43 protein-coding genes and 1 tRNA gene (2 of these 44 running past the window's edge) are annotated in these 57,671 nt (G+C 46.4%); 24 read left to right on the top strand and 20 right to left on the bottom strand.

All coding sequences use genetic code 11. The features are described from left to right. Together AC1DYT_RS16020 and AC1DYT_RS16015 are read left to right on the top strand one after the other, a co-directional pair. A protein-coding gene (locus tag AC1DYT_RS16020; RefSeq protein ID WP_477470584.1) for a 3'-5' exonuclease crosses the window boundary here: on the top strand, positions 1 to 631 show its 3' portion. The gene continues 77 nt to the left of window position 1, outside the view; the window shows 631 of its 708 coding nt (coding positions 78-708); its start codon lies beyond the left edge, outside the window; its stop codon occupies positions 629 to 631. Beyond that, complete coding sequence (locus tag AC1DYT_RS16015) at positions 628 to 1,725, top strand: XAC2610-related protein (protein WP_477470583.1); 1,098 nt, start codon at positions 628 to 630, stop codon at positions 1,723 to 1,725. The genes AC1DYT_RS16020 and AC1DYT_RS16015 overlap by 4 nt, the downstream gene beginning before the upstream one ends. Positions 1,726 to 1,779: 54 nt before the next feature. Here the strand turns inward: AC1DYT_RS16015 and AC1DYT_RS16010 are convergent, their stop codons facing one another. The 4 genes from AC1DYT_RS16010 to AC1DYT_RS15995 form a co-directional block, all read right to left on the bottom strand. Further along, positions 1,780 to 2,241, bottom strand: coding sequence for a type II toxin-antitoxin system VapC family toxin (locus tag AC1DYT_RS16010; RefSeq protein WP_477470582.1), 462 nt, complete (start codon positions 2,239 to 2,241; stop codon positions 1,780 to 1,782). Further along, positions 2,238 to 2,459, bottom strand: a complete 222-nt coding sequence (locus AC1DYT_RS16005; RefSeq protein WP_477470581.1) for a hypothetical protein — start codon at positions 2,457 to 2,459, stop codon at positions 2,238 to 2,240. Before AC1DYT_RS16005 ends, AC1DYT_RS16010 begins: the two co-directional genes overlap by 4 nt. Before the next feature lie 89 nt (positions 2,460 to 2,548). Then, entirely contained in the window at positions 2,549 to 3,451 is a 903-nt protein-coding gene (locus AC1DYT_RS16000; protein ID WP_477470580.1) for an SMP-30/gluconolactonase/LRE family protein, read from the bottom strand. Positions 3,452 to 3,456: 5 nt separating this feature from the next. Next, on the bottom strand, positions 3,457 to 4,956 hold the full coding sequence (locus AC1DYT_RS15995) for an alpha-L-fucosidase (protein WP_477470579.1): 1,500 nt from the start codon (positions 4,954 to 4,956) through the stop codon (positions 3,457 to 3,459). Positions 4,957 to 5,049: 93 nt separating this feature from the next. On the opposite strand from AC1DYT_RS15995, the gene AC1DYT_RS15990 reads away from it, so the two are divergent. After that, a complete protein-coding gene (locus AC1DYT_RS15990) occupies positions 5,050 to 5,505 on the top strand; it encodes a DUF4268 domain-containing protein (RefSeq protein ID WP_477470578.1) in 456 nt (151 codons plus the stop codon). Between the two features lie 7 nt (positions 5,506 to 5,512). Here the strand turns inward: AC1DYT_RS15990 and AC1DYT_RS15985 are convergent, their stop codons facing one another. Further along, a complete protein-coding gene (locus tag AC1DYT_RS15985) occupies positions 5,513 to 6,043 on the bottom strand; it encodes a DUF4142 domain-containing protein (protein WP_477470577.1) in 531 nt (176 codons plus the stop codon). 524 nt (positions 6,044 to 6,567) lie between these two features. Continuing rightward, the gene (locus tag AC1DYT_RS15980) at positions 6,568 to 9,141 is read right to left on the bottom strand and encodes a phosphoenolpyruvate carboxylase (protein WP_477470576.1); all 2,574 of its coding nucleotides are present in this window, start codon (positions 9,139 to 9,141) and stop codon (positions 6,568 to 6,570) included. A 202-nt stretch (positions 9,142 to 9,343) separates the two neighbouring features. Here AC1DYT_RS15980 and AC1DYT_RS15975 point away from each other — a divergent pair, with 202 nt between their 5' ends. The 9 genes from AC1DYT_RS15975 to AC1DYT_RS15935 all read left to right on the top strand — a co-directional run bounded on the left by AC1DYT_RS15975 (position 9,344) and on the right by AC1DYT_RS15935 (position 18,889). Further along, complete coding sequence (locus tag AC1DYT_RS15975) at positions 9,344 to 11,494, top strand: FUSC family protein (protein WP_477470575.1); 2,151 nt, start codon at positions 9,344 to 9,346, stop codon at positions 11,492 to 11,494. A gap of 384 nt (positions 11,495 to 11,878) precedes the next feature. Next, complete coding sequence (gene ccsA, locus AC1DYT_RS15970; RefSeq protein WP_477470574.1) at positions 11,879 to 12,553, top strand: cytochrome c biogenesis protein CcsA; 675 nt, start codon at positions 11,879 to 11,881, stop codon at positions 12,551 to 12,553. 1 nt (position 12,554) lies between these two features. Next, positions 12,555 to 12,764 (top strand): CcmD family protein, encoded by a 210-nt coding sequence (locus AC1DYT_RS15965; RefSeq protein ID WP_477458243.1) that lies wholly within the window; start codon positions 12,555 to 12,557, stop codon positions 12,762 to 12,764. 151 nt (positions 12,765 to 12,915) lie between these two features. Then, positions 12,916 to 14,352, top strand: a complete 1,437-nt coding sequence (locus AC1DYT_RS15960; protein WP_477470573.1) for a Glu/Leu/Phe/Val family dehydrogenase — start codon at positions 12,916 to 12,918, stop codon at positions 14,350 to 14,352. 45 nt (positions 14,353 to 14,397) lie between these two features. Further along, positions 14,398 to 15,006, top strand: a complete 609-nt coding sequence (locus AC1DYT_RS15955; protein ID WP_477470572.1) for a hypothetical protein — start codon at positions 14,398 to 14,400, stop codon at positions 15,004 to 15,006. 122 nt (positions 15,007 to 15,128) lie between these two features. Beyond that, on the top strand, positions 15,129 to 15,722 hold the full coding sequence (locus tag AC1DYT_RS15950; RefSeq protein ID WP_477470571.1) for a hypothetical protein: 594 nt from the start codon (positions 15,129 to 15,131) through the stop codon (positions 15,720 to 15,722). Between the two features lie 158 nt (positions 15,723 to 15,880). Beyond that, positions 15,881 to 16,441 (top strand): hypothetical protein, encoded by a 561-nt coding sequence (locus AC1DYT_RS15945; RefSeq protein WP_477470570.1) that lies wholly within the window; start codon positions 15,881 to 15,883, stop codon positions 16,439 to 16,441. A gap of 98 nt (positions 16,442 to 16,539) precedes the next feature. Continuing rightward, positions 16,540 to 18,198, top strand: coding sequence for a sensor histidine kinase (locus AC1DYT_RS15940; RefSeq protein WP_477470569.1), 1,659 nt, complete (start codon positions 16,540 to 16,542; stop codon positions 18,196 to 18,198). Next, a complete protein-coding gene (locus AC1DYT_RS15935; RefSeq protein ID WP_477470568.1) occupies positions 18,191 to 18,889 on the top strand; it encodes a response regulator transcription factor in 699 nt (232 codons plus the stop codon). Before AC1DYT_RS15940 ends, AC1DYT_RS15935 begins: the two co-directional genes overlap by 8 nt. 107 nt (positions 18,890 to 18,996) lie before the next feature. On the opposite strand, the gene AC1DYT_RS15930 is transcribed toward AC1DYT_RS15935, so the two are convergent. Together AC1DYT_RS15930 and AC1DYT_RS15925 are read right to left on the bottom strand one after the other, a co-directional pair. Beyond that, a complete protein-coding gene (locus AC1DYT_RS15930; protein ID WP_477470567.1) occupies positions 18,997 to 19,635 on the bottom strand; it encodes an NAD(P)-dependent oxidoreductase in 639 nt (212 codons plus the stop codon). A 236-nt stretch (positions 19,636 to 19,871) separates the two neighbouring features. Then, the gene (locus AC1DYT_RS15925) at positions 19,872 to 20,555 is read right to left on the bottom strand and encodes a heme exporter protein CcmB (protein ID WP_477470566.1); all 684 of its coding nucleotides are present in this window, start codon (positions 20,553 to 20,555) and stop codon (positions 19,872 to 19,874) included. Between the two features lie 183 nt (positions 20,556 to 20,738). On the opposite strand from AC1DYT_RS15925, the gene AC1DYT_RS15920 reads away from it, so the two are divergent. After that, a tRNA-Lys gene (locus AC1DYT_RS15920) sits at positions 20,739 to 20,811 on the top strand. Between the two features lie 316 nt (positions 20,812 to 21,127). After that, the gene (locus tag AC1DYT_RS15915) at positions 21,128 to 22,237 is read left to right on the top strand and encodes an AAA family ATPase (protein WP_477470565.1); all 1,110 of its coding nucleotides are present in this window, start codon (positions 21,128 to 21,130) and stop codon (positions 22,235 to 22,237) included. Positions 22,238 to 22,430: 193 nt separating this feature from the next. Here the strand turns inward: AC1DYT_RS15915 and AC1DYT_RS15910 are convergent, their stop codons facing one another. The 10 genes from AC1DYT_RS15910 to AC1DYT_RS15865 all read right to left on the bottom strand — a co-directional run bounded on the left by AC1DYT_RS15910 (position 22,431) and on the right by AC1DYT_RS15865 (position 44,696). After that, a complete protein-coding gene (locus AC1DYT_RS15910) occupies positions 22,431 to 24,836 on the bottom strand; it encodes an ABC transporter permease (protein ID WP_477470564.1) in 2,406 nt (801 codons plus the stop codon). 153 nt (positions 24,837 to 24,989) lie between these two features. Then, on the bottom strand, positions 24,990 to 27,410 hold the full coding sequence (locus AC1DYT_RS15905; protein WP_477470563.1) for an ABC transporter permease: 2,421 nt from the start codon (positions 27,408 to 27,410) through the stop codon (positions 24,990 to 24,992). A gap of 116 nt (positions 27,411 to 27,526) precedes the next feature. After that, positions 27,527 to 29,920 (bottom strand): ABC transporter permease, encoded by a 2,394-nt coding sequence (locus AC1DYT_RS15900; protein WP_477470562.1) that lies wholly within the window; start codon positions 29,918 to 29,920, stop codon positions 27,527 to 27,529. Positions 29,921 to 30,019: 99 nt separating this feature from the next. Continuing rightward, positions 30,020 to 32,392, bottom strand: coding sequence for an ABC transporter permease (locus AC1DYT_RS15895; protein WP_477470561.1), 2,373 nt, complete (start codon positions 32,390 to 32,392; stop codon positions 30,020 to 30,022). Positions 32,393 to 32,541: 149 nt separating this feature from the next. Further along, complete coding sequence (locus AC1DYT_RS15890; RefSeq protein WP_477470560.1) at positions 32,542 to 34,896, bottom strand: ABC transporter permease; 2,355 nt, start codon at positions 34,894 to 34,896, stop codon at positions 32,542 to 32,544. 119 nt (positions 34,897 to 35,015) lie between these two features. Beyond that, positions 35,016 to 37,412, bottom strand: coding sequence for an ABC transporter permease (locus tag AC1DYT_RS15885; protein WP_477470559.1), 2,397 nt, complete (start codon positions 37,410 to 37,412; stop codon positions 35,016 to 35,018). A 123-nt stretch (positions 37,413 to 37,535) separates the two neighbouring features. Beyond that, positions 37,536 to 39,965 (bottom strand): ABC transporter permease, encoded by a 2,430-nt coding sequence (locus AC1DYT_RS15880; RefSeq protein WP_477470558.1) that lies wholly within the window; start codon positions 39,963 to 39,965, stop codon positions 37,536 to 37,538. An 82-nt stretch (positions 39,966 to 40,047) separates the two neighbouring features. Further along, positions 40,048 to 42,405, bottom strand: a complete 2,358-nt coding sequence (locus AC1DYT_RS15875; RefSeq protein WP_477470557.1) for an ABC transporter permease — start codon at positions 42,403 to 42,405, stop codon at positions 40,048 to 40,050. Between the two features lie 185 nt (positions 42,406 to 42,590). Continuing rightward, positions 42,591 to 43,268: an ABC transporter ATP-binding protein gene (locus AC1DYT_RS15870; RefSeq protein WP_133227202.1), complete on the bottom strand. Its 678-nt coding sequence runs from the start codon at positions 43,266 to 43,268 to the stop codon at positions 42,591 to 42,593. Between the two features lie 168 nt (positions 43,269 to 43,436). Continuing rightward, positions 43,437 to 44,696, bottom strand: a complete 1,260-nt coding sequence (locus AC1DYT_RS15865; RefSeq protein WP_477470556.1) for an efflux RND transporter periplasmic adaptor subunit — start codon at positions 44,694 to 44,696, stop codon at positions 43,437 to 43,439. A 313-nt stretch (positions 44,697 to 45,009) separates the two neighbouring features. On the opposite strand from AC1DYT_RS15865, the gene AC1DYT_RS15860 reads away from it, so the two are divergent. The 7 genes from AC1DYT_RS15860 (at position 45,010) to AC1DYT_RS15830 (ending at position 53,211) form a co-directional block, all read left to right on the top strand. Continuing rightward, the gene (locus AC1DYT_RS15860; protein WP_477470555.1) at positions 45,010 to 46,368 is read left to right on the top strand and encodes a sigma-54-dependent transcriptional regulator; all 1,359 of its coding nucleotides are present in this window, start codon (positions 45,010 to 45,012) and stop codon (positions 46,366 to 46,368) included. Continuing rightward, on the top strand, positions 46,358 to 47,734 hold the full coding sequence (locus AC1DYT_RS15855; RefSeq protein WP_477470554.1) for a sensor histidine kinase: 1,377 nt from the start codon (positions 46,358 to 46,360) through the stop codon (positions 47,732 to 47,734). Before AC1DYT_RS15860 ends, AC1DYT_RS15855 begins: the two co-directional genes overlap by 11 nt. Positions 47,735 to 47,890: 156 nt before the next feature. Next, entirely contained in the window at positions 47,891 to 48,418 is a 528-nt protein-coding gene (locus tag AC1DYT_RS15850) for an NADPH-dependent FMN reductase (RefSeq protein WP_477470553.1), read from the top strand. Positions 48,419 to 49,212: 794 nt separating this feature from the next. Further along, positions 49,213 to 50,280 (top strand): AAA family ATPase, encoded by a 1,068-nt coding sequence (locus AC1DYT_RS15845; protein WP_477470552.1) that lies wholly within the window; start codon positions 49,213 to 49,215, stop codon positions 50,278 to 50,280. 64 nt (positions 50,281 to 50,344) lie between these two features. Continuing rightward, positions 50,345 to 51,274, top strand: coding sequence for a DUF6371 domain-containing protein (locus AC1DYT_RS15840; RefSeq protein ID WP_477470551.1), 930 nt, complete (start codon positions 50,345 to 50,347; stop codon positions 51,272 to 51,274). A gap of 624 nt (positions 51,275 to 51,898) precedes the next feature. Then, a complete protein-coding gene (gene aqpZ / locus AC1DYT_RS15835) occupies positions 51,899 to 52,603 on the top strand; it encodes an aquaporin Z (protein WP_477470550.1) in 705 nt (234 codons plus the stop codon). A 242-nt stretch (positions 52,604 to 52,845) separates the two neighbouring features. Beyond that, positions 52,846 to 53,211, top strand: a complete 366-nt coding sequence (locus AC1DYT_RS15830; protein WP_477470549.1) for a hypothetical protein — start codon at positions 52,846 to 52,848, stop codon at positions 53,209 to 53,211. Between the two features lie 168 nt (positions 53,212 to 53,379). Here the strand turns inward: AC1DYT_RS15830 and AC1DYT_RS15825 are convergent, their stop codons facing one another. Together AC1DYT_RS15825 and AC1DYT_RS15820 are read right to left on the bottom strand one after the other, a co-directional pair. Next, complete coding sequence (locus AC1DYT_RS15825) at positions 53,380 to 53,868, bottom strand: hypothetical protein (protein ID WP_477470548.1); 489 nt, start codon at positions 53,866 to 53,868, stop codon at positions 53,380 to 53,382. A gap of 104 nt (positions 53,869 to 53,972) precedes the next feature. Continuing rightward, a complete protein-coding gene (locus AC1DYT_RS15820; protein ID WP_477470547.1) occupies positions 53,973 to 54,698 on the bottom strand; it encodes a hypothetical protein in 726 nt (241 codons plus the stop codon). Between the two features lie 401 nt (positions 54,699 to 55,099). Here AC1DYT_RS15820 and htpG point away from each other — a divergent pair, with 401 nt between their 5' ends. The 3 genes from htpG to AC1DYT_RS15805 all read left to right on the top strand — a co-directional run. Beyond that, entirely contained in the window at positions 55,100 to 56,983 is a 1,884-nt protein-coding gene (gene htpG / locus AC1DYT_RS15815; RefSeq protein ID WP_477470546.1) for a molecular chaperone HtpG, read from the top strand. 146 nt (positions 56,984 to 57,129) lie between these two features. Further along, the gene (locus tag AC1DYT_RS15810) at positions 57,130 to 57,282 is read left to right on the top strand and encodes a hypothetical protein (protein WP_477470545.1); all 153 of its coding nucleotides are present in this window, start codon (positions 57,130 to 57,132) and stop codon (positions 57,280 to 57,282) included. Positions 57,283 to 57,292: 10 nt separating this feature from the next. Further along, positions 57,293 to 57,671, top strand: partial view of a DUF4251 domain-containing protein gene (locus tag AC1DYT_RS15805; RefSeq protein WP_477470544.1) — the 5' portion only. Its footprint extends 125 nt past the window's final position; the window shows 379 of its 504 coding nt (coding positions 1-379); its start codon is at positions 57,293 to 57,295; its stop codon lies off the right edge, out of view.

Here is a 57,671-nt window from a genome sequence, read left to right as displayed (position 1 = left end):
AGTACCCGAACATTTCCAGGAACTATGGGATGCGAAAACGCAGTACCAGCGTAAAGAGGCTACGCCCGAGGAGTTTTACGACCGTGCCGGTATCTGGGCCGAATTCGGCAAGATTATTTGTATATCGGTTGGGATTTTCCTGAACGGGAAGAAAGCCGGACTGCGCGTAAAATCCTTCGCCGGGCACGAAGAAAAAGAGCTGCTGATGGATTTTAGCAAGATGCTGAGCAGCCAGCCGCCGAGCATCATCCTGTGTGCGCACAACGGCAAGGAATTCGATTTCCCGTACATCTGCCGCCGTATGCTCATCCATGGCGTTCCCTTCCCGCCACATTTGCAGATAGCTGGGAAAAAGCCCTGGGAAATAAACCACCTGGACACCATGGAGCTTTGGAAATTCGGCGATTATAAAAATTATACCTCGTTAAGCCTGCTTACGGCCATCTTTGATATCCCCACTCCAAAAGACGATATCGACGGCAGCCAGGTTGGCCATGTTTACTGGGTAGAAGACGACCTCCCCCGTATCTGCACCTATTGCCAAAAAGATGTTGTCGCCACCGCGCAGCTCATTAGGCGCTACCGCGGAGAGGCGTTGATAGCGGAAGATTGTATAACAATCGTAGGATGAACCGCATCTCCATCAATACCATAAATTGTATTGTATGGCTCCCTATACTGGCCATGCTATTTTCGGCTTGCAACACGGGCGCGAAACGTGGCCAGGATATGTCTGAAAAAGACATCCAATACATCCGCACACTTGGCCTGCTGGATAAGGACGAGAATATCATCTTGTTTGATGCGCAAGGCGCTACCATATGGTACGGAATTAAAGAAGGCGGCAGTTTCTTTAGCGATAAGCGTATTGCCGGTTATTGGATTGCACAATACAAGCAGCAAAAAACAACGATAGATTACGCTTTTTATAAGGACATAGACAGCATCACCCTCAAAGACCGCTCAACCGCCCTCACCGATGCATCTTACCTAACGGTTTACAAGCACGACGGTACGAAGTTCCGGGCTTATATAGATGGCAATCGTCAAAAAGTCAAAGACTTTTATAAGAGCGCGCTGGAGGAGTGGAAGAAACAGAAGGCTTTACGGCTCGTCGTATCCACTAATCTGGTTAGTAGGGCCAAGCGTCGGGAAATTAGTACCGGGCATATGATGATGGGCGGAAAAGTGGATACTACTATTTACGGCAATCAGCTCATCTATCCTTTTAAAGACACCTCTTACAAATTGTTATATACCGTCTTAAAAGATGAATCCGATGACGAGAATGAAAAAAATGCCGTTTTAAGCTACGTGCATACCAATGGCAAAAAAAGCAGTCTCATCTTCAGGGATTCATTATACAGTAGGGGTAATTTTATCGGGTTTAAAGACATGAACAACGATAGTGTGCGGGATATTATGGTATTCTACAACACCGGCGGCAGAGCAAACCCTACCTATCATCTTTACCTGAGGGACACCATCCATCATAAGATAACTTACGTGAAAGGTTTCGAGGATTTGCCAAACCCCAACCTCGATACAACAAATAACCTAATTGCAAGCTACGCCTTATCTGGACAAAGCATCGGATACGGGTTTTATAGGATAAATAACCATAACAAACTCTTAAACCTGTGGCACTTAGTGGACGCACCGATGGATGATTCTGTTAAATATGAGCAGGCAGTGAAAGCAATCTTAAAAAAGTGGGGGAAATAAAATCGACGATGGGTACATGTATCGCCCGGCTAGTTAGACGAAAGGTAAAACGCTTTATTTAAATCTTTTAAATTCTGATGGATTAATTTTTCTTACTGAAAAAAACACATTATCTAAGTGTTCAAAATCAGAGTCCGTCGTCACTAATACTAATCCTAACAACGCGGCTAATGACGCAATCCACAAATCGTTTTTGCCCATGTTTCTGGGCGTAGCGAAAGGGTAGTCTACAAAATCCGGGTTTAAACGTTGTGCGTAAGCGTCAATCTGGGCGTAGGCATTGACGTAAAGTTGGGTGATTTCGACAATATTTATCTTATCCCAAAAACTCTCTATCAAATTAAGCCTGGCGGGCCCCCATTTATTTCTGATTGCTAATGATCTGATTTCTGCAACAGAAACTACAGAAACATATAAATTAGCACCTTCAGTTGCTATAAATTCGATAAGGCCGTCTGTGTCTGTTGATCTCGATAAATAAACCAGGATATTGGTATCCAATAAAACATTTATCATTTATCGTTCTCCAACTGATTGACGAGCGTATTCCATTCTTCATCGGTGAACGGCTCAGGCTTGGGAACGTCCCGAAGCGCCTTTTTCAATTCTTGAGCGTTTTTCCCTGTTTTTATCCCAAATGCAGTGGCTCCGCCCGCAGCTAAAATTTCTTCCGGCGAAACGGTGGATATGGGTTTGAACACGTCTTCATTAATTGCATGATGATTAGTTTTCATTTTACCTCCTGTTTATCATATCAAAGATAAAAATAATTAGCGTTAAAAGTCGGCAGCTCAAACCACAAACTATCCCCCATGAACCACCCCTACTCCACCCCTTTCACCTTCATTTGCATGGTGTAAATAGCTTTTGATGCCGTCATAAACAGCACATCGCGGTTTTTTCCGCCGAAGCAGATATTGGCCGTCCAGGGTTCGGGCACATCTATATGGGCTATCTGTACGCCATCGGGGTTGAAAACCGTTACGCCATTGCCGGCCAGGTAAAGGTTGCCCAGGTTATCCAGCGTAATGCCATCGGCACCTTTGTTGATGAACAGTTTTCTGCCGCTCAGGCTGCCGTCGTCGTTGATGTTGTACTTATAAATTTTACCATCGCCTATATCTGCCACGTATAAAAGCTTCCCGTCGGGCGAGCCTACTATACCGTTGGGTCTTTTCAGGCTGTCCTCAATCATCACTGCCTCGGTTTTACCTTTGGGCAGGTAGTACACCTTTTGGCCGTCCTGGTCGGGTTTGGTGCGGGTCCACCAGGGGCGTTGGTAGTATGGGTCGGTAAAGTAAATGTTGCCGTTGGGGTGTATCCAAAGGTCGTTAGGCCCGTTAAGCAATTTGCCCTGGTAGTTATCCAGCAGTACTTTTTTCTTTTTCCCGTGCTTTACCAGCCAAAGCTGGTTATGCTCATCGGCACAAACAATCAGGTTGCCCTTCGGGTCAAAGTACATACCATTGCCTCTACCGGTGCTATCCATGTACACAAATAGCTGCCCATCGGTGGTGTACTCCCAAATCTTGTTATTGGGCTGGTCGGTAAAAAAGATATTGCCTTTTTTATCCACGGCGGGGCCTTCGGTAAAAGCAAATACTTTAGAAATCAATACAGGCTTAACACCTGCATCAAACAAGGTATTTTCCTGCGAGAACACGTGGTCAACCGATAAAACTAATAGGACACTAACTACCAACAAGGCGTTTTTCATCAATTTCATATGCTTTAATTACTATCAGGAAATACCAATGGCGTTGCAAAACGACGCTCGAAATACAATCCAAAATCGCTCAGGGCGATGCAAACCGGCGATTTGGTTACCCGCAACCTCACTTTTTGCGTTTTAATGCCTTTGTCCAGGCGTATAAGCCTGTTGCCGCCAATGCTGGTAGCCGTTGCTATTTGCTCCCATTTACCGGCCAGCCAGGCATCAACAGCTACTTCTTCAATGCGCTGGCCCAGTTTGATATTCTCCCGTAATCGTATAACGCTGAATACCGTTGGTTTATGCATATCAATTACCAATTGCGGGTTGGTTACGTTATCGTCTGTAGCCCAATAGCTGTAACGGTCGCTATCGAGTAAATTGGGTGCACCAAACAGTTTTTTGCTACCGGCCCGGGTATTGCTCGCCGTAAGCGTTGCCCCTTTTGCCAGGTTTACGGCGAAAGTACTCTCCAGCAATTGGCCAAACGACTGCAAGGCCGCCACATCATGGTTGTTCAGCAAGCCGCGCTTATCGGGCGAGAGGCCCAAATCCAGACTGGCGCCGCGGCCTACGCTTTGAAAGTACAGGTCCATTAACTTGTGTTCGTCCTTCACCGAGTCATCCTGCCTTGCATGGTAAAACCATCCCGGCCGCAGCGATACGTCGCATTCGGCAGGCATCCAGTATTTGCCGTCGCGGTGGCCCTCGGTACCCTCATAATCTTTTACGTAGCCGTTGCCGGGGCGTTTGCCCTCATCAGGCGCATGCGGCGTATAGGTGGCCCAACTGGTAACGCCGGCCTGGCCATTCTCGTTACCTACCCAGCGAACATCGGGGCCAACATCGCCAAAAATGGCGGCGTTGGGTTGCAGCATGCGGGTGATGCCCCAGGTTTCGTCCCAACCGTAATAGGTAGAGCGGTCGATAGTGCGCACTTCTTTCGCGCCGCCATAATAGCCATCGCCGCCGTTGGCGCCATCATGCCAGCTCATAAACAGCGGTCCGTAGCGCCTGTATAACTCTTTAAGCTGCTCGCGGTAAACGTTGGTAACGTATTCGGGCTTGCCGTACAGCGCGTTGTTGCGGTCCCAGGGCGAGCAGTACACGCCCATCTTCATGCCCAGCTTATCGCAGGCGGCGCGGTACTCGGCCAGTATATCGCCCTTACCGTTTTTGTAGGGACTGTTGGAGATATTATAATCAGTGGTTTTAGTGGGCCATAAGCAAAAACCATCGTGGTGCTTGGCTACCACTACGATGCCTTTAAAGCCACCGGCCTTAGCCGCGCCTACAATCTGCATAGCGCTAAACTGCGTTGGGTTTACTATCCCCGCGCCTTCGTCGCCATAGCCCCATTCTTTGTCCTTATAGGTGGTTGGCCCGAAATGGATGATGCAATACATCCCGGTTTCCTGCCATTGCAATTGCCCTTTGGTTGGCAAGGGGCCATATGGTTTTGGGGCGGATTGGCTGAAGGCAATTGCGGGTAGCAGGAGGAGCAATAAAAGATATTTCATGCAGATGCGGATGATTGGTTTTGCTAAAGTAAATAAACCCGACGATTTTTCAGCGGGTAAATATTAAGCTATCTTTGCCGATTATTCATTTACATGTACTCAAAAGACCAGGCATCTCAATTAAAGCAAGCATTCTGGACCGCCTTCGGCCAATACATGGGGCCGGTACTTTCTGCCGATGGCCTGCGCATCAACTGGATAAACTACAAAACAGGCGTTAAGCACATTTTTTTTAAGATGCAGGCGGATAATAAGCACGCCACCATAGCCATAGAGTTGAGCCATCCCGATATAGAACTGCAACAACTCTTCTTCGAGCAATTCGAAAGTTACAAGACTATGTTGCGCGATACTTTAGGTGAGGATTGGGAATGGCAACTACACGTTGCGGACGACTATGGTAAAACTATCAGCCGCATTTACGCCGAATTGCGACCGGTAAGCATTTTCCAAAAAGAAGATTGGCCCCGGCTTATCTCTTTCTTCAAACCCCGTATCATCGCGTTGGATGAGTTTTGGAGCATGGCAAAACCTGCGTTCGAGGTGTAAAAGCAGCTTACAACAAATCGGTACAGATATCATTGGCGCGCTTAAGCTGCTCCCTTAGCTTAGGGAGGGTTTTATCCGCAAGGGCGATTACGTTTTTATTTGGGTTGCCTGTTACGGTTTTAAACAGCGCAATAGCATGTTCGTTATCTTCAACCATGGCCTGTATATATTGCTTATCAAACCCGGCACCCGACTTTTTGGCGAGCTCGGCAATCATTAGTGAATGTATTTTGGATAAAGTATCAGGCGTTTTGGCGGAATGGCTGGCGGCCAGCTTTTTCAAATCGCTAAGAGCAGTTTCGTGTGCTGTTACCGCATCTTTGGCAAAATCTATTATAGACCGGTTATGCGAGGTTTTTATAGCCTGTTGCGAAAGCTGAATGCCTGTGCTTAAACCCTCAACGCCCTCATTAATAAAATTCTGCGCATCGCCATCTAAAACGGTATCGTTGTAATTTTTGGCTCTGCGGTTTTCGTTGCAGGCCTGCAACGAAAAAAATACGATTGCTATAAAAGCTATGCCAGCCAGTTGTTTCATGGAGGGGGGTATCTTAAGTTTATAATTGGTTTAACAAACTTAAGCTATTACTGTTTAATAAAGCAGGGTTTTATTTTACGATGGGCTGATTATTTTACCTTTTAAGAAAATGGGGAGGATTTGTGGGTTGTTGGTGACAACCTCGACAACGACGGAAGGAACCCCATCGGGGTTTAATGTCGGTGGCATATCAATGGCCCAAACAAAATCGTGCCGCCAGGTACGAAACTCGCGATGTTGCGTACCTAACGGCACGCTATGATATTTGCTATTTGTTTTCTACCGACATTTTGCACCTATGGCGCAATCTCTATTGGGCTTACTTGATGACGTCGACCGCAGGTACGACCTATATTTACATTTTATTTAGGCCGAACCTACAGTTCTTTATTGAGGTTTTGCTTTGTAGCAACGGATTTCAATCCGCTGCTACAAAATCGTTCAACGCGATGCGTCTACTTTAGACCTTAAGTTAGCATTGAAAAAAAACAATTTGCGGCTTAGCGCCTTTGCGCGAAAACTGCTTACGCCAAATTCCTCCCCGCATTCACAATACCGTACACGGTACGTATTACCAGTTTGTTGTATATGCCGATGAGTTCTTCGTCCTGCGTGTTATTTAAACATTGCAGGGCGTAGTGCTGTACGATAACCAGCGGCAGTACGATTTTTTCGCGGATGGCGATAGAGCGACGTTCTACCGGCGATTCTTCCATCAATACGCTCATTCCGGTAAGCTCTAATAACAGGGCCTTGGTCAGTTCGAATTCATCCTTCAATCCTTTCCAGAATTTGCCGAATTTCTTGTCTTTTTCGAGATAAGCTGTTACGCGGAAATCGGATTTCGACATCGACATCATGCAGTTATCCAGCATGGTTTTAAAGAAGCCCGATTTTTGGTAAAGGGCCTTCACATCCTCCCAGCTACCAGCATCTTTCATCGTTTTAAGCGCAGTGCCCACGCCGTAAAAACCGGGGATGCTTTGCTTTAGCTGGCTCCATGAGGTTACGAAACTGATGGCACGCAAATCTTCCAGTTTTAGCTTGGCCGATGCATTACGCTTGGTTGGGCGGCTGCTGATGTTTATCTGTGACAGCAATTTCAAGGGACTGAATTTCTCCAGGTATTCTACAAACAAAGGCTGCTCGCGCAGGGCCAGGAAACGCCCGTGGCTGGCTTCGGCCATTTGGGCTATCAGGGCTTTATCGCTTTTATCCAAAGTATCGTTAGGGTTTGGCTGCAATGCCGATGTTACGCCGGCGTTGATCAACTGTTCGGTATTGAACCTTGCTGTTTCTACCGAGCCATACTGTGAGCTTACGGTTTGGCCCTGTATAGTGAGTTCGATATGGTCGTTGGCAATTTCGGTACCCATAGATGCGTAAAAGCGGTGCGTTTTGCCGCCGCCACGTGCCGGTGGGCCACCCCTGCCATCAAAAAAGGCCAGGTCGATATTGTGTTTGCGGGCAATGGCGGTAAGTTCCACCTTGGCCTTATAAATGCTCCAGTTGGCCATCAGGTAACCGCCATCTTTGGTGCTATCGCTAAAACCAAGCATTATGCTTTGCCTGTTGCCACGGCTTTGCAGGTGTTTTTTGTAGAAAGGATGCGTGTACAGCGTTTCCATCACATCGCCGGCGTGTATTAAGTCGTTCACGGTTTCAAACAGTGGCGCAAAATCAACGGTAAGCTTTTCTTTCTTCCAGCCACTCCACAAGAAAAGGTCTATCAACTGCAAAATATCAGATGCCTGCTGGCAATTGCTGATGATGAAACGCTGGCAGCCTTTTACGCCGTTGCTCTCTTGTATCTGGCGCATCAGGCGGATGGTATCCAGCGTATCGCGCGTCATATCGTCGGCATCGGTTGGGCAAACAAAATCGGCCTCGGTAAAGGGCAGGGTTTTTAGTTTGGCGGCTTCGTCCATTTCTGCGTAACCTTTTGGCACGCCGGTATATATCTTCTTGGTACCGTAATCGAATACGCTGCGCAGCACGCGGCTGTCCTGCCGTATATCCAAAGTAGCGAAGTACGAGCCGAACAGCTGTACCTTCTGTATCAAATCCTCCACAATGTCTACGAAAAGGTTATCGTGGCTGGTTACCAGCGTTTCGCGCATAGATTTTAGGATATCCAGCATTTCGGGCTGCAAATCCTTAGGGTTCTCGGGCGTGCTGAAAGCGTTATCGTACAGTAGTTTTTCCAGCTTCACCAGGTTATCGCCAAAACCGCGGAAGGTAATGCGGCGTTTCAGCACCCTGAAATCGCGGTAATACGAGCGGAAGATATGCTTGCGCAGCAATATGGCCACCTGGCGGGTCGTTTCAGTAGTAACATTGGGGTTGCCGTCGCGGTCGCCGCCGGGCCAGAAGCCTAATTCCAGCACCTGGTGCGCGCTATCCAAATCAAACTCCTCGTGCATTTTTGATTGGATGGCCGAGAGAGCATTATAAAACACGTTCTCTAAAAACCAAACCAGACTAACCGCCTCATCCACCGGCGTTGGTGAAGTTTTATTAAAGAACGGCGTTTTGCCCAATTGTTGCAATAATGCATCAATGCTGGGGATATCGTTGGTCTTAAGGGCCTCTATCAAGTCGGTCATGATGCCGAGCACCGTGCCGGGGTAAAACTGGGTAGGATGCGCGGTAAGCACCAAACGCAGTGAGAAATCCTTAAGCTGTTTACTGAAGCTGTCGCGCGCTTCATCGCTGAGCGAGGCCTGGTACACCATGCTTTGCAGGGTGCCGGTATCATCAGAGCGACCAACCTTGCCGAACGAGGAATCTTCGATAGCATCGAATAAAACCACCTGCCGCTCTATATATTGTATAAACCGGAACAAACGGTTCAGTTGCTCGCGGTGATCGATATCCGGTACATATTTTTTGAAGAAAGATTCGATGACCTCGGTGGGCGATAATTGCTCTACCGCCCCCTTATCGCAATGCGAACTGAAGAAAGGCAGCAAAATGCCGGTGTCCTTAACCTGGTAAAAGGGCAGCGTTTGAAACAAGCTGTTATACAGCTCGAAACGTTTTACAACTTCGTGGTTAAATGTTGTTTCTCTTTGGCTGAGCCTTTGCGTTGATGGCATACTAATACAGGTTTGGCAAATTTATTATCATACCCGTTGCGGGTATTTTGGCGTGAATTTAAGTATCTAAAATTAATTTATGCTAAAATCTGAATAATTAATAAAAAATAAAGCCTTTTTATGCAATTATGGTTATTGCGATTGCGGCCCGTAATATTTGTTTAAATTTGCGGGGCGCATGATTATCCCGCTGAATACCTTGATGAAAAACCATGAACGAGAGATAAAGAGCTTTTTTTACAGCCAGTATTTTTCTGATGGGTTGCGTATTTCTGCGGGCATATTGCTACCCACGCTGGTGGCCATGCAGTTCAACCATTTCGATCTGGGCCTCACTATGAGCCTGGGTGCCCTGTGTATCTGCGCCATCGATAGCCCGGGCCCGGTGCAGCATAAACGCAACGCCATGGGCGTAGGCAACGGATTGTTGTTAGCGATATCGTTGATTACCGGTTACGCCCGTCTCAATCCCTACACCCTCGGGCTGGAAATTACCGCCTTTTCGTTCCTTTTCAGCATGCTGGTGGTTTACGGTAACCGCGCGGCATCGGTAGGTACCTCTGCCCTGCTGGTGATGATATTCATGATGGATAAGGAAGTGCCGCCGCCGGAACTCCCCATGTTCTGCGCCACTATTTTGGCGGGCGGCGTGTGGTACATGCTGTTCAGCCTGGTGTTTTTCGGCATACGGCCCTACCGGGCGGCGCAACAAACCCTTGGCGAGAACGTGGCCGACGTGGCCCGTTTCCTGCGCCTGAAGGCCGATTTTTATCGCGTGGAAACGGATATCGACGATAATTACCGGCGATTGGTGCTACAGCAGATATCGGTAAGCAACCACCAGGATGCCGTGCGCGAGATGCTGTTCAAAAGCCGCCTGATGGTAAAAGAATCTACCGGTGCCAGCAGGATACTGGTGCTTACGTTCATCGACCTGGTGGACATGTTCGAGCAGATAATGGCTACGCATTACGATTACCGCCAGATTCGTGAGAAATTCGGACATACGGGCGTATTGGCCGAGATTGCCGATTTCCTGAACAGCGTAGCCGACGATCTGGATAACATCGGCTATGCCGTACTGGCCAATACCCGCCCGGAAAAGCTAAACCACCTTAACCATAAACTGGAACTGCTGAAACAGAAGATTGACGAGGTGGGTGCCGACGATAAGGAAACCAGCAACCTGGTGCTGAAGAAGATACTCATCAACCTGCGCGATGTAAGCAAGAGCATCAGCAACATCTACAAATATTACCACTCCAAGGCATCGGATATGTTGCTCAACGATACCCGCGAGGTGGAGTACTCCAAATTTGTAACCCACCAGGATTTTGCCCCGCACATTTTTTGGGATAACATCAGCCTCGATTCCGCTACGTTTAAGTATGCTTTGAGGGTATCGCTGGTTTGTTTGGTGGGCTATATTACGGCCAAAAACGTGTCGTTTGGCGGGCATAGCTATTGGGTGCTGCTTACCATTATCGTTATTTTGAAGCCAGGCTTCAGCCTATCCAAACAGCGCAACTACCAAAGGCTCATCGGCACTATTGCCGGCGGCGCCATCGGCATCGTGATACTCAACTTCATCCCTAATAACACCACGCAATTTATAATCCTGGTGGTATTGATGATAGGCACCTACAGTTTTTTGCGGCTAAATTACGTGGTGAGCGTTATTTTTATGACACCCTATGTACTCATCCTCTTCAAATTCCTGGGCTTATCAAACGTGGCAGCCGAGCGCATTATCGATACGCTTATAGGCGGCGCCATCGCTTTTATAGCCAGCTACGTTATATTCCCAACCTGGGAATTCGAGACGATACAAACCGACTTGAAGAACGTCATCACGGCAAACATTAATTATCTCAAAAAAGTGCTCGAGAGCCTGTCGGGCAAACCCGTGCTGGTTACCGATTATAAACTGGCCCGTAAGGATGTTTTCGTAAACTCGGCCAACTTATCGGCCACGTTCGAACGGATGACCTCCGAGCCAAAAAGCAAGCAGCGCAACATCAAGGATATACATAAATTTGTGGTGCTGAACCATATCCTGGCATCGTACACGGCTAATATCGCTTCATCGCTCATTAAAGCCGGTCCGCAGCAACCGCATGCCGATAGCCTTAAACTGGTGAAGCGCAGCATAGCGGTACTAAAAGAAACTAACAAAAAAATCAGCGGCGAAGCTATACCGCCGCCTATACCCAAACCTGCAGAAGCTAGCAAAACTGCAGAAGTCCCCCCTGCCCCGCTTTCGGTGGAAGATGTGCTGATGAAAGAACAACTAGGTTTCATCAGTAAAATAACGGTAGATATTGCCAAGGTTACCGAGAGTATTTTGAGGTAAAAGGAGGGAAATCAATTTTAAAATCTGCAACTGTCAAATTTTGGCTAAAGCCTCCTAAAGGCCGTTTTACTAACCGTTGGCTGAAGCCAAACGGCAATGAACAGGAATATCTAAATAGAATGCAGCCCTAATTCATTGCCGTCCCACTTTAGTGGACGGAAATTGATTAAGAAACACGCGGGCTTTAGCCAAAAATAATCTGCAAATCTTACAAGAGATTTTCCTGAGCTAAATGCCCTAATTTGCTTTGCGCTATCATTTTCTTAATGGCTACAAACTAAATAATGCAACATTATAACCGATATGCCACAGTACTGCAACAATAGCAATTATGAGTTCGGTCACTATTCATCATCAAACAAATAATTACCTTTGCCGCACAATATGAAATTCATTTATCAAACTTGGTGGAAGGTGATAGCAGTACTGCTGGTATTATCTACGTTTGTTACCGGGTTGCTGTTCAAAGTGCCCCGTTTGCCCATTATCCATGAGACTATCCGCAACCTGTACTTCCACGTGCCTATGTGGATTGGGATGCTTACGGTGTTCGTGGTATCGGTATATTACAGCATCAAGTATCTGCGCACGGGTAAAGAAGAATACGATATTGCAGCGGTGGAGTGCGTAAACACCGGCCTTGTTTTTTACACCATGGGCCTGCTTACCGGCATGCTTTGGGCCAAATATACCTGGGGCGAGTTCTGGAGCGGCGACTCTAAACAAAACAGCGCGGCCATTGCTTTTTTATTATATTGTGCTTACCTGGTGCTACGCAACTCGATGGATGAGGAGCAGAAACGCGCAAAAATATCCGCTATATACAACATCTTCGCTTTCCCGGTGATGATTGTGCTGATATTCGTGCTGCCCCGTATGACGGCATCCCTGCACCCCGGCAGCGGCGGCAATCCCGCATTCGGCAAGTACGATCTGGATAACGGCATGAAGCTGGCCTTTTACCCCGCCATGCTGGGCTGGAGCTTTATTGCCCTTTGGATTGCCACCCTGCGTTACCGCATGCGCTTAATAGAATATAAAAAGAATGCTATTGATTAATATGAAGAAACTTACATTATTAATGCTTTTGTTATGCAGTATTTCTGTTGCCATGGCACAGCCCGGACAAGACGTTGAAATGGCCGATGCCCTGCGCAGTTCGGGTAAAATTTATGTGGTCATCCTAACCATCTGCATTATTTTCGCCGGACTGGCCATTTTCCTCTTCAGTATGGACCGCCGGCTGAAAAAATTAGAGAAGGAAAATTAAACCAATACCCCCTTTGGCTGTTTAAACTTTGATGTTGAATTTCTTTACATTTTAAACAGAATAGCATCACTCATTAATTTGCATTATTCGCAAAAAAAGAACCAACTTTGCACAGTTTTTTGAGAGATTAATTTTTTACCAATTCTAAATTATGAATATTAATAATCCGACTGCAAATCAGGATACGCACTTCTTTGGTGACGTATGCAAGAATTTTGATTTTGCAGCACAGTTTACCCAGCACGATGCCGGTTTGCTCGACCAGATAAAATCGTGCAACAGCGTTTACCGTTTCCGTTTCCCTATCCGCCGCGGCAATGGCTTCGAGGTGATAGATGCCTGGCGTGTAGAACACTCGCACCACCAAAGCCCAACCAAAGGCGGTATCCGCTACAGCGAAATGGTGAATGAGGATGAAGTGATGGCGCTTGCTGCCCTCATGACCTACAAATGCGCCATCGTAAATGTACCGTTCGGCGGTGCTAAAGGCGGCATCAAAATAAACCCCAAGAGTTACACTGTAAGCGAGCTGGAAAACATTACCCGCCGCTACACCGTAGAGTTGATTAAAAAGAACTTCATAGGCCCAAGCATTGATGTACCTGCACCTGATTATGGTAGTGGCGAACGCGAAATGAGCTGGATTGCCGATACCTACGCCACCATGAACCCCGGTCAGCTGGATGCTATGGGCGCAGTAACAGGTAAGCCTATAGCCCTGCACGGTATTGCCGGCAGGCGCGAAGCTACCGGTCGTGGTGTTGCCATTGCCATACGCGAGTGCGTTGGTGTTGCTGAGGATATGCAGAAGATTGGCCTGACCACCGGCCTGTCGGGCAAAAAGATAATCGTACAGGGCCTTGGTAACGTAGGTTACTATTCGGCCAAGTTCCTGTCGGAATTTGGTGCCTTGATCGTAGGTCTTTGCGAGTTCGAAGGTGCTATCTACAACGAAGATGGTTTGGATGTGGAGGCTGTTTTCCAGCACCGCAAATCAACCGGCTCTATATTAGGTTATGCCGGTGCCAAAAAAGAATTCAAGAACACCATGGAAGGTATGGAGCAGCCTTGCGATATATTGGTGCCTGCCGCTTTAGAGAACCAGATAACTACCCAGAACGTAGCCAACATCAAAGCAAAAATTATTGCCGAAGGTGCCAACGGACCGACTTCGCCAGAGGCAGAGGCTGCGTTTTATGCAAACGGTGGCATGATTATCCCCGATATGTATGCCAACGCGGGCGGTGTTACGGTATCGTACTTCGAGTGGTTGAAGAACCTAAGCCACGTAGCTTTCGGCCGCATGAACCGCAGGTTCGAAGAAACCGCTAACCTTAACCTGGTGAACATGGTAGAAGGCATCACCGGCACGGCCTTATCGCCTTTGCAACGCTCTACCATCATCAAAGGCGCATCCGAACTTGAACTGGTAAACTCGGGCCTGGAGGACACCATGATTCGCTCTTACCACGAGATACGCGAGATATATAAGAACAACCCTAAAGTAGGCACCCTGCGCAACGCAGCTATGGTAGGCGCTATCAACAAAATAGCGGTATCGTACCAAAACCTTGGCGTGTGGCCGTAAATAAAGATTAGAAACCGGAGATCAGGAATAGTTTTCAAACTCGATATGATAGGAAGAGCGCCCGCAACGGCGCTCTTTTTTTGTGCTATACCAATTTGTTTAAACAGTATATTTAGACCGATGAGACGTTTGCGGAATAAAACAGCCGGAGAGTTGCAAAAAATAATTGATAGCAATCTCCGTAAACCTAAAGTAACATTTGCCAAGGTAGTATTAGTTATATTTTGGTGCTTTTGCGGTGTATGTTTCTGGTATAGCGTTTTTTTTGCGGAGGATGTTTTATTCGATATGAAATTACCACTTCTATTTGCTTCGTTAGGAGGACTCGCCGGCATTTTGCTTACAAAAAAACGGGAATACTATTTGTTTGCGTTCTTTGGGTACGGCTCGTTAATTTTCGGTGTGCCACTGATGATCAATAATGTACTCGCGGATAAGAGTATAGTAAAAGAAATTAAACTCAGGATAACAAAAAAGTACCCCCGCGTAATTAAAAATGGGGGCTCGGTATCGGTATTGTATGAAGGTCATGAACTGGGTTTCAACTTTAGTGATAAGCTGGAAATATCAAAAGCATCTTATGTGATTTTGAAGTTAAGCGAAGGGCGGCTGGGATATTTAATTATAAGAGATAGTAAACTGGCCGTAAACTAAGATAGGCTTACAGAAAAACAACGCGAAGAAAAGCAAATCAATTCGGTATGAAAGGAAGAGCGCCCGCAACGACGCTCTTTTTTTTGTACCGCAAGATTTAATAATAATGGTACATTCAGCATATGAAACGGAACAGCGATTTTAAGCGGCGCGCCAAACTAAGGGTGGCAAAAAGCCTGACCAAAAGTAAGCTCGGCTGGGAAAAGGAATTTCTGAGGGGCCTTCAGACGATGGGCGGTTTATTTATCGTTTTTGGGTATCCTATATGGCGGTTCCAATCAACGCTTGTGCCTTTATCCATCCCCTTAATATGCGGCGCAGTATTCGGGCTTGGGGTGGCTGCCTTCGTTTTAAAAAAGAACAGCACTTTTGGGCTATTTTCTATACCGATCGTCTTAAAAAAGAGCATCACCTTCTGGCTGTTTTCTATACCGATCGTCATTGCGGCGGGTTTCCTGTTTTGCTCGCTGTTGTTTTTTATAAATACCGTTTTTGCCGATAGCAAAATAGTAAATATTAAAGTGCCGATAACAGAAAGATACCGATTGCGCCGCGGTTCCCCCAGGGTATTTATCCAATATGAAGGTATCAGCAAAACACTAAACGTAACAGGCACCGAAAAAGAATTATTCGATGGTGCGCATTATGTAATGCTGAAGGCGCAAAAAGGCGCATTAGGGTATTATATCATCAAGGATGAAGAATTAACCTATTGAGAACGGTAAATTATTGGAAGGTTTTAAAGTTGAAAGGTTGGAATGTTACAGAAACTCCAAGCCTTTTTTGCCGACAAATATTCCAATACTACAACCTTCAAACTTTAAAACATTTCAACTTTAAAACATTTCCCCAAAAATATCGATAACTTAATCGGATGGAAGATATCACGCCGGTGAGCGGCAGTTTAAACAATCCGGAACCCAATAAGAAAGAGTTTATGTTTACGCTGCACAGCAAGCTTGGCTGCTGGTCGTGCCTGGTAAAGGTGCCTGTGATATTGGTAGCGGGCTACTACACCTTCTTTTATCCCCTGATAGAATATGACCGCACCTTCGTGGAATGGCAGAAACCCGTTACCGCAGGATGCATCTTCGGCGTATTAGCTGCGGCGCTGCTGGCGAAGCGGATCAAACGTCCGCTGGGTTTCCTTGGGGCGGCTTTTGTTGCAGCCTTTATGTTCAGTTCCGTGTTATTTCTGCTGAACGATGCATTTTCCGATGGGAAGCAGGTAGAGTATAAACTTGCCATTAACGCCAAATATTCCCGATACCTTAAATCGGGCCCGCATGCCGTGGTCAAATTCCGCAACAAGCAATTCTCTATAAATGCCAAAAGCGAAGATGCGTTGAAGCAAGCATCGTACGCGGTGATTACAGTTGATAAAGGGCTTTTCGGTTACGATATCATCCGGGGCGAAAGGTTGGTGAAGGAATAGGGTTTAAACTTACCCATCCTTATTTAAGGTTAACGAATGTTAACAGATTGGGCCGGTTGCTCTCGGGCGAATTACTTTTACCTTAAGCAACCAAAATCATGAAAAAGAAACTTTATATCGTATTATTTTTAACTACTGTTTTACTAACCGGCATTATTGTGCTGCAGGTTTACTGGAGTTTCACCGCCTATAAACTCAATAAAGAAAAGTTCGACGGCGACATCAACATCGCCATGCAGCGCGCGCTGGATAGCTGTAAAAAAGATTACTTCGACTCCATTAGGGTGGTGATGGTAAAGCGTTTATCTGCACCTGACATCAAAATAAAATTCGACACACTGCGGGATGCAGATACGGCCCACCTGGTGATGTTGATTTCCGTCGCCAATAAGTATAGTAATTTTGGCGATAAGCCCTACAATACCACTATACCTGATTATAACTTTTATAAAAAGAGACTCAATGCAGGGGCAAGCATTCCGGAGATACTTACGGAGATATCTTTTTACCAGCCAATGTTGATGGAGAAATTGATGACGCTTTTTGCGATGGAGGATACTATGGGCAATTTTCTTGACGAAATAGCCTACCATAAAGCGCATCCCGGCAGAAGTATTAATACACTGAATAAACGCTTAGATTCAATTAGATCATTGCCGGACAAAGGCACCTATGAGATGCCGCCAAATTACCGGAAGGCCGATAGCATAAAACTTTCTAAATACTTTAGGGAAACAATGCGGCAAATGCACCCTAAAATGCACCCCAGCGATAAATTTAGTTTAAAGATATCAGACAAACCGATACCCGCAGATAATTTGGACCCGCACAAAATAAAACAGCTGCAATACAGCGAAACAGAACAGTTTACTTACAAATACCACGGCTTTTTATTCCTGCAGCATATGGATAAAAATGCCTTATATGTAAGAGCTGTGTTTGAAAAAGCCCAGTTTGGTATCCTCAGCGAAATGATCGTGATCCTCGGGTTATCTGGTTTTCTGATTGTATTTACCAAATTTTGCCTTTTCTACATCATCCGCACCATCATTCAACAAAAAAAGCTGACCGAGTTAAAAGATGATTTCATCAATAACATGACGCACGAGCTGAAAACCCCTATAGCTACGATTACTGTAGCTATAGAAGGCTTACAGAAGTTCAATGGCTTGAACGACCCGGAGAAAACGCAACGCTACCTGCAAACATCCCGTAACGAGTTGAGCCGATTGGATGGGCTGGTAACCAAAGTGCTGAATGTAGCCGCATTTGAGCGCAAAAAGGTGGTTTTGGTGAAGGAGCGGATAGCGATTGACGAACTGATGAATGAGCTGATACAAGCCGAAAAGCAAAAAACAGCCAAGGAGGTAAATATCACTTACGTCAATCGCGATGGGATAACCGAGATAGAGGCGGATAAAATGCATTTACGCAACGTGATGCTCAACCTGGTAGATAACGCTATTAAATATGCTACCGAGCCGGTGGATATTAAAATAGACCTAACAAAACAGCATAAATACGCCGTTTTTTCGATAAAAGACAATGGCATGGGCATACCGGCAAAGCATATTAAACACATTTTTGATAAATTCCATCGCGTACCGGCGGGAAATGTACACAATGTAAAAGGTACCGGACTGGGGCTCAATTATGTTAAATACATGGTAGAGGCCCATGGAGGCAAGATATCGGTTAACAGCAAGGTGAACAAAGGAAGCGAGTTCACCGTAACCATCCCTATCAAAAATGGATAAAATAAAAGTACTACTGGCCGAAGATGAATTGGCGCTGGCGCATATTGTGCGCGAAAGTTTGGAAGAAGCCGGCTTTGAAGTGGTGTTATGCGCTAACGGCGAAGCGGCACTGTTGAAATACAGGGAGCATAAGCCCGATATTTTAGCGCTGGATGTAATGATGCCCAAAATGGATGGCTTTGAGCTGGCCCGCAAAATACGCGAGGCGGATAAAACAACGCCGATCATCTTCCTCACGGCCAAATCGCAGCCCAAAGATGTGGTAGCCGGTTTTGAAAGCGGCGCGAACGATTATTTGAAAAAGCCATTTAGCGTAGAAGAGCTCATCGTGCGGATGCAGGTGCTGTTGAGCGTAAACCGCCTGCTGGTACGCCAACCGGCCGATAAACAGGTTAAAGAGCTGTATCAAATAAGCAACCTGCAGTTTAACCCCACCAAGAACACCCTGCAGCAAGGCATCAATACCTGGCAGCTCACCGCCCGCGAAAGTGATATTTTAAAATTACTGTGCAAAAACCAACACGAAGTACTACCCCGTAAAACCTTGTTAGACACCGTTTGGGGGGATGATAGCTTTTTCAACGCCCGCAGTCTGGATGTTTTTATAACCAAACTGCGCCGTCATTTAGCCGCTGATCCTAATATCCAGATCATCAACATCCGCGGAGTGGGGTATAAACTAGTGTGGTAGCGGATTTGTTGTAAAGTTTGAAAGTTGAAAGGTTGTAATGTTCGTGGAACTCCAACCCCTCGCTGGTCATAACCTTACAACATTCCAACCTTTCAACTTTCAAAGCCTTACCCGTTCGCAATAAACGGTGCCTGCCGCACAAACTCATCGCTGCTTAATTGCTTTACCATCCACGCGCCCAGGCTCGACGCACTGATGTGATCGCCGGGGCAATCTTGCAGGCTGGTAATAACATTCGGCAGATCATCGGTTTGCTGTATCATGGGCAGGCGCACCAGCGTCCAGTCGAGTTTGCTGGTGGTCAGCACTTCGTACTCTACCTGCTTATCGGCGGTTGTTTTGGGATAATTTTGGTACATCCATTCGGTACCGAACTTGGTTTTGGGGCCTTTGGCATCAAAGGGCGTATCCACATTAAGTCCTGTGGCACAGATGTACCGCTTAATATCGAGGACATCCATTGCTTTTAAGATTTTGGCGCTTACATCGCTAAATACCGACGGCTCGCCGGCGGGCTGGCCAACGGTGCTGATTACGGCAGTGCAGCCTGTAAACAGGTTGAGCAAAACGTTGTAGTCCCGCGCGTCGCCTTCCAAAATTTCGACAAACGGACTATCTGCATGCGCCGATTCAGATGTATGTTGGAGGAGTTTGATGAATATGTTCTGAGCAAGTAATTGTTTAACAAGGTATTTACCGGCCTTACCGGTGCCGCCAATAACGGCAACTTTTTTATGTGGTTGCATATTGTTCTTTATAAAATGAAAACAAGAAATTAGTGTTATGCCGGATGGGCATAAAGGATACATCGCCTTTTAGGGCGTTGCAAATAGATGGGATATTTTATAAAGAGATTTTAATAAGCCAAAGATAAACAGGATTTCGGAATTTAAGGATTAAACAGGATTTTTAATTAAGACTTTTTAATTTCTTTAGGAAATCGAGGGAATTCTCAACTTTCAACGTTCCAACCTTTATAATCCTAATCCCGCCATAAATACGGGAACAGCAGCAGCGAGGTGGCTATGACGATTACATTGATGGCCGCCAGTACGCCTATGTTGCCCAGGCTGAGGCCCCTATCCAGCCCGTCCATAGCGGCTTTGCTTATTTTGATGAGGATGAGTATAACGGGTATGATAACCGGGAAACTCAAAATGGCCATCAGCGTACCGTTGTTGCCGGCTTTGGAGGCAATGGCCGATATCATGGTAAACACGGTGGAAAAACTGATGCTCCCCATCAATACGGCGAGGAAGTAAAACAGTAAATCGGCAACGGTATTGGTAAAAAACAGCATGTAAACCGCGAGGGCCAGCACACTCAGCAGGCCCATCAGCAAAATGTTATAAATAGTTTTAGAAAGGATAATGGCCTGCGGATGAGCAATGGTATAATAGTATAACAACCGGGCCTTGCTCTCCTGCATAAAACTTTTGGCAATGGCGTTTACCGATGCAAACAGCATGATTATCCAAAACAGGATATTCCAAACGATGGGGTAACCACTGCTGTTTTTAAAACCCGGGTTAAGGTTGAACGATATATAGCAAATAAACACCGTAGATACGATATACAACAGCACGCCATTGAAGGCATATTTGGAGCGCCATTCTAGTATAATCTCTTTTTTAAGCAGGTTGACGGTTTGGTTAAAAAGACTCATCGCCGCAAATATACTAATTATTGCGCCTATGGTTTAGCGGTGTGTTATTGCAAACCCATGCCGTATGAACCCGCCGTCGAAGGCAATTAATTTTCTGGCAGCATATTGACAAATAGCTATTTGTTTGCTCACATAAAGCTGTATATTTGCAACCCGGTAAAAAAACACCGGAACCACTACAACGACTCGGTAGCTCAGCTGGTAGAGCAAATGACTCTTAATCATTGGGTCGAGAGTTCGAATCTCTCCCGGGTCACGGTTAAAAGCCTTAAGACGAAAGTTTTGAGGCTTTTTTTATTGCAGGTGTCCCACTTTATAAAGTGGGACACTTGTTTTTTAATTTGCATTGATTATCAATTATTTACATGAATTAAGTGAAACACTTTGGGACATCCCCGTTGTTTAGGTAAACGCTGTAAATGTCTAATTATAAGCTACTTATTGCAAATTTACTTATATTGATAAAAAAGCGCTGAAACACTTTTCGTGTGACACCCATCCCTCCCACTGACAAAACAGCGCCACCATTTGCCAGCCTGTATTTGGGTAACTTGCATTATAAATAAATTTTCATGAGCAACAAGCCAACGGACAATCCGCTATTTGAACGCCCGCCGCAAATCGAACTTTTGCGCGCGATGGCAAGGGGAGATAAGCTTACGGCCAAACAACGCCGGCTATTAGAACAACAGGAGGCCGATGCAATAACCAGCGACGAAGCCTTTATCATTAAAAAGGCCGACGATTGGCTTTGCCTCCATCCCGGCGAAACCGCCGCCGGCGATATGCTTTTTGGCGATTTGTGGTTTAAAGGCGAGTTGTGCATCCTCTTTGCCGATACCAATGTGGGTAAATCCATCCTGGCGGTACAAATAGGCGATGCCATTAGTCGCGGCGAGGCTGTGGGCGATATGCCCGTGCAGCAGCAGCCCGAACCGGTGCTGTATTTCGATTTCGAGCTGAGCGCTGCGCAGTTTGCCAAACGGTATACCGGCCCCGATGGGGAGCTTTACCCCTTCTCGCCAAATTTTTATCGGGTTATCATCAACCCCGCCGCTAGCCGCGAGCGCAAATTTGCCAGCTATCATGATTACCTCATCAACTCCTTCGAGAATATCATCGTCAGCACCAGGTCGCGCACCATTATTATTGATAATATTACCGCCCTGCGCAGCAGTACCGAAAGTACCGCCGCCGCTGTACAGCTGATGCGCAGCCTCAACACCGTAAAAAATCGCTGGGGCGTATCCATATTGGTGCTGGCGCATACGCCCAAGCGCAACCCCGCACGCCCCATTACCCGCAACGACCTGCAGGGCAGCAAAATGCTGATGAACTTTGCCGACAGCGCCTTTGCTATTGGTGAAAGCCAGGCCACACCAGGGCTACGCTACCTTAAACAGGTAAAGCAAAGAAGCGGCGCGCCGGCATTTAGCGCGGGAATGGTTAAGTTTTGCCGTGTTGTGAAAGAGGGCAGCTCGCTCCACTTTGCGTTTGAAGGCCAGGGCAGTGAGGCCCCTCACTTGCTCATCCCCACCGCCCGACAGCGCGACGCCCTAGAACAACAGATCCTCCGCCTCCATGCCGAAGGCCACAGCGTGCGGCAGATAGCCAGCCAGGCAGATTGCGCAAAGAGTAATGTGTTTAGGGTGATAAAGCGGGTGGAGAAAGCGGGTGGATGAGGGTTATTTTTTACGCCGGAAAGGCCCGTTTTCCCTGCATTGGAGCACGTCAAACGTCCCATCCAGGCATAAGTAACCGTTTAAAACAGTCGGATTTCTGTGCATACACCTGCTTATTGTCATGATAAATTGCCTTGGCTTTTCATTCTTATATCCTGAATCTTGATTCTTATAGTCTTGCCTCTAACTCGAGCTATTCGCTCCTCAAACTCCTCACCGGGTTGGCCATGGCCGCTTTTATGGCCTGGAAGCTGATGGTGATAAAGGCTATGGCAACGGCTATGATGCCTGCAGAGGCATAAATCCACCAGGCCATATCTATACGGTAAGCAAAGTCATCCAGCCATTTACGCATCAGCCAGCCTGCGAGCGGGGCTGCAATTACCAGTGCGCCTATCACCAGCAATATAAAATCTTTAGACAACAGCGCAACCAAACCAGCTACGGTTGCGCCCAGCACTTTGCGTATGCCTATTTCTTTGCCGCGCTGCTCGGCGGTAAATGCGGCCAGGCCAAATAATCCCAAGGACGATATCAGAATAGCGACCACGGCGAAAACCGACATCAGGCCCGATGATTTGGCATCGTCTTTATAAAGCCTGTCGAACTCCTGATCCAGGAAAGTATATTCCAGTGGCTCGTTGTTAAAATACTGGCCCCAAACCGCTTGTATCTTTTTGATGGCTTCGGCTTGTTTGCCGGGCGCTACGCCAATTAAAAAAGTGTTCACATAATCCTGGTGGTTTTTGAATATTGCAGGAGCGATTTTTTCGTGCAGGCTTTTGTAGTTGAAATCCTTTACTACCCCTATTACCCGCCCCGTATCGCCGCGGGATACAAAGCGCTGCCCGATGTAGGGCTTATGCAGATTAAATTCTTTTACGGCTGTTTCATTCAAAATAGCGTTGCGTTTGTCTGCAAGGTCGCCCGGGGTAAACCACCGGCCCTCCACCAAATTAATTTTTACGATTTTGATGTAGTCCGGGTCGATATTAAAAAAGGCGATAGACGGGTCAAAATCTTTAGCCCTGCCATCCCAATCGGTACCGCCCGATGAAAGGTTTTGGTTATCCTGTATCGAATGCGTACCCATTAGCGATACCGCGCTAACGCCCGATTGTGACAGTAAAGATTGTTTAACACTTCCGCACAATGCTTCACGTACATCGGCTTTATACTTGTAAAACGTACTAATAGGCAACGATATGGTAAGCACTTGCTCGCGTTTGTAACCCGGGTTTTTCGAATTGATGAACTTAAGCTGCCGGTAAATGGTGATAACGCCTATGATGAGGAATATAGAAAAGGTAAACTGCACCACCACCAAACCCTTGCGCAGCGAAGTATCCTTAAGGTGCAGCAGGCTGCTGCCGCGGAAGATGCTCATGGGTTTAAAAGAAGAAAGCAACAGCGCCGGGTAGATGCTGTTCAGTACGATGGCCGTGAGCAGGGTGCCCAGCAGTATCAGCCCGATATAGCCCGATCCGAAGGACAACACGAAATTGCGCCCGGTAAACTGATTGAAAACCGGCAATGCCAGCCAGATGATTACGATGGTGAGGATGAGCGATAGCAAGCTCACCAGACCCGATTCGGTAATAAACTGCATAAATAATTGCGCCCGCCCCGCCCCTACTATTTTTTTTATGCTTACTTCTTTGGCACGCAAGCTTGCGCGGGCCGTAGTAAGGTTTACATAATTGATGCAGGCGATAACCAGCAGCAATATCCCAAGGGCAACGAATATGTACACTACTTTTCTATCGCCATGGGCTAACTGTGAATTTTGCAGGTCATCTTCGAAATGGAGCGCAGCCAGCGGGGTAAGCCCTATCTTCAGGTTATCTTCCTTGCGATTTTTGTGCAGTATCTCCTTTATCTTTTGCGAAAGGGGCTGCAGCTTAGCGCCAGAGTGCAATTTTACAAAGGTCAAGTAATTGAAATTGCCCCAGTCCAGGTCATTATCTTTTTCGCTTTTGTTGCTTTGCTTGGCGGCCACGGGTATCAGCACATCGAATGCGAAGCTGGAATTTGCGGGGTTATCCTTTACTACACCCTGCACCATGTAATTGACCGAATCTATGCGAATTGTTTTGCCCACCGCATCCTGTTTGTTGAAATACTTTTTGGCCTTGCTCTCGCTCAGGATGATGCTGAATGGATTTTGAGCGAAGGCCTTCGGGCCGCCACTGATGAAATCGTACTTAAACACGTCGAACCAATGGTTATCTACATAGGCAGTCGTTTTTTCGGGGAAGAACTCACCATTCACGTTCAGGTAAACCGCACGATAAGTATTCGGCGATATGCGGGCAACATCCTCCACCTCGGGCAGCTCGCTCTTCATGGCATCGCCTAATACGTATGGCGAATGCTCCCATATCCAGGTGCTGGTTTTATCTATGGCCAGGTAGCTTTTTATGCGGTAGATATTGGCGCCATCGGCCTGGTTGGTATCGAAGTTAAACTCATTCTGCACCCAAATAAATATCAGCACCGCAGCAGCCATGCCAACCGCCAGGCCGCCTATATTGATGATACTTGTTGCCTTGTGGCTGCGCAAGTTGCGCCATGCTGTTTTGAAATAAATCTTTATCATACTTTCACCGATTACGTTGATTTAATTGATTGTACCTTTTTTTGCACCGATTCCACCGATTAAAATGATTTCACTGATTGATCCAAGACTTGGCCCAACCCATTTTATTTTTTTATTTTAGATTTTAGGCTTTAGAATTTATACCGTGAATTCTTATTCTGAACGTAAACTTTTAACCGGATTGGCCAGCGCGGCTTTTACCGACTGGAAACTGATGGTTACAAACGCTACGATGAGCGCTACCACCCCTGCCATAGCCAATACCCACCAACTGATGCTGATGCGGAACTCAAAATCGAGCAGCCATTTGTTCATGGCGTACCAGGCAACGGGCAGGGCAATTATTGCGGCCAGAACCACCAGCTTTAAAAAATCGCGGGATAGTTCGCCTACAATTTGCGGCACGCTTGCACCTAACACCTTGCGGACGCCAATTTCTTTAACACGCTGCGTAATGGTGAATGCCGATAAGCCGAACAAGCCTAAGCATGCTATGAAAATTGCGATGAACGAGAATATGGTGAACAGGCTGCTTTGCTGTTGCTCGCTCTGATAAAGTTTGCCGAAACGTTCATCCAAAAAGGTATAATCAAATGGTGTTTCCGGCAGGTATTTGTGCCACGTGGCTTCCACAACGGAAATAGCTGCCTGCGGGTTTGTACCGCTTATCTTAATCGACGTGCGGTTAAGACCATCGCGGTTAGGTAGTTTAAATATCATGGGGAGGATTTTTTGATGCAGCGATTCGAAATGGAAATTTTTAACCACGCCAATTACTCTGCCCTCGACACCACCGTAGGTTAAATTTTTTCCGATTGCGTTTTCCGGTGTTTTCCATCCAAGTTCCTTAACTGCCTGTTCATTAATGATGCAATTAACGCTATCGGTTTTAAATGCCTCCGAAAAATTGCGCCCGGCGGCTATTTGCATGTCAAAAGTGGGTATAAAACCGTAATCAACCGTAATGTTTTTAAGGTCGAATTTTACCGGCTGCGCCGTGCCATTTTCCATCACCGACGCCCCCTGCATATCCAGCAATCTGCCCGAAGGTATGCGCGATGAACGGCCTATTTCTTTAACCAAGCCTGTTTTCAGCAGGTCAGCTTTAAAAGCGTTGTATTGCGGCGTTAAACCGTTGTAATACCCCATTGTGATGATATTATCTTTGTTAAATCCGAGAGCTTTATTTTGGATATACTGCAATTGCTGAAATACCACCGCAGTGGCAACAATCAGAATAATAGAGATAGAAAACTGCAATACTACCAAAACCTGCCTGAACGATACATTCCCCGTACCCACTTTAAGCATGCCCTTTAATACTTTGGCGGGGATGAAGGACGACATGAACAAAGCCGGGTATATACCGCTGATAAGGCCGATAATAAATGGCAATGCCAATACAGGCAGCAATATTTTGAAGTGCAGCAGGCTGCTTACAGATAAGCCCAGGCCCGACAACTTATTTATCCACGGCAACGCAAGGGCAGTTAAGACAATGGCCAAAATAAGCGCTACCCACGTTATAAGTACCGACTCGCTCAAAAACTGGGAGATGATCTCTCTACGCTGCGCCCCTATCACCTTACGTATGCCGATTTCTTTAGCCCGTAAAACAGAGCGGGCCGTAGCCAAATTCATGTAATTGATACACGCTATCAGCAATATGAAAAGCGCAATTGCCGAGAAGATATACACGCGTTTGATGTCGCCGTTTTGTTCTAACTCATCATCCAGATGAGAGCGTAGGTGTATATCTGTTAATTTTTGAAGCTCGAGCTTGGTTTGCAAATGAGTTTTAACCGTGCCCCCAAGGTTAACGTACTTATCTAAAAACGCAGGCAATTGCGCTTCTATGCTGGCTGTATTATACCCTTTGGGGAACAACAGGTAGGTATCGAACGCATTATTGCCAAAATTGGTTTGCAGGTTTTTCTCTCCATAAACAACGCTGTCTTTTAAGGTATTAAATGACAACAGCATTTCCGGGTGCATGTGCGCATTCGAAGGGAAAGGCTTAAAAATACCGGTAACCTTAAATTCGTGCGTATTATCATCCAGCCTAACGGTTTTATTGATAGGGTCTTCCTTGTCAAAGTACTTCTTTGCCAACTCTTCGGTCAGCATAATACTATATGGATTGGTTAAAGCCGTGCGAGGATTGCCCTTTGTAACCGACACATCAAAAACACTAAAGAAATTTTCATCGGCAAAGGCGGTGCCTTTTTCGTTAAACAGCTTTTCTTTATAATGCAGGGCGCTCGTGCCGGTGTACAAAACACGCGTCATTTTTTTAATATCGGGGAAAGCGTTTTGCAGCAGTGGGCCAAAGGGCGGCGCAACGGCGCTTAAATGCAAGCTCTCTACCCCCGGCTGCGAGTAAAAGGTGCGGGTTACGCGGTAGGTATCATCGGCATTGGCGTTATATTTATCGTAACTATTCTCGTTGATGATGTAAGTTAAGATAAGCAGGCAGCAGGTAAGCCCCACCGTTAAGCCGAATATGTTGATGAACGAGATAAACTTGTGCCGGGTAATGTTACGCAGGGCACTTTTTAAGTAATTTCTTATCATTTTATTTCTTGATTACACCGATTAAATTGATTACACCGAATATTTTACGATTCTTTCCGATTTTCTCGGATTTCGATGGTTGTTTCGTCTTGATTCTTGACTCTTTTATCTTGATTCTATTCTGAACGTAAGCTCTTCACCGGATTGGCTATGGCTGCTTTTAGCGCATGGTAGCTGATGGTGACGGCTGCAGTAAGTACTGCCGCAATACCAGCCGCTGCAAATACCCACCATGGGATATCTATGCGATAGGCAAAATTCTGCAGCCAGTTGTGCATGGCCCACCACGCTACCGGCGAGGCGATTACTGCGGATATTACTACCAACTTAATAAAATCGATAGATAGCAACGAGGCTATGGTACTGAGGCTTGCTCCCAATATCTTGCGGATGCCAATTTCTTTGTTGCGCTGCTCTATGGTAAAAGCTGTAAGGCCAAACAGCCCCATAGTGGCCAAAACGATGGTGATGCAGGTGAATATGCTGAAGATGGAAGATAGCCTGTCCTCCGCTTTGTATTGCTCGTTAAAAGCATCATCCATAAAGGTGTAGATGAACGGGGTACCGTTACCGTACTTTTCGTATATGCTTTGGATGTTCTCCATCAATGTTGGTAAATTGGTGTTCGGTTTTATTTTGGCGAACAGGCTGCAGCCAATTTTTGCCCAGGTTGCGGTGGTATCGGGCGCTATGAACAAGCCCAATGGCTCTATGGTGGATTGCATCGAACTGAAATTGAAATTCTTCAATACGCCGGCTATCTCAAACTTTTGGTCGCCCGATTGGATGTAGGTGCCCACAGGGTTCGCCTTCAGGTGCAGTTTATCTATCGCTTCTTCGTTGATGACTACTTTATTTATGCCGATAGTACTTTCTTCTGAGACGGGTGGCATCTTCCACTTTAAATTAAGGGTGTTAATGTAATGGTTATCAACAGATAAAGTCGCAAGCGCCACACTTTCCTCCTTGGTTTTACCATTGATGAAATTCATATCGTAACCTTTAAACATGGCGTAATGCGATGTTGCGGTGCTGGCTATGCCCGCAAGCGAGTTTACATCTTGCTTAAAAGCCGCATAATTATTGCCGAAGCTGTTGCCCACCGGTATCATTACAATGTTTTCCCTATCCATCCCGGTGTCGGCATGGCGGAAGAAGTACAGTTGTCTATCGATGATGATGCCGCAGATAATCAAGCCAACCGATATGGCAAATTGCAGCGTAGTGAACACCTTGCGCACGGCAACGCCGCCGGTTTGTTTACTCATTTTACCTTTAAGCGTGGCAATAGGTTTAAATGCCGATAGAACCAAAGATGGGTAACTGCCTGCTATTAAAGCCGTTAAAGCAAACAGCGAAAAGAATAACCCAATAACCAATGGGCTGTATAAAAAGGAATTATCTATCTGTAATTGCAGCGTATTGGTAAACCATGGCTTAAAGGCGTAGCAAAGCACATAGCCTAAAATAAAGGAGAGCAGCGTAAATATACCCGACTCTACATAAAATTGCATGGCGATGGTTTTGCGGCTCGCGCCCGATACCTTGCGCACCGCAACCTCTTTAGCGCGCAGCGTGGCGCGGGCGGTAGATAAGCTCATGTAATTCACCAGTGCCAGCAACAAAATCAATACGGCAACCAATGGGAATATCTTGAGGTATTTAGTGTTAGACGAATCGCCGTAGTTGCTCTTAAGGTGCATATCTGCCAGTGGCGAAAGGCTGAATTTTATTTCTTCGAAATTCTTGTTGTTTTTGGCCAATTGCTCCAGCCCGCCTTTTACTTTGGCGGTATCCGCCGCGTTCTTCAGCATCAGGTAAACGTCGAAAGAGCCCGGGCCTACGCCCTGATCGCCGGTGTATTTTTTGCCTTCTTTCATAGCGATAAGGCTTTGACCCGATACGATGAAATTGTATTTGATAGATGAGTTGGAAGGGCTGTTCTCGGCCACGCCGGTAACCTGGTACGTATAAGCACTATCTGTTTTTATGGTGATGGTTTTACCGATTGGATTCTCGGTGCCGAAGTATTTGTCGGCCATGGCTTGCGAAAGCACTACCGAGTACGGCCTGGTTAAAACATCTTCCTTGCTGCCGGATTTTAGCTTGAATGAAAAGAAATCGAAGAAATTGGCATCGGCGAACAGCAAATCCTGCTCAGTAAATTTTTGCTCGGGCGATGCAGGGTTGTTCACCACCAGCGGCTTAAAGTACTTCATGGTACGCAGGTAGCTATCTACCCCCGGCTGAGTTTGTTTTGCAATGGGGCCGGTAGCATAGCTCATGTAAGCCATGTTCATTTGGTTGCCGCCTATCTTAAGCGTAGCATGTATGCCGAAGGTTTTGTCGCGGTTTTTGTGGAAACTATCGTAGCTCATCTCATGCGAAACGTACATCAGTATCGTCATGCAAACAGCAAGCCCTATCGCCAGGCCGCCGATGTTGATGAGGCTGTACATTTTTTGCTTGGTAAGATTGCGCATGGCAATTTTGATGTAGTTCCGTATCATGATTATTTAGTCATTAAGTCATTCTGCTTCGCGTCATTGAGTCATTAGGTCATTAAGTCAGCATTAAAATGACTCAATGACCTAATGACTCAATGACAATTATTCGCTCCTCAAACTCTTCACCGGGTTTACCAGCGCCGCTTTTATGGCCTGGAAACTAACAGTAAGTATAGTTATAAGGATAATTGATGCCGCCGCGATAACGAACACCAGCGGACCGATATCTATACGGTAAACGAAGCCTAGCAGCCATTGGTGCATCATGTACCAGGCCAGCGGGAACGCTATTAGCACCGCTATGAGCACCAGTTTTAGGAAATCGGCCGTAAGCATCACGGTGATGCTGTTTACCGATGCGCCAACCACCTTGCGGATGCCTATTTCCTTGCGCCTTTTCTGTGCGGTAAAAGCTACCAGACCAAACAAGCCCAGGCAGGAAATAATGATGGCCAGTGCCGAAAAATAATTGGCTAATACTGATACCCTGGTTTCGGTTTCATATTGTTTTTGGTATGCCTCATCTAAAAAATTATAGGAGAACGGAAAGCCCGGGTTAAATCGTTCGTAAACGTTCTGTATCTGCGCCAGGGTTTCTTTTTGATGGTCGGCCTTTACGCGTACCATTATCTTAAAATACGGACTGACACCCTGCGCCAACAAGATAAATGAGGGCTTAACTGCTTCGTGCAATGATTCGAAATGGAAATCTTTTACCACGCCAACAACCTGCGCTTTTCCATTGAATATTTGGATGCTATCGCCTATGGGGCTTTTTTTCAGGTGCATAGCCTTAACAGCGGTTTCGTTCAACATCACCTTGCCCCCTTCAGACGGGCCGTAGCTTTTGTTGAATGCACGCCCATCCACCACCTGCATATTCATGGTTTCGATGAAGTTGTATCCACCAAAAAAACCTTCAAAGTAAATGTCCTGGTTAGGCATCTTGCCGTCCCAACCTACCATTGCTGTACCGTAGTTGCGGCCAACGATGTTATGCTGTGTAAAGCTCGCATTCGCCACGCCGGGTATCTTGCGCAGCTCGGCAGTAAAGGCTTCCTCGTTGCCGGCAAGCTTACCTTCCGAATCGAACCGCACCACGTTATCTTTGTTATACCCCAACGCGGTAGATTGGATGAATTTCACCTGTTTATACACCACCAGCACCGATATAATCAACACTACTGAAAGCGTAAACTGGAACACCACAAGCCCTTTACGGGCCACCAATTCGGCAAAAGAAGTGTTAAGCTTCCCTTTCAATATTGCCAGTGGTTTAAATTTAGAAAGGTACAAAGCCGGGTAACTGCCCGATACGATGCCCGTAGCCAAAGCGATGCCCAGCAGTACGGCGATCATCTGAAAATCGAATACCAGTTTGATATCCTTGCCGGTAAGCTGATTGAATTGCGGCAACAGCAGCAAGGTAATTCCCAGCGCAAATACCATGGTGATGAGGGATAGCAGCAATGATTCGGACAGGAACTGGATAACCAATTGGCTACGCTCGGCCCCTATCACTTTCTTTATGCCCACCTCTTTCATGCGGCCTGCTGCCTTTGCGGTAGAAAGGTTCATAAAATTGATGCAGGCAATGAGCAATATAAACACTGCGATAAGCGAAAAAAGCTTTACATACTCTTCCCTGCCGCCAACGCGCGAGCCGTGGTTAAAGGTATTGGCGAGGTAGTTTTTGGAGAATTGCATGGCTACCAATTGCCGTGTAGTATCGCCGCTGTTTTTCTTCACCACATCGCTTATGCGCTTGTTGAAGGCTTTCAGGTCGGCATCTTTTTTAAGTAACACGAAGTTATGCGGGCCGCCGTTGTTCCAGGTTTTAACCCACGGCTGCACATCGCCCAGGTAATCGAACGATAAAACGAAATCGAACTGCTGCGAAGAATGCACCGGCACTTTCTCAAACACCCCCGACACGAAAAAGTCCCGCTCATGCTGAAAACGGATTACTTTGCCGATGGCCCCCTCGCGGGTGGTGAACAGCCGCCTGGCCAAGTCATCAGATATCACGATGGAGTTCTTGGCTTCCAGCACTTTGCTGCGGTCGCCATCCAGCATTTTAAAAGAGAAGATATTGAAATACTCCTTGCCTACGTACTGGCCAACGGCTTTGATGTTTTTTTCGCCGCTGGTAAGCGTAAACTTCTGAAACCAATCTGCCGGCGCAACGGGTGCAGCATATTCAATTTCGGGGTTGCCTATTTTGATATTCTCGCTCACCAGGCCCGATGATTCATCCGTAAGGCCCATGTTTTCGCCGGCACCACGCAATTCCATCACCTGGAAAACCTGGTTATCCTTATCAAAGATCTTATCGTAGCTCATCTCATCGTGCACCCACAGATAAATGAGCAAAGTACAGGCAATCCCTGCCGAGAGGCCCAGCACGTTCAACAGCGTGAACTGCTTATCCTTAACTAAGTTGCGCCATGCAATTTTGATGTAGTTCCGTATCATAAGCACCGATTTAAATGATTATTTTGATTACACCGATTATAAAAAGTCCATAGTCAATGGCCGATGGTCCATAGTAAAAAACACATGCCATCGACCATTGTCTTTATATTACAATAAAAATGTCCCTGCCATGGATTATCGACCATGGACTATTCGGAACGAAGACTCTTCACCGGGTTGGCCAGTGCGGCTTTCATGGTGTTGAGGCTCACTACCACAAGGGTAAGCAACAATATAAGTGCCCCTACCGATGCAAACACCCAGGCGCTTACGTCGATATGGTAGGTGTACTTCTTAAGCCAATTACTCATGAGGTACCAGGTTAAAGGCACGGCTATTACGAAGGCAACGGCTACCAGTTTCAAAAACTCGGTGGCTATCAGCATCAGCAACTGCTGTACCGATGCGCCCATTACCTTGCGCACGCCAATCTCGCGGAAGCGTTTCTCTATGGTGAACGATGCCAAACCGGCCAAACCAATACAGCAGATAAATATGGCCAGCCCCGCAAAAATGTTGGTGATGCGGCTGATGAGCTCCTCGGTGAGGAATTTCTTGCCGAATTCCTGGTCTACGAATTGGTATTCGAATATATTCTGTGGGTTATATTTCTTGAATATAGTTTCCATTGCCTTTACGCCCGCTTGCGGCTGCACGCCATTTTTAAGGCGCACGTTCACCACGCTAGAGCTTTTGCCATCATAGTAAATCATTAGCGGCTCAACCGGGTCGTACGGTGATGCCATTACCACATTATCAATGACACCGGCAACGGTGAATTTACGGCCATATTTCATCACCATACCTATCGGATTCTTCAACTTCATGGCCTCCACAGCGGCTTTGTTCAATAACATAACCGAAGTATCCCCCGGCGTATTATTAAAATCGCGGCCCTGTAATACCTTAATGCCCATAGTTTTGGTGAAATCTACATCGGCTTGCAAGCCAGAGAAAATGATATCGCCATTGGCGGCCTTGCCATCATAATCCGGCGAGCCCGATTTCCACCAGATCTCGGTGATGGGCGATGAGGTGCGCGTAGTAGCGGCTACCAGGCCGGTATTCTCCAAATCTTGCTTTAGGGCTGCGTAATTTTTATCAATATCGCTGGATGAAGGCACCATGATGAGGTTATTGGGGTTGTAACCGATGCTCTTATCCTTAATGTGCTGTATCTGCTGGTAAACGATAATGGTAGCCGATATAAGCAGTATCGACATCACGAACTGCCCCACCACCAATATCCGCCTCGGCAACACTGCACTTTTGCCGGCTGCAAAAGTGCCTTTCAGCACCTTTACCGGGTTGAACGATGAAAGGTACAAAGCCGGGTAGCTGCCTGCAACCACGCCTGTAAACAGGATAATGATCAAAGCACCGATAAGGAAGAACGGATCCACTATGCTAAGGTGCAAGGATTTACTCACCAGCAGGTTGAACGAAGGCATCAGTAAAAAAACGCAACCTACCGCCAGTACGAACGCTATGAGCGCCAGTATGATGGATTCGAAGAAGAATTGCGTAAGCAGCTGCCTTTTATCGGAGCCTAAAGTTTTGCGGATACCTACCTCTTTAGCGCGTTTCTCCGACCGTGCGGTAGACAGGTTCATAAAGTTTACGCAGGCAATCAGCAGGATAATGATGGCGATAACGGTAAACATACGCACGTATTCAATCATGCCGCCCACGTTCTTGCCATCTTTGAACTCGCTGTACAGGTGCCACTTGTTCATGGGGAAAGTCCAATAGGTGCTTATTTTGTCACCCTTTGCATGCTCGTGCTTTATCTTATCGATGTATTTATCTACGGCGGCCATATCGGCATTGGGCGTGGTTTGGATAAACACACTATGCGATGATCCGTTCCATTCCTTCATCCTGTTTTTTATATAATCAGACGAATAATCGAATGGAGCGATAAAATCGAACTTGAACGTAGAGTTACCCGGAGGGTCGGCAAGAACGGCGACTACCTTAAAGTTATCCTGGTTATCAACCTTTACCACTTTGTTTATCGGGTCGTCATTACCGAAGAATGCCTTTGCAGCCGATTCGGTAATAGCGATGGACTTAGGATCGCTTAAAACCGTAGCGGCGTTGCCTTTGATAAACTTCCAGCTGAAGATATTGAAGAACTGGTCGCTCACCTGGTACCAGTCTTTCTTCAGCTTGGTGTTGTTGTACTCAAACTGGTGGCTTTCCTGGTGCGTAGTAACCACGGTACGTAGTACCTGCGGGTTGCCGCCTTCCAGTGTTTTGGCTAGTGGCAGCACCATGTTAGGGTCGGTAAAAATGGTCGGCTTAAAGTCGCGCGTGGCCATTACCTGGTAAATATTATCGTGGTTCTGGTGGAACTTGTCGTAAGCCACCTCATCCTTCACCCATAAAAAGATAAAGATGGTGCAAATCATCCCGATGGTAAGCCCCAGGATGTTTGTAAGCGAGAACCCCTTGTTCCTGATAAGGTTCCGCCAGGCGATTTTGAAATAGTTCTTTATCATGACTTTTGTGATTACACCGATTGAAATGATTTCACCGATTAGGGTGATTTCATTCATTTTAAAAGATTATCTACACATTTTTAATTTGCATATCCGCACATCTGTAATTTGCACATCTATCACTCTCCATTTTTCAAACTCTTTACCGGGTTGGCTATCGCAGCTTTTACCGATTGTATACTGATGGTTGCCAGCGCTATCAAGGTAGCGCCGCCGCCGGCCAGTACAAATACTACCCAGGTGATGTTCACCTTGTAGGCAAAATCCTGCAGCCATGCGTTCATAGCGTACCAGCCAACAGGTATAGCTATTACGATGGCTATTACGATAAGCACCATAAACTCGGTGGCCAGCAAGCCGATGATACGACTTACGCTTGCGCCCAATACCTTTCGGATACCTATTTCCCTTGTTTTTACCTGCGCCGAATAAGTGGCCAAACCAAACAGCCCGAGGCAGGAAATAACAATAGCGATAGCCGAGAACATATTGAATAGAGAGCCTGTACGCTGGTCGTCGGTGTATAGTTTCTTAAAGCTGTCGTCCAGGAAGGTGTAGTTGAAAGGCACGTCGTTGTTGTATTGCTTCCATATAGCAAGGGCCGAAGCTATGGCACTTTGCGCGCCCGCACCGGTGGTTTTTACGTAAACCTTCCAGCAATTGTCGGGCTTGTATTGGAACACGGCTGGCTCTATCTTATGGTGTATGGTAGTGAAATGAAAATCTTTCACCACGCCAATGATGGTACCGTTTACCGTTTGCACGCGCAGGCGTTTGCCTATGGGGTTAGTAAGGCCCATTTCTTTCGCAGCGGTTTCATTAATAATAAAGTGCGATGAATCTGCCACGGCACCGGTAAAACCCGCGCCTTCTTTGATATTCATCTTAAAGAAACCAATCAGGTCTTTATCGGCGTACACCTGGTTAAACCACATATTGGAGTTGGCCGGTTTGCCGTCCCAATCGTTATCGCCGGTAGAACTGCCGCCTGTTATGATATCGCGGCCGGCGCGGGTAACCCCCAATACGGCGGGGTTCTTTTGCAATTCGTTCTTTATTACATCATACTGGCTTATCATTTTGTTGCGCATGCTGAAAGACAGCACGTTCTCTTTATCGTAGCCCAGGTTTTTTTCCCTGATGTATTTTAGTTGACCGCCGATGATGAGCGTGCCGATAATGAGCACGATAGATACCGAAAATTGCAGCACCACCAACACACGGCGGAAAGCCGCGTTGCCTATGCCTATGGTAACACGGCCCTTAAGCGCCTTCAACGGTTCGAACGATGAAAGTAGTAGTGCCGGGTAAATGCTCGATGCTGTAAGCGTACCCAGCAGCGTAAGCCCAATGCAGGCCCATATATTGTAATTGGATAAACCAAGCGACAGTTCCTTCCCCGAAAATTGGTTGTAGTACGGCAGTAATGCGAACATCAGCGCGAAAGCGAATACCGCAGCAATGGCAAACAACAACGTGGTCTCGGCCATAAACTGGATAAACAGCTGCAACTTGCCCGCTCCTATTATCTTGCGCATGCTTACCTCTTTGGCACGCAGCATGCTGCGAGCGGTAGACAGGTTTACATAGTTGATGCAGGCGATAACCAAAATCATCAGTGCTACTATGCCGAATGTGCGCACAGTTGACATACCGCCATCGGTACCATCTGCCTGGTATAGGTGCATTTTCAGCAAGGGCTGAGACAGGTATGGTACAGGAGCATCCTCCGGCTTGTTGCGCTCGTGTATGGCCTGTAATTTTTTCTCTAAAGCTGTTACATCAACCTTAGTACCCGGCTTCAACAGCAAATAGGTTTGGAAACCGAACATGCTCCAATCGGCATCCATGGATGAAATGAAATGTTTGTTATCGTAAGTCTTTTTGTTTTTGATGTAAGCCAAATCGTTAAAGCGCGATAAGGGCATCAGTATACGGTATTTGAAGCTGGAGTTTTCGGGATAATTGGGGATAACGCCGGTTACTTTCAGTTGCTCGTCCTGCCCAAGGGTTACTACCTTGCCAATCGGGTCCTCAGTGCCGAAGTATTTTTTGGCCATCTCCTCTGTAATTACCACCGAGGCGTTATCCTGAAAAGGATGGTTTTTATCGCCTTTTATGAGGTTAAAATCGAAAACGGAGAAATACGATGGATCGGCGAAGGCAAAATTATCCTCATAAAAAACCTTATCCTTATAACGGAACGGCGCACTACCCAAGGTCATGATGCGCACGGCATCCTGTACCTGTGGCACCTCGTTTTTGGCGAATGTTGCAACGGGCGCAATGATATTATTGAATATCTGCTTGCTGATGCCCGTACCGCCGACGATGCCTATCTTGTAAATATTATCGGCTTTGGAGTTGAATTTATCGTAGCTAAGCTCATCCTGCACCCAAAGCAGCATAAACATACCCACCACCAGGCCAACCGTAAGGCCCGCAACGTTAATAGAGGCGTAAAACTTGTTCCCCAAGATGTTGCGCCAGGCTGTTTTTAAATAATTTCTTATCATCGTAACACAGATTATTATGATTTATATGATTTCACCGATTTAAAGTCCATAGTCCATGGATGATGGTCAATAGCCGAAATACTTCTTCCATGGACTATCGACTATTGTTCATGGACTTCTTCTTTATTCATTCTTCAAACTATCCACCGGGTTTGCCAGTGCTGCTTTTAGCGACTGGAAGCTCACCGTGGCTACTGCAATTACGATGGCCGAAAGGCCGGCTACCGCTACTACCCACCATTGCACATCTATCCGGTAGGCAAAATCCTGCAGCCACAAGTGCATGCAATACCAGGCCAAAGGCGAGGCCACCACGATGGATATTGCAACCAGCTTCACAAAATCTTTAGACAGCATGGCCACTATGGCACTTACATCAGCGCCCAGCACCTTGCGGATGCCTATCTCTTTGGTGCGCTGCTCTGCCGCGTACGCCGCAAGGCCAAACAAGCCCAAACAGGCAATGATGATAGCCAGCGTGGTGAATATGACGAAGATGCTGCCCACCTGCTGCTCGGAGCGGTACGACGCATCGAAATCCTGATCCATAAAGGAGAAGTTCATTTGCACGGGTGAGAATGCAGCCCATTTGGCTTTAATTTGCGACATCAGGGCAGGCAAATCTTTGGTGTTTACCCTCACACTCACCGCTCCGTTGTTCTCGGCAAGGCGTATGATGAGTGGCTCGATCTTTTCGTGCATCGAACTGTAATGAAAATCTTTCATCACTCCTATTACCTCATATTTTATAGTGTTGGGTATTTTAGTTCTACTACCGTTGGACGCGTACAGCGTTTGGCCCACAGCATTTTTATACCCCAGAAATTTGGCTGCTGCTTCGTTGATGATAATGGCAGAGGAATCGCTGATGCGGTCCTTAGCAAACTTGCGACCCGCCGCCATTTTTATATCCAGCGTGGGTATCCACTCGGTATCAACCTCCCAAAATTGCGGGAAGATGGAGTTCTTTTGATTGAGCGTGGCATCCTTAAAAAAGATAGAAGTACTGCGGCGGTTTACCGATACGGGCAAGAAACCCGTCATGGTGGCACTGGTGACACCTGGTAACTGCTTCAGCTCTTCCTTAAACGTTTTGGTTGATTGGTTAAGCTCATAAGCGTTTTGGATAACCAGCACCTGGTTGCGGTCGAAACCAAGGTTTATGGTTTGTATATAGTTGAGCTGGTTTTTGATAACCAGCGTGCCGATAATAAGGAATACTGATATCCCGAACTGGAAAACCACCAAAAAGCTGCGTAGTCCCCCGCCTTTAAAACCTGTAGATAACTTGCCTTTCAGCACATCAATGGGTTGGAATGCCGACAGGAAAAACGCCGGGTAAGAGCCGGCCAGCGTGCCAACAAGCAACACAATTAAAACGGATACGGGTATTAACCAAACCAGCGTTGCCGTGGTAATGGCTATGTCCTTTCCGGCCAGTTGGTTAAACAAAGGCAAAACGGCAATTGCCGCAACCAGGGCAATAATGGTTGCGAAGAAAGTAATCATGATAGATTCTGAAAGGAACTGCGCGATAAGGTATTTGCGCGGAGAACCTAAAACCTTGCGCACCCCTACCTCGCGGGCGCGGTTTGATGAGCGCGCGGTAGAAAGGTTCATGAAATTGATGCAGGCTATCAGCAAAATAAATATAGCGATGGCCGAAAATATATACACGTATTGCATGGTGCCGTTTGCGCCCAATTCGCCAATGCGTTTTGATTTCAGGTGGATATCGGTAAGCGGGGTAAAATTCAGGCGGAAGTAGCTACCGCTCTTTTCAAAATCGGCATAGCTCATGCCTATCTCGCTTTTCATTTGGTCGCCGCTCATTTTCAATAAAAAGGCATCTAAACTGCCGGTAAGTTTTTTTACGTCGGCGGCATCCTTGAGCAATACATAAGTGCTATAGTCGTTGCGTAGCCAGGCGTTTGAACGGCTATCGGCCCAGGTGGCCATCGATAAAAAGAAATCGAAGTTGAAGTGCGAGTTTTGGGGCACATCTTTTATCACCCCGGTAATCTTAAAATTTTGGTTGTCGTTAATAACCATCGTTTTGCCCACCACATCCGTTTTATCGAAATACCTTTTGGCGGTACTTTCGGTTAAAACTACCGAATTGGGTTCGGCAAGGGCAGTTTTGGCGTCACCGTTTATCATAGGCAACGTAAACACGTTGAACAACGACGCATCAGCAAAGGCGACTTTGTTTTCTATCATGTTCGCCTCCCCCTTTTTAACATGCATGGTATAGGCGTTTTTCAGGCGCACGGCATCCTCCACGTAGGGGAATTCGGCAACGATGGTTTTAGCCAGCGGCGGCATCACTACGGCATAATCCTTGCGGTTTTCGCCCAGTTTCAAATCAGCATTTACCCGGAATATGCGCTCGCTTTTGGTGTTGTAACGGTCGTAGCTCAGTTCGTCGGCAACGTAAAATACAATAAGCAGGCAGGCGCCAAGGCCAAGGGCCAGCCCCAATATATTTATAGCCGTAAATCCCTTGTTTTTCAAGAGGCTACGGAATGCTGTTTTTATATAATTCTTTATCATGATTACACCGATTTCTTGTTTTGATTACACCGATTGCACCGATTCTATCCTGATTCTTGGCTCTCTGCTCTTGCCTCTTATTTTACTCGCTCCTCAAACTCTTCACCGGGTTGGCCAGCGCGGCTTTTACCGCCTGGAAACTCACCGTTATAATTGAAATGACAATAGTTACGGCAGCAGCGGTTATAAATACCCAGATGCTGATAGGCACCCGGTAGGTATAGCCTTGCAACCAGGTGTACATTCCGTACCAGGCCAAAGGCGTTGCAAATAAAAATGCTATGCCTACCAGTTTTAAAAAGTCTTTGGATAGCATGGAACTAACACCAAATACCGATGCGCCAAGCACTTTACGCACGCCAATTTCTTTGATGCGGTTTTGTGCCATATAAGTGGCCAGGCCAAACAAGCCCAGGCAGGATATAAATATGGTTAACCCTGCAAAAAGCGAGGCCAGGGTGCCGGTACGTTGCTCATCCTTAAATTTCCTGGCGTATTCATCATCCACAAAGTGGTAGTCGAAAGGGTACTCGGAGTTAAATTTCTTAAATACGCCTTCGGCCAACGCCAGATTTTTGGCGGTGGTGTTTTTATCATTAAGCTTATAATGTATAACATTGAACCATGATTTTGGGCCCTGTATAATCATTGGCCGCACTGGTTCGTAAGGCGATTGCAGGATAAAATCTTTCACCACGCCTACCACTGTTAACTTGTCATCGCCATTCTTTACAATTTGGCCAATGGGATGTTTAAAGCCCATTATTTTTACTGATGCTTCGTTCAGCATAACAGCAAGCGAATCCGACGGGTACCTTTCCGGATCGATATCGCGACCTTCTATAATTTTCAGGCCCATGGTTTTGGTGAATGAGCCATCGGTGTTATATATGTTAAAGTCGATTTTCGCACCCTCCTGTTTACCCTGCCAACTGTAATCCCAGGTGTCGCTCCAGCCTTCCGTCATGGGCGCGCTGGTTTTGCTTACCGCAACAGCTGCTCCACTGGTTAACAATTCATTGCGGATAAGCCTGTAATTTTTATCTACGTTACCCGTCATAAAGGTGTACACCAGGTTATTCTTTTTGTAACCGGTATCACGGTTTTGGGCGTACTCTAACTGCTCTTTAATAATTATCGTCGAAATGATAAATACAATAGCAAAAGTAAATTGCACTACCACCAATATTTTGCGTGGGGAAAAAACTGCATTGGGCTCTTTAAAAGTCCCTTTTAATACTTTTACCGGGATAAATGAAGAAAGATATAGCGCCGGATAACTGCCGGATAAAACGCCAGTGAACAATATAAATGATATGGATATCAACCAGAATACCGGGCTGTCATAAGGAATAATTAAGTGCTTGTCGGTAAGATTATTGAAGCCCGAAAGGGATAGCTGAACGATGATAAGCGCCAATATGCCGGAGAAAAACGCAATCATGATACTTTCGCCGAGGAATTGTGCAATAAGGCTGCCTTTTAATGCCCCAACAACTTTCCGGATGCCAACCTCTTTGGCGCGTTTCTCGCTACGGGCGGTACTCAGGTTCATGAAGTTGATGCAGGCTATTAGCAATATAAGGCCTGCTATAATACTAAACAACCTGATGGTTTCGATACGGCCGCCTACAATTTTGCCGTTTTCGAATTTTGAGTATAAATGCCATTTGGTGGCGGGATGCATAAACACATCGATATCTTTTATTTCAGAATTCTTGCGTGTAATGTCTTTTACCTGGGCGTTTATGGCGGCTTCGGTTACGCCTGGCTTTAGCATGGCCCAGGTTTGTACCGAATTGTTGCCCCAGTTCTTTTCAACACGTCCGTCCGTTTTTTCCAGGTACGTCCATGGCATCAGGTATTCAAAATCAAACTGGGTGTTATTAGGGAGGTCTTTCATAATACCGGTTACGGTAAAATAATCAACACTATCTATCTTAATGGTTTTTCCCATTGCATCCTCATCGCCGAAGAGCTTTTTAGCCGTTTTCTCGGTGAGGATAATATTTTTCATGTCGTTCAACGCTGTTTTAGGGTTACCCTTTATTAGGGGGAAACTGAACATCGTCAGGAAATCGGGGTCGGTATGGTTGCCAGCAAGCGTAAGGTGCTTCTCACCTACGATGAACAAAAAGTTGGCTCGTGTAGTGCGTGCCACCTGCTCTATCTGCGGGTAATCCTGTTTAAGCGCGCTGCGCATTATTTTCGGTGTAGTGCCCCAGCACCACATTTTACCATCAAAAACCGAGCGGTTGTACATCTGGTAAAGGCGGTCTTTATCCTGATGGAACTGGTCGTAACTTACCTCGTTTTGCACCCAAAACAAAATAAGGGCGGCACTAGCCATCCCAATTGCCAAACCGGCAATATTAATTGCAGTAAAACCCTTGTTTTTTAACAAGTTACGCCAGGTAATTTTTAGATAATTCTTAAACATATTTTTAGGATTGCACCGATGGAGATTGATTTCACCGATTAAAACTCTTAACTACTCACAACTCACCACTCACAAAAAAAATGACAAAACTCAAGCCCTCCCACCGCCAAATTGCATTGGCGGTGGGCATAGCCGGAGGCACACTTAACTATATATTAATCAAATAGGTTAACCCTCAAGGGGTGTTATACCATGATGTTTTCCATCACGGTTTGGCCATCTAACAGGCGAATGATGCGGTGGCTGTAACGGGCATCGTGCTCCGAGTGCGTAACCATGATGATGGTTGTGCCCTGCTCGTTAAGATCTGTCAACAGTTCCATTACATCGTTACCGTTGCTGCTATCCAGGTTACCGGTAGGCTCATCCGCAAGTATTAGTTTTGGTTTGTTTACAACCGCACGGGCAATAGCCACACGCTGTTGCTGGCCACCCGATAATTGCTGCGGGTAGTGGTTGCGGCGGTGCATTATCTGCATCTTATCCAACACTTCCTCTACGCGTTTTACACGGTCGGCACTGCTTACGCCGGTGTAGATTAATGGCAATTCTACGTTTTCGAACACGGTAAGCTCATCGATCAGGTTAAAGCTCTGGAAAACGAAACCGATGTTGTGCTTGCGCAGGTCGGCGCGTTTGCGTTCGTTGAAGTGGGCAATCTCCACGCCATTGAATACGTAGCTGCCAGCATCAGGGTCATCAAGCATGCCCAGGATGTTCAATAATGTCGATTTGCCGCAACCCGATGGGCCCATGATGGCCACGAACTCGCCGGTGTTCACTTCCATCGATAATTTGTTCAATGCGATGGTTTCTACCTCTTCCGTGCGGTAAAATTTCTCAAGATTTGTAATTTTTATCATTTGGCCTCCCTTAAACCCTCCCGCCGGCTAAAGCGGAAGGGCTATTTTGATTTTTAATTGTGATTTATATTTTTTGTTGTTGTCTTATTCATCTGCTGTCCGTCCGTCCGCAGCCCTCTTCCCACTTGTGACACCGCTAAACTGAAGGCGACACTTGGTGAGAAGCACTTAAGGCTTCTTCAGCACCAGTTCCTGTATTCCGTCGTAGTTCTCGTAGCTTGATGTTATCACCTTGTCGCCTGGTTTAAGGCCCTGCAGCACTTCGTAATAATCGGGATTTTGCCTGTCTATACGTATATCAACCTTGTACGCGGACTTGCCGTCTTCGGCAACTTTAAATATCCAGTTGCCACCGGTTTGCTGATAAAAGCCACCTTTAGGCACCAGTATAGCGGTAGTTTCGTCGCTAAGCGCAAGGCGTATCTGTAACGTTTGGCCCTTGCGTATGCCTTTTGGCACCTCGCCTACAAATTGCATATCTACCTGGAAACGACCGCTCACAATCTGCGTAAACACTTTCTTTATTACCAGCTTGTAAGTTTTACCTGCGAACGAGAAATCCCCCATTAGGCCGTTATAAATACGGCTCAGGTAATGTTCTTCTACATCAACCCTTACCTTAAAGCCGTTCTGGGCATCTATCTGCCCAAGGTGCTCACCCTTGTTCTTGTTCTGGCCAACTTCGGCATCCATAGAAGTAAGCTGCCCGTCTATAGGTGCGCGCACGGTAAGGTCGGCCACTTTCTTGCGCATCAGCTCAAGCGTATTTTTCATGTGGGCATATTGCTCGCGGGCCTGTATCTCTTCCTGACGGGTTAGGGTGGTATCCTGCTTCAATATTTGGATAGTCAGTTTTTTGCGCCTTACCTGATAGTTGTAGGCATTTTCAGCCGCCTTGAATTCCTGCAGGCCAATGGCTTTCTGGTCGTAAAGTTTTTTATCGAGTAAGTAAATGCGCTCGGCTTCCTTATATGCATTATCAACATCGGCCATCTGGTTAAGCTTGGTAATGGTGTTTTGCTGTGCGCTGTTGTGCGATATCTGCATCTGTGTTTGCGCTGCGTACACCTGTGTTTCCTGGTTAGCCAGGTTCAGTTCCAGGTCGGTGTTAGCTAGTTTCAGTATCGGGTCACCTTTTTTCAGGTTCGCACCGTCTTCAACATATTTCTCTTCTACCCGACCGCCTTCTACGGCATCCAGGTAAATGGTAGTGTAAGGCATTACTACACCGTTAACGGGTATAAAATCCTGGAAAGGGCCCTTCTTAACCTCACTGATGGTGATACGTTCGGTATCCACATTCAGTTTCCTTTTTCCGGATGCTGCGCCTACGATGAGGTAAGCGCCAAATAGTACGGCTGCGGTGATACCTGCTATAGTTGCAATTCTTTTGGTACCCCAGGTCTTTTTTTGTATTACTCTGTCCACTGTATAATTCTTAATATTTTGTTGATAGATACAAAAACATGTGCCACAAATTAATTTGCTGTATTTCAGCCAATTAACGACATTTAGCTAAATTGCACCGTACGCTATTGTTACAGCATGTGTTCGGTATTGATACAATGCTTTTTTTGCATGTATAGTTGCCGGTTTATAGTTCATAGTTGATTATCAATACTATAGCTATTATACTATAAATGGTATGATATTTAACATGCAAATACTAAATTGCATGGTGCATTTTATGCGTACACTTACGTACGAATAAACTCATGAACCATTCAACTACCGAACTGACATGATATTAAAAAAAGCGACCGTTTTAATTGTTGACGACGACCCAGACGTACTAACGGCTGTTAAGTTATTGCTTAAGACCGAAACCCAGGAAATAATTACCGAAAAAAATCCCGAGAACCTTAACTGGCTGCTGCAACGCAACCAGGTTGATTTGGTACTGCTGGATATGAACTTCAACAGTGCTATAAATACCGGCAACGAGGGCATCTACTGGCTGCGCAAGATAAAAGAATGGAAGCCTAACGTATGCGTTATCATGATAACTGCTTATGGCGACATCGATTTGGCGGTGCGTTCGCTTAAAGAGGGCGCCAACGATTTTGTGGTGAAGCCATGGCACAACGAGAAACTGATAGAGACCATTAAGGACCTGCTGGATAAAAAAGAAGGCACCAGCAAAGCGGGCAAACCATCGGGCAAAAGCAACGCGGGTACTTCGATACTCGGCGAATCGGAGGTGATGGAGGATATCTTCCACAAGGTGAACAAGATTGCCCCTACCGATGCCAATATTTTGATACTGGGCGAGAACGGTACCGGTAAGGATTTAATGGCAAAGGCCATCCACGAGCGTTCGCTGCGTGCCGATAAACCCTTCATCAAGGTGGATGTAGGTGCATTAACGGATAGCCTTTTCGAGAGCGAGCTCTTCGGCCATAAAAAGGGCGCTTATACCGATGCACGGGAAGACCGCATGGGTCGCTTTGAGGAAGCCGAGGGCGGAACGCTCTTTTTGGATGAAATTGGCAACATCAGCCTGCAGCAACAGGCCAAGTTGCTCACTATACTGCAAAACAGGCAGGTAACGCGTTTAGGTACCAACAAGGCTATCGATATCAATATCCGCCTCATTTGCGCCACTAACGTGCCTCTCTCCGAACTGGCTAACGAGAACAAGTTCCGCAAGGATTTGATTTACCGGATAAACACCGTTGAGATAAACATGCCGCCCCTACGCCGCCGTGCCGAGGATATCGTGATACTGGCACGTCATTTTGCCAAGCTGTATGCCACCAAATACCTGAAGCCGAGCGTAGATTTCGACAATACCGCTTTGAACAAGCTAAGGTCGTACAACTTCCCGGGCAACGTGCGCGAGCTGCAATACACTATAGAGCGTGCGGTAATTATGGCCGACGAGCACATCCTGCGTGCCGACGACCTCATCTTCTCGATATTGGAAACGCCCGGCGAAACCCTTACGGAAGACGACAGCAACATCCCGCTGAGCGCTATGGAGAAGAACGCCATTCTCCGTGTGATTGAAAAGCATAACGGCAACATTACCCGCGCCGCAAAAGAACTGGGTTTAACACGCACCGCACTTTACCGCCGACTGAGCAAGTATGACATTTAACCGTTACGAATGGCGGCTTACGCTGCGGGTAATTTTCCTTTTCATATCCATCACCGCTACCTCTATGGTGGTTGTATCGGGCCAGGGTGCATATATATACGGCGTGCTTACCATCCCGATGGTGGTTTTCTCGGTGCTTGATCTGATACGTTTTCAGCGTAAGGCGCAGGATGAGGTGAACCAATTCGTAGAATCTATCCACTACCGCGATTTTAGCCGCCATTTCGACGTGCGCCGTGCGCCGAACGAGCTAAAGCCCCTGCGCAAGGGCTTCAACGAAATAAACACCACCTTTAAGCTCATCAGCCGTGAGCGCGAAACGCAGTACCATTACCTGCAAAAGATACTGGAACTGGTAGATACCGGCCTGATGAGCTACGAGCAGGAAACGGGTGAAACGGGCTGGATAAACGAGGCATTCAAAAACCTCATCGGCGTGCCGTACTTAAAAACCATCCACTCGCTGGAGAAACGCGAACCCGAACTGTACAACAACATCATCAGGCTGAAGCCCGGCGATGCCCAGGTGTTCAGCGTTACGCGCAACCAGCAGCAGGTAAAAATGCTGGTATCGGCCAGTATCATGCGTAGCGACGATAAGATGTACAAGCTGGTGGCCTTCCAAAACGTGAGCGAGGCTTTGGACGAAACGGAGTCGAAGGCATGGAGTAAACTATTGAATGTGATGACGCACGAGATCATGAACTCTGTTGCGCCAATCTCCTCGTTGGCAGATACCTTAAAGAACCGCCTGAAAAGCCCCGAGATAACCGGCGGCATAGATGCATCGGATTTGGAGGATATAGAATTGGGCATCGATACCATCAAACGCCGCAGCGAGGGCCTGCTTAAGTTTACCGAAAGCTACCGCAGCCTCAACAAAATTACCCGGTTAGATTTGACCAAAATACTGGTGCGCAACATGTTCGAGAACCTCAACAGCCTGATGCGCCCTACTTTAGAGAAAAAGCACATCGAGCTGGATATCATCCTGCGCGACCCAGCCCTGGCCATAGAGGCAGACATCAACCTGCTTGACCAGGTGATGATAAACCTGCTGGTAAACGCCATAGAAGCCGTAAAAGACCGACCCGAACCGCGCATTACCCTTGCCGCCGAAGTACAGGGCAGCAACAAAATCATCGTAAAAGTGATGGATAACGGCGCAGGCATGCCGCCCGAACTGCTGGATAAGATTTTCATCCCCTTCTTTAGTACCCGCAAAACGGGCAGCGGTATTGGCCTTAGCCTTTGCAAGCAGATAATGCTGCTGCACAAAGGCAACATACAAGTACAGTCTACAGAGGGCAAAGGGTCGTCGTTTTTATTGACGCTGAGTCCGCCGGCAACGGCCCCTTCCGCCTGATGCCACTTACCCCAATGTCATTGCGAGGAGCAGCACGGGGTAACGCACTGGGGCGACGTGGCAACCTCATAGGACAAGCGCCGTTGCTGAGCTAATTCGCGAAATGTCCTATGAGGTTGCCGCGCTATCGCTCGCAATGACAAGTTTTATAAATCAATGTACAAGAAATCCATCTTCGCCATATCCGGCAGCCTGCGGTCAGGCTCGTCTAACCATGCTATACTCAATCACATTGCCGGCCTATTGCCAGCCGATGTAAACTACTTTATTTACGACAACCTTGCCGCCATTCCTCCTTTCGACCCGGGATTGGATAACGAACACCCACCCGAAGCAGTAGCCGAATTAAGGAAGCACCTCGAAAAAGCCGATGCCATCATCATCTGCACGCCCGAATATGCATTTGGTGTACCCGGTCAACTAAAAAACGCGCTGGATTGGATGGTGAGCAGTAGCAGTTTTGTAGATAAACCTGTGGCGCTTATTACCGCTTCCCTTGGCGGCGAATCGGCACACGCGGCCATGCAGCTGATATTGGGGGCATTATCTGCCAAAGTTATACCCGAAGCTACTTTGCTGATACAATTTATCAGGTCGAAAATTAATGGGGATGGTGTGATAACGGATATCGGCACCGAAGAAAACATCGAAGCACTTGTGCAAAAATTGCAACTCTCTCTTTAAGGAGTTGTCTGTCCGTCCGTTTTCTTCCCCGGAATTTTGTGGACTACTTGCAATGACCGGGGTATAATAAACCCGATTGTACGGAAAGCTGCTTCTACCGGCAGCTTGGAGGGAAACCTGCCTGCCGGCAGGCAGGGCGGGACTGCCGAAACCAAAGTACCACTGTCCTTGCTTTTCAAATCCCTCTCTCCATCTCGTCATTGCGAAGCGCGAAGACAACCGACCGAAGGGAGCTCATTGATTCCTTGAGAAAAAAAACAAAACATCAATAATCTCCCGGTTAGCAGGGCGAACCTGCAGAGCGGCTCTACTCTCCCCAACGTCATTGCGAGGCACGAAGCAATCTCCCGGTTAGCAGGGCGGATTTGCACAGCGGCTCTGCCTGCGGATTTGCAGAATGGCTCTGCCTGCGTAGAGATTGCTTCGTTCCTCGCAATGACGCGGTGGTGAATTCATCTGCACATCTGTAATCTGCACATCCTCCCCCCTGTCCGTCCGTTTTCCCTACCGGAATTTTGTGGACGGCACTGACATGAAATTAAAGATTTTTTAAATATTTCTTTGTTATTAAAGATTATTCTGTATATTTGTATTGAACATATCTCTCCCAAGGCTAATCACCTTTCTTTCTGTCCGCCTTCTGTCGCAGATAATTACGCTAACAAAAACGGACGGACACCACAAACACATCGTACTATAGCTTTAAACGCAACCCGCGTTTACATGACAGCCTATATATTATAGGTTATTGGAGAGGTATTTTATAAAATATGCATTTTATAAATATCAAATACATGAATACAAACAACAACCAAAACCCCGGCATGCGTATCAATGCCGAAGAATTGCAACAAGCCAGCTTAAGGCAACTGCAACAACCACCAACACCAACCGAAAGTGTGCTAACCATTAAAGGCGCAAATCACTGGATGGAAGATGCGAAGAACGCCCCAACACCAAAAATGCTGTTCGGTAAATTTTGGCACGAGGGCGAAGTGTGCATTTTATTTGCTGATAGCAACTTAGGTAAAAGCATTTTAGCCGTGCAAATTGCTGATGCCATTACCTATGGCAAAGCAAATTATCCCTTTGATGTAGAAGCCACACCGCAACAGGTTATCTATTGTGATTTTGAATTGACTGATAAGCAATTTGAAGCACGCTACTCCATTGATTTTGACAACCATTACGAATTTAACAAGTGGTTTTTACGTGCCAAGATAAACCCCGATACCGAACTGCCCAATGGCTTTGATGATTTTGACGAATTCCTGATTCACGACCTGGAACAAACCGTGATAGATACGGGTGCCAAAATCCTCATTATTGATAACCTTACCTACCTGCGTAACGAAACCGAGAACGCTAAAGGAGCATCGCCCCTGATGAAACAACTTAAAAGCCTGAAAAACAAGCACGACCTAAGTATTTTGGTACTGGCACATACACCCAAAAGAGACCTTACCCAAGCCATAACCCGGAACGATTTACAGGGTAGCAAAATGCTGATGAACTTTTGCGATAGTGCCTTTACCATTGGCGAAAGCAACGTAGATAGCGCCATACGGTACCTCAAACAAATAAAACAGCGCAACACCGAACAGGTTTACGGCGACAGCAACGTTTGCCTGTGCCAGATAAGCAAACCCGGCAACTTTTTATGCTACGATTTTTTGGGCTTCGGCGAGGAATGGAAACAACTGATAACCGGCAAAAGAGGCAAGCAAGCAACCGACCAGTTGGAAAGGGCCATAGGGTTGAAAGCAATGGGCCGGAGCCTTCGGGAAATAGGCAACGAGCTGGGCATATCGCACCAAAAGGTGGATAGGATGCTAAGAAGTGCTGCCGATAACGAAAATTAAGAACCTGTCCGTCCGTTTGCGGGCACGGAAGTTTGCGGACGGACGGACACCACCTAGCCAACCCATGTACAAATACCAACTACAACCCTATAAGGGCATGCCCACCCGGTACAGCTGCCCAAATTGCCGGCACAGGAAAAGCTTCACCCGGTATATAGATACCGATACAGGCCAGCATATTGCCACGCACGTAGGCATATGCAACCGCAAGGATAAATGCGGCTACCACTACACCCCAAAACAGTTCTTTGCATTAGGCATCGTTGCCGCCGTTAGTAAATTCCCGTTTGGGAGAGCGCCAAAACGTAAGCCGAAGCCCGAGGTGGAATACTTTATAAACCCCGAATTTGTAGAAAGCACTTATACCGATTATGGGCAAAACAACTTTGTGCAGTACCTTATTGCCCGTTTTGGGTTTAATGAGGCCGAAAAACTGGTAGGTGCTTACCGCATTGGCACCAGCGGGCATTGGTTTGGCGCAACCATATTTTGGCAGATAGATACCCACAACCGCGTGCGCACAGGCAAAATAATGCTGTACGATAAACAAACCGGCAAGCGCGTAAAGCAGCCTTTTAACCACATTACCTGGGCGCACGCGCTTGCGCTTAAAACAGCCCCTGCCGATATTGCCTACACGCTAAACCAGTGCTTTTTTGGCGAGCACCTGCTTATTACCTCGCCCTATAAGCCCGTGGCCATTGTAGAGAGCGAAAAAACAGCTGTGATAGCCGGCGCGCTGATGCCTGCTTTTATATGGATAAGCTGCGGCAGTCTGGAAGGGCTAAACCTTAATAAATGCAAAATACTGCAAAACAGGGAGGTGATGCTTTTCCCCGATGTAAACGCAAGCAAAAAATGGCACGAGAAAGCGAAAGAGCTGCGCAGGGCCATGCCGGGTACCAAATTCGTGGTATCAGATTACCTGGAGAAGCTGGCTACCGAAAAGGATAAGAAGGATGGGGTGGATATTGGGGATGTGGTGTTTGGGTGATGAGGGTGATGACACATTTCCGCGCGTCATTGAGGTACGAAGCAATCTCCCGGTTAGCAGGGCGAACCTGCAGAGCGGCTCTACTCTCCCCAACGTCATTGCGAGGCACGAAGCAATCTCCCGGTTAGTAGGGCGAATTTGCAGAGCGGCTCTACTCTCCCCAACGTCATTGCGAGGTACGAAGCAATCTCCCTGCTAGCAGGGCGGATTTGCACAGCGGCTCTGCTTGCAGATTTGCAAATGGCTCTGCCTGCGTAGAGATTGCTTCGTGCCTCGCAATGACGCGGAGGTGAGGTTGTCCACGCAATTCCGCTCCCGAAAACGGACGGACGGAAGTAACCTAAACCCGATTGTACGGAAAGCTGCTTCTATCGGCAGCTTGGAGGGAATGCGGGGCTACCGGGAGATAGTAGCACAAACCCTGCTTTACAACAAATGCAGCTATTTTAGCTATAAATTTCCAGCCTCTGGTTCGCCGTTTCTTTCGTCGTAAAAATACGACCCTCCATATATCCGCGTAAAAATTTAATAAAGCGTTTACGTTTGGCGGTATGTTATATGTAACTATAATAATATATTTACCTGTATTAATATAGACCCTATTAACTTATTCAATTAAACACAATGAAAACAAATCCCTCAAAATTCTTTGCCGAGTTTTTCGGTACGCTGGTGTTGGTATTAATGGGCTGCGGTAGCGCCGTAATTGCCGGCGCAAATGGCAGCACGGGCGTAGGCCTGCTGGGCATATCCTTTGCCTTTGGCCTATCGGTTGTTGCAATGGCCTATGCAATAGGGCACATATCGGGTTGCCACATCAACCCCGCCATCTCTATAGGCATGGTGGTTGCCGGTCGTATGACGCTGACCGAGGCCATAATTTACATTATTGCCCAAATACTGGGTGCCATTGCAGGCGCGGCTATCCTGTTGTTTATCGCCTCCGGTAAAGCTGGTTACAGCATCGCCTCGGGTGGACTTGGGCAAAACGGTTTTGGCGCGGGCTCGCCAGCGGGTTATAGCCTGCAGGCGGGCTTTGTGGCAGAGTTGGTGTTCACCTTTATATTCCTGTTCGTTATTTTTGGTTCTACATCTACAAAAAATATACATGGCGGCTTCGCGGGCCTATCCATTGGTTTAAGCCTGGTGCTTATCCATATCGTAGGCATACCGGTAACCGGCGTATCGGTAAACCCTGCCCGCAGCATCGGCCCTGCATTGCTGGTTGGCGGCCAGGCCCTCAGCCAGGTATGGGTGTTTGTAGCAGCACCTATCATCGGTAGCATACTGTGTGCGGTAACCTGGAGATATTTGCTGGAACGGAAGTAAAATAATTTAATTATTCAGTGAGCCCTCCGGTGATGAGCCGGGGGGCTTTGTGTTTGCGGTAGTAGGCATTAATACGCTATCGCAAGATTTGTAAACATTCTAATATTTAACCGTATTTTCGCTAAACTACTGTTATGAAAAAAGTCTTGTTATTCTTTATCGTTCTATTGGTGTCGTCTAATGGATTTGCTCAAATTCAAAATATAAAACAGGAGCTCGTTGGAGCTTGGGAATTTTCGGATATGTCGGATAATACCGGAAAGAAAATAGACACGATTAAGCATCCTTACGGATTTGAATTAGCTACCGGCCCGTTAACCACTTATAGAAATGATGGCACATATACCAAGCAGTTTACGCCAAAAAACGCTGATAACGGCAAATGGTATTTCGATAACGAAAAAAACGCCATCATCCATTTGTTATACTATAGTAAGCCATATAGCTTTGCAGCACAATATCTGATTGATAAAGGGCATGCCAAAAAGGACCAGAACGGCGATTACTACGAGATAGTGACCGACAAGATATTTGAGCTAACGAGCGATAAGCTAACCATTGTAGATAGTAAGGGCAGAAAGACCACCTTCCTTAAAAAGAAAGAGTGACGAATGTTATGTTTGGGAACGTTCAGTGCCTTGTTAGGGAGCGCTAAATAAGTGATCCCAAGCCCTTGGATGTCACTTTCTTTGATTCATAGGCTGGAGCACCCATGTCGCGTGTGAGCTACCTACCAAAATATGACGATACAACTCATCACACACGAAACGCCCGCGCTAGCCATGCTGCGTAGGAGTTGGAGCAAGCGGTTGACTTAGCGCTTTATTGATTCGGGTAGAAGTAATTTTTATCTCTAAAAGCAGTAGTCCGGAGTATATGATGCAAATCAATAACTTTGTCATCAGTCCATCGATATCTGTTTCACCAACAGAAGCTTGAAACAGCGAGAAAGCCAAACCCAATGCAAGCACAAAGGCTAAAATCGCTGACAGCCCTTTTAATCGTAGCTGATAGTAACATTCGTCGGTATCCAGCGGTAATTTGATAATCACTTTAGGTAAAAAGTTTTCTAAAGAACTATGGAGCCGGGTAAATAAAAGGGCAGATTTTCCAATATTACCTAAAAATAGCTTATCGCTTCCCACATCGCTATTTGCGGATATTAGGTCTAATGAATTTACTCTCTTCAACGATGCCTTTCTAAGCAAGCTTTCTACTTCCGTTTTCGAGAGATTTGTAATGTAAACTTTCTTGAAATAAAACATGGGTTATATTTTTCTGGCTGTTTGATAAGGCCCTTAAAAATAGCAAATAAAATCATCTGTACATCTTTAATCTGCATGCTCGCCCTATAACGAAGCCGCTTTCATTAATTATGGGGTACATAAGGCACGTTGTAACTAGCTTTCTTTATCAGTTTTTTTACAACCTTACCTTCTTTGTTTATAGACGAGACAAACACGTTAGAATCTATAATAGTTGGTAATTTAAGAGAGTCGGCAAACTGTTTCCTCGTGGATTCATAGATGATAACTTTACCCTTATCCAAAACCGATGTTCTTTTAACCGGGAATATCATCAATGTATCCCCATGCTGGTATGGGCCGCTATCTAAACCTCCAAACAGGTTTACCCCATCTACAAACTTGTTGTTCTTATCCAGCAAAATCATCGTTAATGATTCATACTCGCCTCCACTAATCATCACCAATATGGGTTGCACATCGCCTATTTTATCCTGTTTGGCAATGAAGTGCGCCATTACCTCATTTTTAATAAAATCCAAATTGGTAGTGCCCTGGTCTTTAGACAAGAATGGTGCAATGATTTTCGCCTTTAACGCGGGCAACAATTCAACAAATTTAACTTTACGTGTAGAGTCTGCATACAGGTCATGGTAGTTATATTGGCGTTCAATCCACACCCGGCTCAGGTCCGATGCGTTTTTATACGCAAAGTTCTTATCCGCCAGAAAAGATGTGTCGGCAACCGAGATACTATCTTTAAGCTTAGGTTTTTCGGTAGCTTTTGGTTTTGGGTGAGAACAAGCCGTTGCTAATATTGCAAGTAACAGCAAGTAAAAAATATTCTTCATTTGCGTTTATGATAAGGCGTTTAAAAATAGCAAATAAATACTTTCTCGGACAAGAAAAATGAAGCCTGCTCTGCCTGCATAGAGATTGCTTCGTACCTCGCAATGACGGGTTGGTTAGGGATTCGTCCACCCCGTCCGCGCAATTCCGCTCCCGAAAACGGACGGACGGAAGTAACCTAAACCCGATTGTACGGAAAGCTGCTTCTACCGGCAGCTTGGAGGGAAAGCGGGGCTAGCGGAGGATAGTAGCACAAACCCTGCTTTTCAAAACATCTGCACATCTGTAATTTGAAATCTGCACATCCGCATCCCTCTGCCAATTCGTCACTCCTACTGGTTTTGGAACGGCTGTTGTTAATCCCCTACCGTAAACTATACTGTAATTCTAAAATCATAAAACAATGCAAGAAAAAGGATCTATTTCGATACACACCGAAAACATTTTCCCTATCATCAAGAAGTTTTTATACTCTGATAACGAGATATTCCTGCGCGAGCTGGTTTCTAACGCCGTGGATGCTACGCAAAAAATAAAACGTTTAGCGTCATTAGGGCAGTACAACGGCGAACTGGGCAACCTGCGTGTGGAAGTAGCTTTTGATGCAGACAAAAAGACCATCACCATATCTGATAACGGTTTGGGGATGACAGCCGAAGAAATAAAAAAATACATCAACCAGATCGCTTTCTCGGGCGCGACTGAGTTCGTTGAGAAATTCAAGGAGGCAAAAGATGCCAATGAGATCATCGGCCGTTTCGGGCTTGGTTTTTACTCGGCATTTATGGTTGCCGACCGTGTGGACATTGAAACCCTAAGCTACCAGGAAGGCGCTGAGCCTGCCCGTTGGACCTGCGACGGCAGCACCGAATTCGAGATAAGCGAAGGTAGCCTGGCCGAGCGCGGTACCGAAATTACCCTGCACATCAATGCCGAAAGCGAAGAGTTTTTGGATAAGCACAAATTGCAGGGTATATTGGATAAATACGCTAAATTCCTGCCGGTGCCTATCAAGTTCGGTACGACCACACAAGAGGAAGAAGATGGCGAGGACGAAGAGCGCAAACCGAAATACAAATCGGTTGAGACAGATAACATCATCAACGATACCACCCCTATCTGGACGAAATCTCCTACTGAACTGAAGGACGAAGATTACCTGAAGTTTTACAAAGAGCTTTACCCCTACAGCGAAGACCCATTGTTCTGGATACATCTGAATGTGGATTATCCGTTTAACCTTACCGGCGTATTGTACTTCCCTAAACTGAAGAACGATTTTGAGATTACGAAGAACAAAATCAAATTGTTCAGTCGCCAGGTATTTATTACCGATGAGGTGAAAGATATCGTCCCTGAGTTTTTGATGTTGCTGCATGGTGTTATCGATTCACCGGATATCCCGTTGAACGTTTCGCGCAGCTTCCTGCAAGCCGATAGTGCCGTTAAGAAGATCAATACTTACATCACCAAGAAAGTAGCTGACAAATTAGCCGACCTCTTTAAAAGCGACCGTAAAGGCTTCGAAGAAAAATGGGGCGATATTGGCTTGTTCGTGAAATACGGCATGATTAGCGAAGATAAATTCTACGATAAGGCGAAGGACTATGTTTTGGTGAGCAACACCAAGAAAGAGAACTTCACCCTTGCCGAGTACAGGGATAAGGTTGAAGCTACCCAAACCGATAAAGACGGCCAGGTAGTTTACATCTACACCAACGACCCGGAGAAACAGGATGCGTTCATCCAGTCGGCCACTAAAAAGGGTTACGATGTAATGGTGATGAACTCGCCTATCGATACGCACTTCATCAGTCAGCTGGAGCAGAAACTGGAGAAAACACAATTAAAACGTGTTGATGCCGATGTTGCCGATAAGCTGATTAAGAAGGATGAGAACCCTGAATCGGTACTGACAGAAGAGCAATCGACCAAAGTAAAAGAGATATTTGATAAGGCTATCAACAAGCCCGCTTATAAGGTGAAACTGGAAAGCCTTAGCCCGGATGAATTACCCGTTACCGTTACTATGGACGAGTTTATGCGCCGTATGAAAGATATGGCAGCCATGGGCGGTGGCATGAGTTTCTACGGCAGCATGCCCGATAATTACAACGTTATCGTAAACGGCAATCATAAGCTGATATCTAAGATACTTGCCGACGAGAACACCGACGTACAGGCCCAATTAGCTAAACAGGCGTTCGATTTGGCTTTGCTTTCGCAAGGTTTATTAACCGGTGCGGAACTGACCGAGTTTGTGAACAGGAGCGTAAGCCTCATTTAAGCCCCCCACCCCCCTGAAGGGGGAGCTTTTGAAAAGCACTAGCCGTCCCAAAAGGGCGGCTTTTTTGTTGCCCGTAAAATTGTTTTTCGGTTTGGTTATGGAATCTACTCCCCCTGTGCATCCTACGTATATAAAAAAGGAAAACGATGAAAAGAACAATCAAACTAAAGGTGTACGGCCCGGCGGGCTTAAACCAAGCGGTGTCGGCGCAGTCTAAAATAACCGGGTTGCCTATAATATTTAAACTTATAGACAACTATACGGTTATACAACAAACAAGCGTTACATTTATACCATAATTGATTAGCAATGAAAACTTTAATCAAAATATGTTTCGGCCTGGCAATAGTTGCCTCGATTACGCAAACAGGCCTGGCGCAAGATAAAAAAGCCGAAAAGCTGGCGGCAGTAAAGCAACTCATCGAATCGAAAAATTACATTTTTAAGGCCGAATTTATGTACCCCATGAGCGGTGCACAGCAATACCTCACCAGCGATTACGATTTGAAGATAGCGCAGGACACCCTGGTGGCCTACCTGCCTTACTTCGGCGTAGTATATTTCAACGCGGCTTATAACAACAGCGCCGATGCGGGCATACAGTTCACCTCTACCAGGTTCGACTATAAACTGGAAGAAAAGAAGAAAGGCGGCTACGTTGTGTACATCAAGCCGAAGGACAACAAAA

Source organism: Mucilaginibacter sp. P1_D10 (assembly GCF_056406215.1).
This window is presented reverse-complemented; position numbering and strand designations above follow the sequence as displayed.

What these genes read in the sequence shown, in the direction of transcription:
- AC1DYT_RS16015 (WP_477470583.1), top strand. Translation starts at nt 628, where the DNA reads ATGAACCGCATCTCCATCAATACCATAAATTGTATTGTATGGCTCCCT.
- AC1DYT_RS16010 (WP_477470582.1), bottom strand. Translation starts at nt 2,241, where the DNA reads ATGATAAATGTTTTATTGGATACCAATATCCTGGTTTATTTATCGAGA.
- AC1DYT_RS16005 (WP_477470581.1), bottom strand. Translation starts at nt 2,459, where the DNA reads ATGAAAACTAATCATCATGCAATTAATGAAGACGTGTTCAAACCCATA.
- AC1DYT_RS16000 (WP_477470580.1), bottom strand. Translation starts at nt 3,451, where the DNA reads ATGAAATTGATGAAAAACGCCTTGTTGGTAGTTAGTGTCCTATTAGTT.
- AC1DYT_RS15995 (WP_477470579.1), bottom strand. Translation starts at nt 4,956, where the DNA reads ATGAAATATCTTTTATTGCTCCTCCTGCTACCCGCAATTGCCTTCAGC.
- AC1DYT_RS15990 (WP_477470578.1), top strand. Translation starts at nt 5,050, where the DNA reads ATGTACTCAAAAGACCAGGCATCTCAATTAAAGCAAGCATTCTGGACC.
- AC1DYT_RS15985 (WP_477470577.1), bottom strand. Translation starts at nt 6,043, where the DNA reads ATGAAACAACTGGCTGGCATAGCTTTTATAGCAATCGTATTTTTTTCG.
- AC1DYT_RS15980 (WP_477470576.1), bottom strand. Translation starts at nt 9,141, where the DNA reads ATGCCATCAACGCAAAGGCTCAGCCAAAGAGAAACAACATTTAACCAC.
- AC1DYT_RS15975 (WP_477470575.1), top strand. Translation starts at nt 9,344, where the DNA reads ATGAAAAACCATGAACGAGAGATAAAGAGCTTTTTTTACAGCCAGTAT.
- ccsA (WP_477470574.1), top strand. Translation starts at nt 11,879, where the DNA reads ATGAAATTCATTTATCAAACTTGGTGGAAGGTGATAGCAGTACTGCTG.
- AC1DYT_RS15965 (WP_477458243.1), top strand. Translation starts at nt 12,555, where the DNA reads ATGAAGAAACTTACATTATTAATGCTTTTGTTATGCAGTATTTCTGTT.
- AC1DYT_RS15960 (WP_477470573.1), top strand. Translation starts at nt 12,916, where the DNA reads ATGAATATTAATAATCCGACTGCAAATCAGGATACGCACTTCTTTGGT.
- AC1DYT_RS15955 (WP_477470572.1), top strand. Translation starts at nt 14,398, where the DNA reads ATGATAGGAAGAGCGCCCGCAACGGCGCTCTTTTTTTGTGCTATACCA.
- AC1DYT_RS15950 (WP_477470571.1), top strand. Translation starts at nt 15,129, where the DNA reads ATGAAACGGAACAGCGATTTTAAGCGGCGCGCCAAACTAAGGGTGGCA.
- AC1DYT_RS15945 (WP_477470570.1), top strand. Translation starts at nt 15,881, where the DNA reads ATGGAAGATATCACGCCGGTGAGCGGCAGTTTAAACAATCCGGAACCC.
- AC1DYT_RS15940 (WP_477470569.1), top strand. Translation starts at nt 16,540, where the DNA reads ATGAAAAAGAAACTTTATATCGTATTATTTTTAACTACTGTTTTACTA.
- AC1DYT_RS15935 (WP_477470568.1), top strand. Translation starts at nt 18,191, where the DNA reads ATGGATAAAATAAAAGTACTACTGGCCGAAGATGAATTGGCGCTGGCG.
- AC1DYT_RS15930 (WP_477470567.1), bottom strand. Translation starts at nt 19,635, where the DNA reads ATGCAACCACATAAAAAAGTTGCCGTTATTGGCGGCACCGGTAAGGCC.
- AC1DYT_RS15925 (WP_477470566.1), bottom strand. Translation starts at nt 20,555, where the DNA reads ATGAGTCTTTTTAACCAAACCGTCAACCTGCTTAAAAAAGAGATTATA.
- AC1DYT_RS15915 (WP_477470565.1), top strand. Translation starts at nt 21,128, where the DNA reads ATGAGCAACAAGCCAACGGACAATCCGCTATTTGAACGCCCGCCGCAA.
- AC1DYT_RS15910 (WP_477470564.1), bottom strand. Translation starts at nt 24,836, where the DNA reads ATGATAAAGATTTATTTCAAAACAGCATGGCGCAACTTGCGCAGCCAC.
- AC1DYT_RS15905 (WP_477470563.1), bottom strand. Translation starts at nt 27,410, where the DNA reads ATGATAAGAAATTACTTAAAAAGTGCCCTGCGTAACATTACCCGGCAC.
- AC1DYT_RS15900 (WP_477470562.1), bottom strand. Translation starts at nt 29,920, where the DNA reads ATGATACGGAACTACATCAAAATTGCCATGCGCAATCTTACCAAGCAA.
- AC1DYT_RS15895 (WP_477470561.1), bottom strand. Translation starts at nt 32,392, where the DNA reads ATGATACGGAACTACATCAAAATTGCATGGCGCAACTTAGTTAAGGAT.
- AC1DYT_RS15890 (WP_477470560.1), bottom strand. Translation starts at nt 34,896, where the DNA reads ATGATAAAGAACTATTTCAAAATCGCCTGGCGGAACCTTATCAGGAAC.
- AC1DYT_RS15885 (WP_477470559.1), bottom strand. Translation starts at nt 37,412, where the DNA reads ATGATAAGAAATTATTTAAAAACAGCCTGGCGCAACATCTTGGGGAAC.
- AC1DYT_RS15880 (WP_477470558.1), bottom strand. Translation starts at nt 39,965, where the DNA reads ATGATAAAGAATTATATAAAAACAGCATTCCGTAGCCTCTTGAAAAAC.
- AC1DYT_RS15875 (WP_477470557.1), bottom strand. Translation starts at nt 42,405, where the DNA reads ATGTTTAAGAATTATCTAAAAATTACCTGGCGTAACTTGTTAAAAAAC.
- AC1DYT_RS15870 (WP_133227202.1), bottom strand. Translation starts at nt 43,268, where the DNA reads ATGATAAAAATTACAAATCTTGAGAAATTTTACCGCACGGAAGAGGTA.
- AC1DYT_RS15860 (WP_477470555.1), top strand. Translation starts at nt 45,010, where the DNA reads ATGATATTAAAAAAAGCGACCGTTTTAATTGTTGACGACGACCCAGAC.
- AC1DYT_RS15855 (WP_477470554.1), top strand. Translation starts at nt 46,358, where the DNA reads ATGACATTTAACCGTTACGAATGGCGGCTTACGCTGCGGGTAATTTTC.
- AC1DYT_RS15850 (WP_477470553.1), top strand. Translation starts at nt 47,891, where the DNA reads ATGTACAAGAAATCCATCTTCGCCATATCCGGCAGCCTGCGGTCAGGC.
- AC1DYT_RS15845 (WP_477470552.1), top strand. Translation starts at nt 49,213, where the DNA reads ATGAATACAAACAACAACCAAAACCCCGGCATGCGTATCAATGCCGAA.
- AC1DYT_RS15840 (WP_477470551.1), top strand. Translation starts at nt 50,345, where the DNA reads ATGTACAAATACCAACTACAACCCTATAAGGGCATGCCCACCCGGTAC.
- aqpZ (WP_477470550.1), top strand. Translation starts at nt 51,899, where the DNA reads ATGAAAACAAATCCCTCAAAATTCTTTGCCGAGTTTTTCGGTACGCTG.
- AC1DYT_RS15830 (WP_477470549.1), top strand. Translation starts at nt 52,846, where the DNA reads ATGTCGGATAATACCGGAAAGAAAATAGACACGATTAAGCATCCTTAC.
- AC1DYT_RS15825 (WP_477470548.1), bottom strand. Translation starts at nt 53,868, where the DNA reads ATGTTTTATTTCAAGAAAGTTTACATTACAAATCTCTCGAAAACGGAA.
- AC1DYT_RS15820 (WP_477470547.1), bottom strand. Translation starts at nt 54,698, where the DNA reads ATGAAGAATATTTTTTACTTGCTGTTACTTGCAATATTAGCAACGGCT.
- htpG (WP_477470546.1), top strand. Translation starts at nt 55,100, where the DNA reads ATGCAAGAAAAAGGATCTATTTCGATACACACCGAAAACATTTTCCCT.
- AC1DYT_RS15810 (WP_477470545.1), top strand. Translation starts at nt 57,130, where the DNA reads ATGAAAAGAACAATCAAACTAAAGGTGTACGGCCCGGCGGGCTTAAAC.